At 26.5% G+C, this 47,378-nt stretch carries 51 protein-coding genes, 3 tRNA genes and 1 pseudogene; 26 read left to right on the top strand and 29 right to left on the bottom strand.

Annotated elements, in window-relative coordinates; genetic code table 11:
* Positions 1-222 (bottom strand): hypothetical protein (locus CP960_RS09725; RefSeq protein WP_133121148.1); only part of this gene is annotated, 222 nt, incomplete at its 3' end.
* 1 nt (position 223) lies between these two features.
* Positions 224-421, bottom strand: coding sequence for a hypothetical protein (locus tag CP960_RS09720; protein WP_101185218.1), 198 nt, complete (start codon positions 419-421; stop codon positions 224-226).
* 182 nt (positions 422-603) lie between these two features.
* On the opposite strand from CP960_RS09720, the gene CP960_RS09715 reads away from it, so the two are divergent.
* The 6 genes from CP960_RS09715 (at position 604) to CP960_RS09690 (ending at position 2,630) form a co-directional block, all read left to right on the top strand.
* Entirely contained in the window at positions 604-1,005 is a 402-nt protein-coding gene (locus CP960_RS09715) for a helix-turn-helix domain-containing protein (protein WP_101185217.1), read from the top strand.
* Positions 1,002-1,568: a hypothetical protein gene (locus CP960_RS09710; protein WP_101185216.1), complete on the top strand. Its 567-nt coding sequence runs from the start codon at positions 1,002-1,004 to the stop codon at positions 1,566-1,568. Before CP960_RS09715 ends, CP960_RS09710 begins: the two co-directional genes overlap by 4 nt.
* 116 nt (positions 1,569-1,684) lie before the next feature.
* Positions 1,685-1,761, top strand: a tRNA-Met gene (locus CP960_RS09705).
* A gap of 208 nt (positions 1,762-1,969) precedes the next feature.
* Positions 1,970-2,046, top strand: a tRNA-Thr gene (locus CP960_RS09700).
* A gap of 7 nt (positions 2,047-2,053) precedes the next feature.
* Positions 2,054-2,128, top strand: a tRNA-Gln gene (locus CP960_RS09695).
* A gap of 283 nt (positions 2,129-2,411) precedes the next feature.
* On the top strand, positions 2,412-2,630 hold the full coding sequence (locus tag CP960_RS09690) for a hypothetical protein (RefSeq protein WP_101185215.1): 219 nt from the start codon (positions 2,412-2,414) through the stop codon (positions 2,628-2,630).
* A 5-nt stretch (positions 2,631-2,635) separates the two neighbouring features.
* On the opposite strand, the gene CP960_RS13775 is transcribed toward CP960_RS09690, so the two are convergent.
* The 8 genes from CP960_RS13775 to ribA form a co-directional block, all read right to left on the bottom strand.
* Positions 2,636-2,803, bottom strand: coding sequence for a hypothetical protein (locus tag CP960_RS13775; RefSeq protein ID WP_162919080.1), 168 nt, complete (start codon positions 2,801-2,803; stop codon positions 2,636-2,638).
* Between the two features lie 9 nt (positions 2,804-2,812).
* Positions 2,813-3,148: a hypothetical protein gene (locus tag CP960_RS09685; protein ID WP_101185214.1), complete on the bottom strand. Its 336-nt coding sequence runs from the start codon at positions 3,146-3,148 to the stop codon at positions 2,813-2,815.
* Positions 3,149-3,213: 65 nt separating this feature from the next.
* Complete coding sequence (glyS, locus tag CP960_RS09680) at positions 3,214-5,229, bottom strand: glycine--tRNA ligase subunit beta (RefSeq protein ID WP_101185213.1); 2,016 nt, start codon at positions 5,227-5,229, stop codon at positions 3,214-3,216.
* A complete protein-coding gene (locus CP960_RS13770; protein ID WP_162919079.1) occupies positions 5,222-5,368 on the bottom strand; it encodes a hypothetical protein in 147 nt (48 codons plus the stop codon). Before CP960_RS13770 ends, glyS begins: the two co-directional genes overlap by 8 nt.
* Positions 5,369-5,761: 393 nt before the next feature.
* A complete protein-coding gene (locus tag CP960_RS09670; protein ID WP_101185212.1) occupies positions 5,762-6,136 on the bottom strand; it encodes a hypothetical protein in 375 nt (124 codons plus the stop codon).
* The gene (locus CP960_RS09665; protein ID WP_101185211.1) at positions 6,136-6,366 is read right to left on the bottom strand and encodes a PP0621 family protein; all 231 of its coding nucleotides are present in this window, start codon (positions 6,364-6,366) and stop codon (positions 6,136-6,138) included. Before CP960_RS09665 ends, CP960_RS09670 begins: the two co-directional genes overlap by 1 nt.
* On the bottom strand, positions 6,363-6,965 hold the full coding sequence (gene rsmG / locus CP960_RS09660; protein WP_101185210.1) for a 16S rRNA (guanine(527)-N(7))-methyltransferase RsmG: 603 nt from the start codon (positions 6,963-6,965) through the stop codon (positions 6,363-6,365). The genes CP960_RS09665 and rsmG overlap by 4 nt, the downstream gene beginning before the upstream one ends.
* Position 6,966: 1 nt before the next feature.
* Positions 6,967-7,542 carry a GTP cyclohydrolase II gene (ribA, locus tag CP960_RS09655; RefSeq protein WP_101185209.1) on the bottom strand — a complete coding sequence of 192 codons (576 nt, stop codon included), beginning with the start codon at positions 7,540-7,542 and terminating at the stop codon, positions 6,967-6,969.
* Positions 7,543-7,663: 121 nt separating this feature from the next.
* Here ribA and hemB point away from each other — a divergent pair, with 121 nt between their 5' ends.
* The 3 genes from hemB to CP960_RS09640 all read left to right on the top strand — a co-directional run bounded on the left by hemB (position 7,664) and on the right by CP960_RS09640 (position 10,110).
* Positions 7,664-8,638 (top strand): porphobilinogen synthase, encoded by a 975-nt coding sequence (hemB, locus tag CP960_RS09650; RefSeq protein WP_101185208.1) that lies wholly within the window; start codon positions 7,664-7,666, stop codon positions 8,636-8,638.
* 2 nt (positions 8,639-8,640) lie between these two features.
* Positions 8,641-9,855, top strand: coding sequence for a PAS domain-containing sensor histidine kinase (locus CP960_RS09645; RefSeq protein WP_101185207.1), 1,215 nt, complete (start codon positions 8,641-8,643; stop codon positions 9,853-9,855).
* Between the two features lie 75 nt (positions 9,856-9,930).
* Positions 9,931-10,110 carry a hypothetical protein gene (locus CP960_RS09640; RefSeq protein ID WP_101185206.1) on the top strand — a complete coding sequence of 60 codons (180 nt, stop codon included), beginning with the start codon at positions 9,931-9,933 and terminating at the stop codon, positions 10,108-10,110.
* A gap of 10 nt (positions 10,111-10,120) precedes the next feature.
* Here CP960_RS09640 and CP960_RS09635 read toward each other — a convergent pair whose 3' ends face one another.
* Complete coding sequence (locus tag CP960_RS09635; protein WP_101185205.1) at positions 10,121-10,342, bottom strand: hypothetical protein; 222 nt, start codon at positions 10,340-10,342, stop codon at positions 10,121-10,123.
* Positions 10,343-10,348: 6 nt separating this feature from the next.
* Entirely contained in the window at positions 10,349-11,380 is a 1,032-nt protein-coding gene (gene gshB, locus CP960_RS09630; RefSeq protein WP_101185204.1) for a glutathione synthase, read from the bottom strand.
* Between the two features lie 215 nt (positions 11,381-11,595).
* Here gshB and CP960_RS09625 point away from each other — a divergent pair, with 215 nt between their 5' ends.
* The gene (locus CP960_RS09625; RefSeq protein WP_101185203.1) at positions 11,596-12,282 is read left to right on the top strand and encodes a response regulator transcription factor; all 687 of its coding nucleotides are present in this window, start codon (positions 11,596-11,598) and stop codon (positions 12,280-12,282) included.
* Here the strand turns inward: CP960_RS09625 and CP960_RS09620 are convergent.
* The 3 genes from CP960_RS09620 to CP960_RS09615 are packed head-to-tail and all read right to left on the bottom strand — an operon-like array spanning position 12,259 to position 15,165.
* Positions 12,259-12,957, bottom strand: a complete 699-nt coding sequence (locus CP960_RS09620; protein ID WP_101185202.1) for an anaerobic ribonucleoside-triphosphate reductase activating protein — start codon at positions 12,955-12,957, stop codon at positions 12,259-12,261. The genes CP960_RS09625 and CP960_RS09620 overlap by 24 nt on opposite strands.
* Entirely contained in the window at positions 12,911-13,072 is a 162-nt protein-coding gene (gene nrdD, locus CP960_RS14060; protein ID WP_114815559.1) for an anaerobic ribonucleoside-triphosphate reductase, read from the bottom strand. Before nrdD ends, CP960_RS09620 begins: the two co-directional genes overlap by 47 nt.
* On the bottom strand, positions 13,042-15,165 hold the full coding sequence (locus CP960_RS09615; RefSeq protein ID WP_101185201.1) for a ribonucleoside triphosphate reductase: 2,124 nt from the start codon (positions 15,163-15,165) through the stop codon (positions 13,042-13,044). The genes nrdD and CP960_RS09615 overlap by 31 nt, the downstream gene beginning before the upstream one ends.
* A gap of 216 nt (positions 15,166-15,381) precedes the next feature.
* Here CP960_RS09615 and argF point away from each other — a divergent pair, with 216 nt between their 5' ends.
* The 4 genes from argF to lgt all read left to right on the top strand — a co-directional run bounded on the left by argF (position 15,382) and on the right by lgt (position 19,922).
* On the top strand, positions 15,382-16,308 hold the full coding sequence (gene argF, locus CP960_RS09610; protein ID WP_101185200.1) for an ornithine carbamoyltransferase: 927 nt from the start codon (positions 15,382-15,384) through the stop codon (positions 16,306-16,308).
* A 1-nt stretch (position 16,309) separates the two neighbouring features.
* Positions 16,310-17,677, top strand: a complete 1,368-nt coding sequence (gene hemN / locus CP960_RS09605; RefSeq protein WP_101185199.1) for an oxygen-independent coproporphyrinogen III oxidase — start codon at positions 16,310-16,312, stop codon at positions 17,675-17,677.
* Positions 17,678-17,804: 127 nt separating this feature from the next.
* Complete coding sequence (locus tag CP960_RS09600; protein ID WP_101185198.1) at positions 17,805-19,100, top strand: (Fe-S)-binding protein; 1,296 nt, start codon at positions 17,805-17,807, stop codon at positions 19,098-19,100.
* Positions 19,101-19,103: 3 nt separating this feature from the next.
* Positions 19,104-19,922, top strand: a complete 819-nt coding sequence (lgt, locus tag CP960_RS09595) for a prolipoprotein diacylglyceryl transferase (RefSeq protein ID WP_101185197.1) — start codon at positions 19,104-19,106, stop codon at positions 19,920-19,922.
* Here the strand turns inward: lgt and CP960_RS09590 are convergent.
* The 5 genes from CP960_RS09590 to polA all read right to left on the bottom strand — a co-directional run bounded on the left by CP960_RS09590 (position 19,912) and on the right by polA (position 25,135).
* Positions 19,912-21,204 (bottom strand): PAS domain-containing protein, encoded by a 1,293-nt coding sequence (locus tag CP960_RS09590; RefSeq protein ID WP_101185196.1) that lies wholly within the window; start codon positions 21,202-21,204, stop codon positions 19,912-19,914. The genes lgt and CP960_RS09590 overlap by 11 nt on opposite strands.
* Positions 21,182-21,442 carry a DUF2116 family Zn-ribbon domain-containing protein gene (locus CP960_RS09585; RefSeq protein WP_101185195.1) on the bottom strand — a complete coding sequence of 87 codons (261 nt, stop codon included), beginning with the start codon at positions 21,440-21,442 and terminating at the stop codon, positions 21,182-21,184. Before CP960_RS09585 ends, CP960_RS09590 begins: the two co-directional genes overlap by 23 nt.
* A complete protein-coding gene (locus CP960_RS09580) occupies positions 21,442-21,633 on the bottom strand; it encodes a hypothetical protein (RefSeq protein WP_101185194.1) in 192 nt (63 codons plus the stop codon). The genes CP960_RS09585 and CP960_RS09580 overlap by 1 nt, the downstream gene beginning before the upstream one ends.
* Positions 21,634-21,648: 15 nt before the next feature.
* Positions 21,649-22,350, bottom strand: coding sequence for a response regulator transcription factor (locus CP960_RS09575; RefSeq protein WP_101185193.1), 702 nt, complete (start codon positions 22,348-22,350; stop codon positions 21,649-21,651).
* Positions 22,351-22,453: 103 nt separating this feature from the next.
* Positions 22,454-25,135: a DNA polymerase I gene (gene polA / locus CP960_RS09570; RefSeq protein WP_101185192.1), complete on the bottom strand. Its 2,682-nt coding sequence runs from the start codon at positions 25,133-25,135 to the stop codon at positions 22,454-22,456.
* A gap of 65 nt (positions 25,136-25,200) precedes the next feature.
* Here polA and CP960_RS09565 point away from each other — a divergent pair, with 65 nt between their 5' ends.
* The 4 genes from CP960_RS09565 (at position 25,201) to CP960_RS09550 (ending at position 30,798) form a co-directional block, all read left to right on the top strand.
* Positions 25,201-26,667, top strand: a complete 1,467-nt coding sequence (locus CP960_RS09565; protein WP_101185191.1) for a PAS domain-containing sensor histidine kinase — start codon at positions 25,201-25,203, stop codon at positions 26,665-26,667.
* A gap of 9 nt (positions 26,668-26,676) precedes the next feature.
* Positions 26,677-27,402 (top strand): 3-deoxy-manno-octulosonate cytidylyltransferase, encoded by a 726-nt coding sequence (gene kdsB / locus CP960_RS09560; protein WP_101185190.1) that lies wholly within the window; start codon positions 26,677-26,679, stop codon positions 27,400-27,402.
* Between the two features lie 95 nt (positions 27,403-27,497).
* The gene (locus CP960_RS09555) at positions 27,498-29,480 is read left to right on the top strand and encodes a bifunctional diguanylate cyclase/phosphodiesterase (RefSeq protein WP_101185189.1); all 1,983 of its coding nucleotides are present in this window, start codon (positions 27,498-27,500) and stop codon (positions 29,478-29,480) included.
* Positions 29,473-30,798 carry a GGDEF domain-containing response regulator gene (locus CP960_RS09550; RefSeq protein ID WP_101185188.1) on the top strand — a complete coding sequence of 442 codons (1,326 nt, stop codon included), beginning with the start codon at positions 29,473-29,475 and terminating at the stop codon, positions 30,796-30,798. Before CP960_RS09555 ends, CP960_RS09550 begins: the two co-directional genes overlap by 8 nt.
* Here CP960_RS09550 and lptB read toward each other — a convergent pair.
* The 4 genes from lptB to CP960_RS09530 are packed head-to-tail and all read right to left on the bottom strand — an operon-like array spanning position 30,795 to position 33,184.
* A complete protein-coding gene (gene lptB, locus CP960_RS09545) occupies positions 30,795-31,517 on the bottom strand; it encodes an LPS export ABC transporter ATP-binding protein (protein ID WP_101185187.1) in 723 nt (240 codons plus the stop codon). The two genes, CP960_RS09550 and lptB, sit on opposite strands and share 4 nt — an antisense overlap.
* Entirely contained in the window at positions 31,510-31,929 is a 420-nt protein-coding gene (gene tsaE / locus CP960_RS09540; protein WP_101185186.1) for a tRNA (adenosine(37)-N6)-threonylcarbamoyltransferase complex ATPase subunit type 1 TsaE, read from the bottom strand. The genes lptB and tsaE overlap by 8 nt, the downstream gene beginning before the upstream one ends.
* Positions 31,930-31,940: 11 nt before the next feature.
* Positions 31,941-32,924: an anthranilate phosphoribosyltransferase gene (gene trpD / locus CP960_RS09535; RefSeq protein ID WP_101185185.1), complete on the bottom strand. Its 984-nt coding sequence runs from the start codon at positions 32,922-32,924 to the stop codon at positions 31,941-31,943.
* Between the two features lie 2 nt (positions 32,925-32,926).
* Positions 32,927-33,184 carry a S4 domain-containing protein gene (locus CP960_RS09530; protein WP_101185184.1) on the bottom strand — a complete coding sequence of 86 codons (258 nt, stop codon included), beginning with the start codon at positions 33,182-33,184 and terminating at the stop codon, positions 32,927-32,929.
* A gap of 66 nt (positions 33,185-33,250) precedes the next feature.
* On the opposite strand from CP960_RS09530, the gene CP960_RS09525 reads away from it, so the two are divergent.
* The 6 genes from CP960_RS09525 (at position 33,251) to CP960_RS09500 (ending at position 41,275) form a co-directional block, all read left to right on the top strand.
* Positions 33,251-34,489: an argininosuccinate synthase gene (locus CP960_RS09525; protein WP_101185183.1), complete on the top strand. Its 1,239-nt coding sequence runs from the start codon at positions 33,251-33,253 to the stop codon at positions 34,487-34,489.
* Between the two features lie 124 nt (positions 34,490-34,613).
* Positions 34,614-35,726: a M20 family metallopeptidase gene (locus tag CP960_RS09520; RefSeq protein WP_101185182.1), complete on the top strand. Its 1,113-nt coding sequence runs from the start codon at positions 34,614-34,616 to the stop codon at positions 35,724-35,726.
* The gene (locus CP960_RS09515; RefSeq protein WP_101185181.1) at positions 35,713-36,627 is read left to right on the top strand and encodes an ATP-grasp domain-containing protein; all 915 of its coding nucleotides are present in this window, start codon (positions 35,713-35,715) and stop codon (positions 36,625-36,627) included. Before CP960_RS09520 ends, CP960_RS09515 begins: the two co-directional genes overlap by 14 nt.
* Positions 36,628-38,124: an ATP-grasp domain-containing protein gene (locus tag CP960_RS09510; protein WP_101185180.1), complete on the top strand. Its 1,497-nt coding sequence runs from the start codon at positions 36,628-36,630 to the stop codon at positions 38,122-38,124.
* Positions 38,125-40,713: a M14 family zinc carboxypeptidase gene (locus tag CP960_RS09505; RefSeq protein ID WP_101185179.1), complete on the top strand. Its 2,589-nt coding sequence runs from the start codon at positions 38,125-38,127 to the stop codon at positions 40,711-40,713.
* A gap of 61 nt (positions 40,714-40,774) precedes the next feature.
* Positions 40,775-41,275, top strand: coding sequence for a gamma carbonic anhydrase family protein (locus CP960_RS09500; protein WP_101185178.1), 501 nt, complete (start codon positions 40,775-40,777; stop codon positions 41,273-41,275).
* A gap of 15 nt (positions 41,276-41,290) precedes the next feature.
* Here the strand turns inward: CP960_RS09500 and CP960_RS09495 are convergent, their stop codons facing one another.
* Positions 41,291-41,872: a response regulator transcription factor gene (locus tag CP960_RS09495; RefSeq protein ID WP_101185177.1), complete on the bottom strand. Its 582-nt coding sequence runs from the start codon at positions 41,870-41,872 to the stop codon at positions 41,291-41,293.
* Between the two features lie 56 nt (positions 41,873-41,928).
* Positions 41,929-42,684, bottom strand: a complete 756-nt coding sequence (locus tag CP960_RS09490) for a response regulator transcription factor (RefSeq protein WP_101185176.1) — start codon at positions 42,682-42,684, stop codon at positions 41,929-41,931.
* 86 nt (positions 42,685-42,770) lie between these two features.
* Here CP960_RS09490 and CP960_RS09485 point away from each other — a divergent pair, with 86 nt between their 5' ends.
* Positions 42,771-43,817 carry a sensor histidine kinase gene (locus tag CP960_RS09485; protein WP_101185175.1) on the top strand — a complete coding sequence of 349 codons (1,047 nt, stop codon included), beginning with the start codon at positions 42,771-42,773 and terminating at the stop codon, positions 43,815-43,817.
* Between the two features lie 16 nt (positions 43,818-43,833).
* Here CP960_RS09485 and CP960_RS09480 read toward each other — a convergent pair whose 3' ends face one another.
* From CP960_RS09480 to CP960_RS09470, 3 genes are read right to left on the bottom strand one after another with little or no spacing between them, the layout of a single operon-like run.
* Positions 43,834-44,754 carry a dUTP diphosphatase gene (locus CP960_RS09480; RefSeq protein WP_101185174.1) on the bottom strand — a complete coding sequence of 307 codons (921 nt, stop codon included), beginning with the start codon at positions 44,752-44,754 and terminating at the stop codon, positions 43,834-43,836.
* 10 nt (positions 44,755-44,764) lie between these two features.
* Positions 44,765-46,255 (bottom strand): sensor histidine kinase, encoded by a 1,491-nt coding sequence (locus tag CP960_RS09475; RefSeq protein ID WP_101185173.1) that lies wholly within the window; start codon positions 46,253-46,255, stop codon positions 44,765-44,767.
* A gap of 42 nt (positions 46,256-46,297) precedes the next feature.
* Positions 46,298-46,468 (bottom strand): uracil-DNA glycosylase, encoded by a 171-nt coding sequence (locus CP960_RS09470; RefSeq protein WP_101185172.1) that lies wholly within the window; start codon positions 46,466-46,468, stop codon positions 46,298-46,300.
* A gap of 93 nt (positions 46,469-46,561) precedes the next feature.
* On the opposite strand from CP960_RS09470, the pseudogene CP960_RS09465 reads away from it, so the two are divergent.
* Positions 46,562-47,378: pseudogene (locus CP960_RS09465) on the top strand (methyl-accepting chemotaxis protein); the annotation flags it as partial.

Below are 47,378 nucleotides of genomic sequence, written 5' to 3'. Positions count from 1 at the left end.
AAGCTCAATAAGTCTAATAAGTTCTCTTGTTGTAAAGTTTTTTCCATTTCCATTTACATAATTAGAAAATTGTGTATTTGCATTATCTCCTTTAAAACCTAATAAATTTGCAAAATAACTATTAGAAGTAACAGAATTGTTAACACCAAAATTATGTAAAGACAATTTTATTTTTTTTGTAAAATCTTCATAGAATGGAATATATTTATTTAATCGGCTCATTTTAAAAGCCTTTCATACAAGTTATAATAGTTAATTTATCTTGTAATTGCTTTTCAATTATTTTATTTTCATCTCTTAAAAAACTTCTTTGTTTATCAGTTATAAATAAAGATGTAAGCTTTTCAGTATTTAAAGTTAATTGTTTTGAAAGTGTTTCAACCTGTTTACACAATTGTAATTTTGGTAAATTCTTTGACATTTTTACTACCTTTTTTAAGGCAAAACATACAAAAAGGCTTATATAATAGTGTTGCGAATACTAATTATATGTTTTATTTTGTATGTGATAACCTATTTCGAATTTTAGGATTAGGGTATTATATATTAAAATATTACATTTTGTCAAGTAAATATTACAAAATTTATGGAAAAGTATAAAATATGTTCAATTTTAATGAGATACTAGAAAGACTAAAAGAAACAACTGGAAAAAGTAAAAACAAAGAAATTGCAGAATTTTTAGAAACAAATGAAACGAATTTTAGTAGATGGGTAGGAAGAAATAAAATTCCATATGAACAATTAACTAATTTTTGCTACAAAAATGGATATGACTTAATGTATATCCTAACTGGTAAAAGTACAAATGAAGTAATAAACAATCAAAACAATAATGAAAACAGTAAAATATTTAATGTACAAGGTAATAACAACAATGTTCATATCCGTAGTTATAGAGATGAACAATTAAAAATATTAGAAGAATTAAAAAAACTACCTGAAAAAAGACAAAAATATTATTACCATATTATAAGTGCAGAAGTTTTGGAGTTTGAAGAATGAAAAAAATATTAACAATAAGTTTATTAATATCAAATTCTTTATTATTATCACAAAGCTTAGAAAATGCATTATTAGAAAATGATTTTAAAATATTAGAAGAAAAAAAAGAAATTAAATATTATGAATTAGAATTAAATAAAAATGCAATTTATAAATCTAACAGTACATCAAGCCAAAAAATAAATAAAATTACTGGAAGTAATATAAGAAATGGAAATATAAAAGAAGTAGCAGGAATAAACAAAATAAATAACTACTTTAGAAAGGGTTTAGTAAATTATAATACTTCAAAAAGAGAATATGAAAATAAAAGAGAAATATGGAATGATGAAGAAAGAATAATAAAATATTTAGATAAAAAATTATTTAATAAATACAAAAATAAAAAATTAAAATATTCATACAGTTTTGAATTAGACAAAAAAGGAAACTTAAAAGAATTAAATATAATTAAAAAAACTGGTTTTATGGATTTAGATGAAAATATAAAAAATGCAATTATACTAAGTTTAAAAGAATTTAATTATCCTACAAAAAAAACTTTTCACATAATATTTAAATAATTTAATTTTTTTTTAAGAATAATTAATTATAATTCTGTCCGTTGTTTGAGTGAACACATTTCTCATAACCCGAAGGTCAGTGGTTCAAATCCACTTTCCGCAACCAATCTTAAAATGTCAAGGTAGCTCAGCTGGCTAGAGCGCTGGTCTCATAAGCCGGAGGTCGAGAGTTCAAGTCTCTCTCTTGACACCACTTTTTCTACAATATACTTTTAAATAACTTTTTTGATTAATTACATAATTTTATTATAAATAAGTAAATATTAAATAACTATAAATTATTTTTTTAAAATAACTAAGTAAAAAAATATAATAAATGGTGTCATTTTTTAAGCTAAATTTAAAAATATTTTTATATAATTCCGCCATAAGTTTTTAAAATAAACTTATTACTTTTTGGTGCTGGTGTAGCTCAGTTGGCTAGAGCAGCTGATTTGTAATCAGCAGGTCGGGGGTTCAAATCCCTTCACCAGCTCCATATATATTGGGGTATCGCCAAGTGGTAAGGCAACGGTTTTTGGTACCGTCATTCGCAGGTTCGAATCCTGCTATCCCATCCACTAATACAGTAGTAAAATTATATATTTTTCTGCGATGGATGAGATAAAACTTCACTAAATTTTATACATATTTACATTATTTTACTTAAATTCAAACAATTATTCAATTAAGTTTTATCTCATCAATTTCATCTTAGGAACATTGTTCTCCTTTATAAATTGTAATCATTCAACAAACCTACAATAATAAATTTTGTTCCTTTGATGAAATATTATTTTTTGATACTATTTTAATACTCTCTTCTAGTAATATACAAATATAAAAATTCTATAAGGTAATAAAATGAAAACTAATATAAAAACAAAAAATGATATTGCTAAACAACTAGGAAATAATTTAGTTATTAGTACATATTCAAGTGATACAGAAATAAAACAGATTATAGAAAAAACAATACAGTATGTAAAAGCTATTCCAGAGGAACAAAAAGAAGAGATTATAACTTTAACATTAAGTTATATTAAAAAAAGAGTAGAAAAGAAGTTATTACACTTCCTTTAATCTATCTACTCAGTAGCTTCATGAATAGCCTCTTTTGTTTTATTATATGCTTTACTCGTACCTTTTTTTGTAGCATTCCATGCATCACTACTATCTTTTTTAATACCTTTCCAAGTAGCACATCCACTAAAAATAAAAATAAATAAAACCATTAATATAGATACTTTTTTCATCTTCTTTCCTTACTTATTTGGATTTTCAAAAAATATATAATTTGTTGAATAGTCACTAAACTCAAAATATACTTTTTTTTCGTCTGAATCAACTTTAAAATTAAGATTTTCATCTAAAATTCCATAACCATATCTATAAGGTCTGTGGAACTTATCTTCTGTTGCAACAGCTGTGGATAATTTATCAATTTTCATAAATCTTTTTACTAAATTATTACCTGAGTAAACTTCAAGTACACCATTTACTCCCGTCCAGTTTTGGAAATATCTATTAATTTTATTCTGTTTCTCTTCACAACCTGTAAAAAATATTAATAATATAAATATAGTAGCTGCTATTCTCAAGCTTGACTCCTTTTGTAGTTGTAAAGAAAAAAGAGGAGTCTCTTTTTTCTTTATTGTGGTAATGATTATATAGTAATTTCTTTAATATCAGCAATATTTCTAAATGCTTGATATACTAAACCAATTAAATTTTTTCTATTATTTTTTATGTCTTCATTTTCATGATTTACAAATACATTATCAAAAAAGTTATCTAGTTGTGGTTTTAAATCAAATAATGAATCTAACTCTAATTCATAATCATCATAATGTTTTGATACAACTACTTTATAAGCTTCAAATAACTCTTTTTCTTCTTTATCTTCTAGTAGTTCTTCTTTTACTTCTAAAACTTTATTTACATTAATATCTTTGATTATATTTGCAACTCTTTTAAATGTCGTAGAAATTTCTTTAAAGTTATCACTTTGTACTATTGGATTTAAAGCACACAGTTTTAAAGATATTTCATATATATCTTTTTCACCACTTCCTAAAACTGCTTTTAAAACAGAAGGATTTACATCAAAAATCTTAAATAATCTTTCATTAAAGAATTCTAAAAGTTGTGATTTATCTAAACCTTTATAATTACTTGATAAATCTGTTATAATTTTATCTATATTAATTGGTAGTTTATGCTCCATAGCAATTTTTACAATTCCAGCAGCTGCACGTCTAAGTCCAAAAGGGTCTTTTGAACCTGTTGGTATCTTACCAACACTAAATAGTCCCATTAAATTATCAAGTTTATAAGATAAAGCTACAATTGCAGAGAATTTATTTGATGGTAATTCAGAATCTTCTTTATCTGGTAAATATTGCTCTTTTAGTGCTGTATAAACTAATTTATCTTCATTTGCTAATTTTGCATAGTAGTATCCCATTAGTCCTTGAAGTTCTGTAAACTCATAAACCATTTCTGACATTAAATCTGCTTTTGAAAGCATAATAGCTTTTTGAAGTAACTCTTTATTTGTTTCATTAAGTGATTGGGCTAAATATTGAGCTATTTTTGCTTCTCTCTCACACTTTTCATACATAGAACCAAGACCTTCAACAAAAACTAAGTTTTTAAGTCCTTCATTACTTAATCCATTTGCTATATCATTTTTCCAAAAGAACATACCATCAGCTAATCTTGGTCTTAATACTTTTTCATTTCCTGCAATAATTGCACTAAAATCATCTGTTTTTGAGTTTGATACAACAATAAATTTATTTGTTAATTTTGAGTCTTTATAAACTGCAAAATATCTTTGATGTTCTTTCATTGAAGTTACAATTACCTCTTCTGGCAACTCTAAAAACTCTTCATCAAAATTTCCTATTAAAGCAGTTGGATACTCTGTAATAGCAACTACTTCATCTAAGAGTTCTTCATCAATATCAATTTTTATTTTATGTAAGTTTTCAATCTCTTTCATCTGTTCTAAGATTCTTTTTCTTCTCTCTTCAGGATATAAAATAACTCCATTTTTATCTAATTTGCAAAAGTAATCTCCTGCAAAGTCATAAGTAAATGGTTCATAAGAAACCATTCTATGTGCATATGAAAAATTTGAAGATTTAACTCCAAAAAGATTAGCATCAACAATCTTATTGTCTAAAAGAATACTTAAAGTTCTAATAGGTCTTATAAAACTATCCGTTCTACTTCCCCATCTCATAGATTTACCAAAGTTTAAAGAGTGGATAAACTCATTTACCATATCATTTAATAAAATCTCACTCTCTTTTCCCTCTACTTCTTGTTTGAAATATAATACAGGACCCTTACCTTTATCAATTTGTTCTAATTTCTCAACACTAATACCACACTTTTTTGCAAAACCAATTGCTGCATTAGTTGGTTTACCATCTTTATAAGCAATTTTAACTGGTGCACCAAACTGTTCAACAACACTATTTGGCTGAGAAACTGGAAACTCTCTATGCCATAAAACTAATCTTCTTGGTGTGTAAAAAAAATCAAAACCACATAATAATTTATTTTTTTCTAGTATATCACTCCACTTTTTTTCAATATTTGGTAATTCTTTTAAAAATGGAATCGCTGGTAATTCTTCAACACCAATTTCAATTAATAATGGTTTATTCATCTATTTTTTCCTTTTCTCTTTTTTTTTCCTCAAGTTTATTTTTATGTTTTTTTATTTGCTGTTTATTAAATCCTATGATAAACATTGCTAACATAAATACAAACAGTAATAAAACAATAATATCTAATATCTCTTTCACAGTAGTCCTATCTTTTTTTATATTTGTTTCTAAAAAGTAGCTATTTTATCCAAAGCTCACTTATTATTTAGTAAATCTATAAAAGAGCTATTTTGGTTTTTTTTAAAGCTTAAGAAGTCTTCTTTACTTATATGACACTTCTTACAATTTTTTAATTTCTTATGGGATTTATATTCTGAATTAATAAGTCTATTTTGAGAGTGACAAGAGAAACAATCTCCTCCACATTCAGACATTGAAGAAGGTAATTTATTATGACAAGTGATACAATCTTTTAATATTTTATGATGAGATTTATTAATACTTTTTTTAAGAATTTTGTGACAACTAATACAGTTGCCACTACAAGCATAACTTATTGTTAATAAAAAGCAAAATAGTAATAAAAAAACTCTAATCATTTAATAAATAACTATAAATCACTCCATCTATTTGCTCTTTTGCAATATCTTCAAACTCACTATTTGAATCAATAATAGCTAAAATTTTTGAATCAAACATATAATTATCTGCAGTATTTTGTATACTTCTTGCTAATTCTTTTTCGCATATAATATATTTTGCTTCTAATGCATTTGCATAAATAGCCTCTTTTAAATCTTTTATTATTACTGCATATGTAATATTATTTTTAAAACAGTAATCAAGCAAATTTTGTTCATATTGGAAAACTACCATCGTATTTGCTTTAGTTTTAGCTAATTGCTCAATATTTGTTATTACACTTAACGTTTCATATGGTATATTTTTATCCCCTAATAAAATCATTATTTTGCCTTATTATTTAAACATTCAGCTGAACAGAAATAGTTTCCATTGCTTAAAATTCCCTCTTTTTTCGAAACATACGTTCCACAACTTGGGCATTCAACCATAATATCTTCAATGTTCTCTTTTTTTTCATTATTCTTTTTTATTACGCCCTCTCTATCTTTTTTGAAAAATACAATATATACTAAAACTAGTACTACTACAATTGCTAATAACTTTAAAATCATTTTCTACCTTCATTTTTTTGTAAATATAAATAGTTTCTATCTTTTCTTTTTACTATTTTACAACTATCTAGTTTTGCTTGTTTTACTTCACTTTCAAGCATGCTTCCTTTATAAAAAAGAAAACTACAACTATTAGTTGAAATATTTTTTGTTAACTCTAGTAATAAACTTGTATTTGTAACTGCTCTTGATGTTACTAAATCAACTTTTATATCTTCTACTTCTTCAACTCTTTTACATATAACTTCAACATTTTGTAAGCCTAAACTATTTTTTACAAAGTTTAAAAATGCAACTCTTTTTACTCTTGGTTCAATCAAATAACATTTAACTTCAGGTCTTGCAATAGCAAGTAATAGTCCAGGATACCCTGCTCCTGTTCCTATATCTGCAAAACTATCAAATCTATTTATAAAAAGTATAGGATATACAGAATCAACAATATTTTCTATTATATCATTTTCATGTAAACTTCCACTAAGATTATGAACTTTACCCCATTTTTGTAATAAATTTAAGAAAGAATTACATCTTTCATAAAACTTTTTATCAAAATTGATATTTTCATTTTTTAATATTTTTTCTAAATTTTCATTCATTTTATAAAAGGTGCCCCATCTTATCTTTTTTTGTATCTAAATAGTGTTTATTGTATTTATTAACTCTTGTAATTGCAGGTATTCTTTCAATAATTTGAACACCTAAAGACTCTACATAATTGATTTTTTCAGGATTATTTGTAATAAGTTTTACTTTTTTAACGCTTAAATCTTCAAAAATATGTTTTATAACTTTATAATCTCTTTCATCTTCTTTGAAACCTAACTCTAAATTAGCTTCAATAGTATTTCTTCCTGCATCTTGTAAAGCATAAGCATTTACTTTATTTAGTAGCCCTATATTTCTTCCTTCCTGTCGATGATAAATTATTAAGCCACCCTCTTTTGATATAAACTTTAATGCTAATTCTAGCTGATTTTGACAATCACATTTTAAACTTCCTAATGTATCTCCTGTTAAACACTCTGAGTGTATCCTTACATATGGAGCTTCTAAATTTTCAAAATCTGTTGACATTATTGCTAAATGCTCTTGATTATTATCTTTGTAAGCTTTAATCTTAAATTTTCCATGTTTTGTAGGTAGGTTAGCAATATTTGATTGTTGTATATTCATTCGCCTTTAAACCTTATAGTGATAAAATAACCACGATTATAACAAATACCAAATTAAAATAGAAAAAATATACGTAACTTATTTAGATTCTTTTTTAATTTGATATAAATAAAGGTATAAAATGTTTAAAAGATTTAGAAGATTAAGAATTAATGAAAACTTAAGAAATCTGGTTCAAGAGAATACTCTTTCAAAAAATGATTTTATTTATCCATTATTTGTAAAAGAAGGTACAAATATTAAAACAGAAGTTGAATCAATGCCTGGTGTATTTCAAATGAGTATAGATGAAATAATAAAAGAGTGTGAATATATCTATTCAATTGGTTTAAAATCTATTATTCTTTTTGGTATTCCAGATGTAAAAGACTCTGTTGGAAGCGAATGTCTTTGTGATGAAAGTATTATAGCAAGAACAATAAAAGCGATTAAACAAAAACTTCCAGATATGTTTATTGCAACTGATTTATGTTTTTGTGAATATACAGACCATGGACATTGTGGAATTTTAGACCCTGTTACAAAAACAGTTGACAATGATAAAACTTTAGAGCTATCTGCACAACAAGCCTTAGTTCATGCAAAAGCAGGTGCTGATATGATTGCGCCTAGTGGTATGATGGATGGTATTATTGAAGTATTAAGAACAACTCTTGATGCAAATGGTTTTGAAAATCTACCAATCATGGCTTATTCTACAAAATTTGCAAGTGCTTATTATGGACCATTTAGAGATGTTGCTGAGTCAACTCCTTCTTTTGGAGATAGAAGAACATATCAAATGAATTCTGCAAACAGATTAGAAGCTCTTGAAGAATCACTTGAAGATGAAAGACAAGGAGCTGATATATTAATGGTTAAGCCAGCACTTGCTTTTATGGATATTATTAGAGATGTAAGAAATAGTTCAAATCTACCTTTATGTGCATATAATGTAAGTGGTGAATACGCAATGCTTAAAAATGCAGGTAATGCAGGTTTAGTAGATTATGAAAAAGTTATGATTGAAACACTAGTAGGTTTTAAAAGAGCTGGTGCAGATATTATTATAACTTATCATGCCAAAGAGGCTTGCGAATATTTAAATAAGAATTAAATATGCCTAAAAGTACTTATCAAGAAGCAATAGAAAATAGTAATATTGTATCAAAAACAGATATTGATGGAATAATTACTTTTGTTAATGATGAGTTTTGTAAAATATCTGGTTATTCAAAAGAGGAATTATTAGGGAAAAATCACAATATCGTAAGACACCCTGATATTCCTAGTGAACACTTTAAAAATCTTTGGGAAACAATAAAACATAACAAAAAAACCTACAAATCTACTGTTAAAAACCTTACAAAAGATGGAAGAAGTGTTTACTTAAATACTACAATTACACCTATTCTTGATAAAGATGGAAATATAAAAGAGTTTATTGCAATTCGTTATGATGTAACACAAGAAGTTGAACTAAAAAAAGATTTAGAAAAAAAAGATAAAGAGTTAAAACTTTTAAATAAAACTTTAGAAATGAGAGTTCAAGAACAAACAAAACAGTTAAAAGAGCTAAATCAAACTTTAGAGCAAAGAGTAAAAAGCGAAATAGAAAAAAATAAACAAAAACAAAAAATCCTTTTTTGGCAATCAAGAATGGCAAGTTTAGGACAGATGTTAGCAAATATAGCTCATCAATGGAGACAGCCTTTAACAGAATTAAATCTTGCACTATTTAATTTAAAAAAATCAGCAACTAAACAAGAGTTTGATGAACTTGAAAAGTATTACAAAGATAGCAAAGAGATTATTGCAAATATGTCTCAAACTATTGATGACTTTTCAAACTTTTTTAATCCTAATAAAGAAAAACAGAAGTTTAATTTAAAAAATTCAATTGATGAGAGTTTAAATATCACAAGAAAGCTTATCCAAAAAGAGAATATTCAAATACAAAAAGAGTATATAGATATTGAAGTTTTTGGAGTATCAAATGAATTTTCACAAGTTATTATTAATTTTTTACAAAACTCAGCACACGCATTTAACAAAAAAAATATAGAAAACAGAGTGATAAATATTAGTATCAAAGAAGTTGAAATTGAGTCGGCAAATTTTGCACAAGTTACTTTTTGTGATAATGCAAAGGGAGTTGATGAAAAGACTTTAGATAAGATTTTTGAACCATATTTTACAACAAAACATCAAAGTAATGGCACAGGACTAGGACTTTTTATGTCAAAATTAATTATTGAAAAAAGTTTAAATGGAACAATATTTGCTAAGAATAGTAACAAAGGTTTGCTATTTACAATTAATATTCCACTTTAAAATTATTTATAATTATTTCTGACACCATTTTGCTACCTTCATATAGTATAGTTATATTATATGAAGGAGGCTATAATGAAAACTACAGTTTTTTTAATCTTAACAAGTATATTTATTTTTTTAGGTTGTAGCCAAGATATTTCAAAATTAGCAAAAAATGATTGTATTAAAAAAGGCTATAAGTTTAAACAAGAAAAAGCTTTAAACTATAGAACAGGAAAATATGAAATAAGAACTATTTGTGAGAAAAAGTAAGGTTATAACCTTACTTTTTTAATTCAATAACTGTATCACTTAATTTTGCTATATCAAAAACAGATAACCTTAAAGTACGACTTACAATTTCTGTCATAGTTATATTATTTTCTATAACAATTTTTGCTGCTTTTTGAAAATCTTTTTCGTTTCTAATAACCCTAACCAAATCAACAACTAAAGCAGCAAGTAATGTTGACTTTTCAGTTTCGTTTTTCATTTGTGCATTCATAATAAACTACTCTCTAAGTTCATTAAGTCTTTTAAGTAAATACTCTAATTCTGCCCTCTTTTCTATTTTTTCATCAACTTTTTCTTCTAAAAAATCCACTACATTTTGATGAAGTTTTAATTTATTTAATCTATTAATATTTGTAATACCACCAGGATTTAGAACATTTACTTCTAATATTTTATCACCAATCATATCTAACCCAACAAAATACAAACCATCTGCTAACAACTTAGTACCTATTTTTCTACATACTTTCTTTTGACTATCAGTAAGTTCATATTTATGTGCCGTTCCACCAGCTTGTATATTTGCTCTTATTTCTCCTTGTGCTGGTTTTCTATTATATGCTCCAATAAATTTTCCATTTAACATTAGAACTCTAACATCACCATTTTCTGCACCTTTTATGTACTCTTGAAGAATAACATATTTATCTCCTGATTTATCTACATAAAAATCTAAAAGTGAGTTTATATTTGATTTTGCATTTTTTTCTAATACAATTACACCTTTTCCTCCAGAACCATCTAATGGTTTTAAAATTAGTTTCTCATCAGGAGAATCTTCAATAATTTTATTAATATATTTTTTACTTCCTGATACATGAGTTACTGGCAAAAAACTATTATTTGGGTCGTGAAAAGTTGTTGTATATAATTTATTATTTGCTTTTCTTATTCCATCTACATCATTTATAATAACTGTTTCATCTTTTATTGCATCTAAAAAATTTAGCACCAATGGATTAATAGGTGGGTCTTTTCTTAACATTATGCAATCAAAAGCATGAAGAGATGTTAACTTTTTTTCAAAATCAACTTTTTTATAAAAAGATACAATATTATCAGGAATCTTATCCATCTCTTTTATTGTTTGAATAAAACCATGAACAATATTATTTCTTACAGTTAAATTATTTGTATAAAGCACTGAAACTTTATGTCCTCTTTTAATACACTCTTTAATAATCAATATTGTAGAACTTTTTAAAGGTTCAATATTATCCCAGTGTTCAATAATAAAACCTACGTGCATTTTATCCTCTTTGTGTGAAATCAATAATAGTATTATAGTCTATTTTTTAAAACTATTCTATAAAATTTTTCTATTTAGTTATAAAGTACCATAAATTGAGCTTTATTTCAAGTTATTTTATGCCTATAAGTTTTTGTTATTTTTTACTTTTATCTCATTTTTAAAAAAAAATTCTATAATTTTGTTTTAATTACCAATTAAATTAGGAGATATCTGTGTCAGAAAACATATTAAAAGAGTTTAAAGTTCTACTTGTAGAAGATGAACCAAATATTGCAAAACTTTTAAAAGATGCAATAGGAGATTATTTTTTTAGCTTTACACTTGCAAAAGATGGAGAAGAAGGACTAGAAAAAGTAAAATCAATAAAGCCAGATATTGTAATTACAGATATTATGATGCCAAAACTCGATGGTTTAGCAATGACTAAGAAAATTAAAGAGTTTGATGAGAATATTCCTGTTATAGTACTTAGTGCTTTTTCAGAAAAAGAAAAGCTACTAAATGCAATTGATATAGGGATTACAAAATATTTTATTAAACCATTTGATCCAGATGAAGTATTAACATATCTTGAAACTTTAGCAATAAAATTAGATAAAAAAAGAGTTGTAAGACTATCTGATGAATTATATTTTGATAAGAATAAATTTAATCTTTTTGATAAAGAAGATAAAATTGTAAGTTTAACAAAAAGAGAAAAAGATTTTTTATATTTACTAATTAAAAATCATCCCAATATAGTTTCAATTGAAAAAATTAAAGATACTTTATGGGAAAAAGAAGAAGCAACAGATGAGAGATTAAGAACATTTATTAAAAGATTTAGAGCAAAAACTTCTAAAACTTTAATAAAAAATATTTCAGGTCAAGGATATTTAATTTCTCCAAACAATATTTAATTTATCACTTATTAAATCTTTGTTTATATATTTTTTAGACTCACTTAAATTTCCAAAGTTTGGAACATCTAAAAAATTTTGGATATAAAGGCTATTATTGTAGCCTTTGTCTATTAAAACATCAATTATTTCATTTATATCATTTTCATCTAGTAAATCTTCATGTAAAGTCACTCTAGTTTCAAAATCAAAATTTGTTTTGATTAAATACTCTAAACTAGCTATAAACTTTTCATACTGTTTTGTTTTAGTTATATCTTCAAACTTATTTTTAGGTGCTTTAAAATCCAATGCAATATAATCAATATACCCATTGTCTATTAAAGTTTTTAAAAGTTTTTGATTTGTTCCATTTGTATCAAGTTTAATTTTAAATCCCATTGATTTAATTTGTTTACAAATTGGCTCAAGATTATGCATAGTAGCTTCACCACCACTTAAAACAACAGCATCTAAAAGCCCTACTCTTTTCTCTAAAAAACTAAATAATTCTTTAATCTCATAATTTCCTTCTTTAGATAAAACAATATCACTATTATAACAGTATTGACATCTCATATTGCATGATATAAACCATACAATACAAGATAAATTGTCTTTATAATCTAAAGTTGTAAACCGAGTAATATCATATATTATTTTTTTCGATAAATTTAACTCTTTGTTTATGCTCACCTTTTTTTCCTATATTAAAACTTTCTACTGGTCTGTGATAACCCATTACTCTTGTGTAAACAACACACTTTGTTCTTTTATCCTCTAAATGTTTTGGTATTCTGTAACTTTCCATTCTTCTAACTCCTTTTTTAAAATTTCTTCATCACATTTTGGACAATACTCAAATTCTCCACTTATATATCCATGTGTTGGACATACAGAGAAAACTGGAGTAACTGTTATATAAGGTAACTTGTAGTTTGATATTACATTTTTAATCAACTTTCTACAAGCTTCCGCTGAACTTACTCTTTCTCTCATATATAAGTGAAGTACTGTTCCACCTGTATATTTGCATTGTAACTCATCTTGTAAATCTAATGCTTCAAAAATATCATCTGTAAAATCTGCTGGTAATTGAGAAGAGTTTGTATAATAAATATTTTTATCAAACCCTGCTTGAACAATATCTTTAAATCTCTTTTTATCTTCTTTTGCAAATCTATATGTTGTACCTTCAGCTGGTGTAGCTTCTAAATTATATAAATTTCCTGTTTGTTCTTGAAACTCTACCATTCTTTCTCTCATATGGTCTAAAATTTCATGGGCAAACTGCATACCAGTTTGAGATGAAATATCCTCTTTTAAATCAAAAAAGTTTTTAATCATTTCATTTACACCATTAATCCCAATAGTAGAAAAATGGTTATTAAAATGATGTAAATATCTTTTAGTATAAGGGAAAAGTCCTCTATCATATAGTGTTTGTATAAACTCTCTTTTCTTTTCTAATGTAGATTTTGCAAGTTGCATCAACTCATCTAATCTTTCATAAAGTCCCTCTTTGTCATTTTTATAAACATACCCTAATCTTGCCATATTTATAGTAACTACACCTATACTTCCAGTCATTTCAGCACTACCAAAAAGACCTCCACCTCTTTTAAGAAGTTCTCTTAAGTCTAATTGCAATCTACAACACATACTTCTTACATGCCCAGGTTTATAAGCTTTTTCATTTGGAACCAAATTTCCATTTTCATCTCTTATGTATTGGCTACCAATAAAATTTTGAAAATATGAACTTCCAATTTTGGCACTATTTTCAAATAATATATCAGTATTTTCACCATACCAATCAAAATCTTCAGTAATATTTACCGTTGGAATTGGGAAGGTAAAAGGTTGTCCTGTTTTATCACCTTCTGTCATAACTTCATAATATGCTTTATTTATCATATTCATCTGTTTTTGGAAATCTTTATATGTTAACTCTTCAAAGCTTGTATAACCTTTTTGTTTAATTGCTTCATACAAGTCTTCATCATAAAAATCTTTTAAAAGGTGTACTTGCTTCTTTGTTGGAATTTGATCTTTTAAATCTTCAGGTACAGTCCAATCAATAGTTACATTTGTAAAAGGACTTTGTCCCCATCTTGCAGGAACATTCAAATTATAAATAAAACTTCTAATATTTTTTTTAACTTCTGAAAAAGATAGCTTATCTTTAAATACATAAGGTGCTAAATATGTATCAAAAGAAGAAAATGCTTGTGCACCAGCCCACTCACTTTGTAGTATTCCTAAAAAGTTTGCCATTTGTCCTAAAGCTTCTCTAAAATGGTTTGGGGCATTACTCTCAACTCTACCTCTTACACCATTAAAACCTTCATCTAATAATACTCTTAAACTCCAACCCGCGCAATATCCACTTAAGCAATCTAAGTCATGAATATGATAATCGGCATTTCTATGGGCGTACCCCTCTTCTTTTGAGTAAATTTTATCTAGCCAATAGTTTGCAATTACTTTTCCTGCACTATTATTAATTAAACCCGCATGAGAATACCCTGTATTAGAGTTTGCATTAATTCTCCAATCAGTTTTATTAATATACTCTTGAATAGTTTGAGTACAGTTGATATAAGTTGTATCTTTATCTAGCCCTAAAACATGCTCTCTTTGCATTTTATGCATATGTCTATAAAGCATAAAAGATTTCATTACTTCAAAATATCTAGCTTTGTAAAGTTCTTTTTCTATTGAGTCTTGAATATCTTCTACTGCAATCACTCTTTTTTGCTCTAAAAGTTCTAATACATTAAAAAAAATTGTTTTATCATATTTTGTATTTACACTTTTAAATGCTTTTTTGATTGCATCTTCAATTTTAAAACTATGAAACTCTTTGGTTGTTCCATCTCTTTTTAATACTTCTTTTATCATTTTCATTCCTTTTTAATATGTGGAATTTTAAGACAGTATCTCTTAAATAGCAATAACATCAAAAGTCACTAAAGTGTTATTTCACGGGCTTTGTAGCGTTTTATTCATACTTTGAAAGAGTTTTTTTTAAAAAAAAATTTTTCTAAAAAGTTAATTAAGAAACAAATAAACACAACTTATATATAATATTTGCTTTACATTATAAAGGTAAATAATATGAGACATTTTTTAACATTAGCAGATTATACAAAAGATGAGATTTTAGAGATTCTAAATCTTGCAAAAGAGATAAAAACAGAAACAAAAAATAGAGTTTTTAAAGAGTATATGCCAAAACAAACACTTGGAATGATTTTTGAAAAAAGTAGTACAAGAACAAGAGTTAGTTTTGAAACTGGTATCTATCAATTAGGTGGAGTAGGACTATTTTTATCATCTAATGATATTCAATTAGGTAGAGGCGAACCTATGAGTGATACAAGTAGAGTTATTTCAAGAATGGTTGATATGGTTATGATTAGAACATTTGAACAATCTAAACTAGAAGAGTTTGCAAAATACTCAAAAGTTCCCGTAATCAATGGATTAACAAATGAATTTCACCCAGTTCAATTGATGGCTGATTATATGACTATACAAGAAGCAGGCTTAGATAAAGACTTAGTTGTTGCGTATATTGGTGATGGTAATAACATGGCTCATTCATGGTTAAATATGGCTGCAAAATTAGGGTTTGAATTAAGAATTGCAACACCAAAGGGTTATGAAGTAGATAATACAATTTTAGAAAATGCTTTAAATGAAGCTAAAAACTCAGGTGCAAAAATAGTTATTTCAAATAATCCAAAAGAAGCAGTAGAAGGTTCAACTGTTGTTACAACTGATACTTGGGTATCAATGGGACAAGAAGATGAAAAAGAGAAAAGAGTAAAAGATTTTGATGGTTATATTGTAGATAATGAGATGATGAAATTAGCCCATGAAAATGCAATATTCCTTCACTGTTTACCTGCATATAGAGGTTATGAAGTAAGCGAAGATGTTATAGAAGGACCACAAAGTCTAATTTTCCAAGAAGCAGAAAACAGACTACATGCACAAAAAGGTGTAATGGTTTGGCTAGATAAACAAAGAGATAAATAGTATGATAGATTTTAAAAAATTTGAAAAATATTCAAGACCTGGACCACGATATACTTCATATCCAACGGCTCCAGAATTTAGTGAAGAGTTTACTCACAAAGATTTAATAGAGTTTTACAAAAATCAAGATGATAATAGAAACTTATCTTTATATATACATCTTCCTTTTTGTAGAAGTGCCTGTTATTTTTGTGGATGTAATGTAATTTTTACATCTAAAGAGGACAAAAAAGTAAGATATTTACAATATTTAAAAAAAGAGCTTGAAATATTAAAAAAACATTTAAATACTTCAAGAGTTGTAACGCAAATGCACTTTGGAGGAGGAACTCCAACGTTTTTTTCTCCTGAACAGTTAAGAGAAGTTATTTCTATGTTGAAACAAACTTTTGTAAACTTTAGTGATGATGCTGAAATATCTTGTGAAGTTGATCCAAGATTTTTTACAAAAGAGCACATGGATGCATTAAAAGAAGGTGGATTTAATAGATTAAGTTTTGGAGTTCAAGATATTGACCCACAAGTACAAAAAACTATTCATAGAATTCAACCTTATGAAACAACACAAAATGTGATGCAAATAGCTAGAGATGCAGGGATTAAATCTATTAATATTGATTTAATTTATGGACTTCCTCATCAAACTGCTAAATCATTTCATAATACAATAGAACAAGTAATAAAGTTAAATCCAGATAGATTAGCAGTATTTAACTATGCTCACGTACCTTGGCTTATGAAAACTATGAGAAAATTTGATGAATCAACATTTGCACCTGCAAGTGAAAAATTAGTTATTTTAAAAGATACAATTGATTTTTTTACAACAAATGGCTATAAAATGGTAGGAATGGATCACTTTGCAAAACCAGAAGATGAGCTATTTAAAGCTATTGAAAAAGGTGAACTTCATAGAAATTTTCAAGGTTATACAACTAAAGGTGGTGCAGATTTAATAGGAATTGGTCTTACATCAATTGGAAATGGTGTAGATTATTATGCACAAAACTACAAAGATTTAAAATCTTATGAAACAGCTTTAGATGAAGGAATTTTACCTACATTTAAAGGGTATAAATTAAGCAAAGATGATGAAATTAGACAATTTGTAATTATGGAACTTATGAGTAATTTTTCATTAAATATTCCAAGAGTTGAGAAAAAATTTGATATTAATTTTAAAGAGTATTTTAAACATGACTTGCCACAACTTAATGAATTTATTGAAGCTGAACTTTTATGTATTAATGATGAAAAAATTCAAGTTTCTCCTACTGGAACAATGCTAATAAGAAATATCTGTATGCCATTTGATGCATATCTTAAAAAGGTTCCTGAAAATAAAAGAAGATTTTCTAAGACTATTTAGTCTTAGAAATCTACTTTATTAAAGCTTTTTTCTTTACTACAATTCATCAAATATTAACTAATATTTTAGTATATTAACTTCTTTTATGAAATAATAATTTTTTTAAATAATAAAAGGTTTATAAAAAGTGAATAATAAATTTGATTATACAACAATAAGTGATGATTGCGTAAAGTGTGGTAAATGTAAACCTGTATGTACTATTTTCAATATAAATCAAGATGAGACGACAAGTCCAAGGGGTTTTATTGATTTATTAGGTGCTTACAAAAGAGATGAACTTGAACTTGATAAAAATGCAAAAGACATTTTTGAAAGCTGTTTTTTATGTACTAACTGCGTAGAAGCCTGTCCAAATGATCTTCCTACTGATATGATTATAGAACAAGTAAGAAGTGATATTGCAAAAAAATATGGACTTGCATGGTATAAGAAACTATTCTTTTTTCTTCTAAGACATAGAAGAACTATGGATTTTCTATCGAAACTTGGATGGATGTTTCAAACATGTGCACTTAAGCTTGATGAAAAAAAACAGTCTGCACTTCCAAGATTTTCTTTGCCAATAGTTAAAAAAGATAGAGCCTTACCTTTTGCAGATAGTAAAAGTTTTCTAAAAAAGTATCCAGAAAATATCTATGCAAAAAATAAAAAAGAGGAAGAAGGCAAAAAAAATAGAGTTGCAATCTTTATTGGGTGCATGAGTAACTATACTTATACAAATACAGGAGATTCACTTGTAAAAATATTACAAAAGCTTGATTTAGATATTTTTATACCTAAAAAACAGCTTTGTTGTGGTGCACCTGCTTATTTTACTGGTGATTTTGATACTGTTGATTATTTAGTAAAAAAGAACATTGAATACTTTGAAACTTGGATTGATGATGTTGATGCAATTGTTATTCCAGAAGCAACATGTAGTGCAATGATAAACCAAGATTGGGAACACTATTTGCATAATCAACCTCAATGGAAAGAAAGAGCTAGTAAAATTGCTAAAAAAGTATATATGGCTACAAAATGGCTAGAAAATAATACTAAGTTAAATGAATTACTACAAAACTCTAATAAAAAATTTGAAAAAACTATTACATATCATGATCCATGCCATGCTAAAAAGATGCAAGGAGTATGGAAAGAACCAAGAAATTTACTCTCTAATAATTATGTAATAAAAGAGATGAGTGACCCAAATAGATGTTGTGGTTTTGGTGGGGTAACTATGCAAACAGAAAAATATGAGTTTGCAAAAGCTGCTGGATTGCCAAAAGCTGCAATGATTAAACAAACACAAGCACAAGTAGTAAGTGCTGAATGCTCAGCATGTAGAATGCAACTTACAAATGCTTTACATCAAGGTAAAGTTAATGAAGTTGAATTTAAAAATCCTATTGAATTAATTGCAGAGGCATTAGATTAAAGTATGCAGTATTGGCAAAATATATATTCAACTTTTGACCCTGTTGCTTTTAATATAGGACAAATTGCAGTACATTGGTATGGAATAATGTATGCTTTAGCTTTAATAAGTGCAATAATAGTAGCAAAATGGTTTATTAAACATGATAAAATACCTATTAAACAAGATACATTTGATTCATATATTTGGTGGGCAGAAATTGGTGTGATATTAGGTGCAAGACTTGGATATATAATCTTTTATGACCCAAATACTATATATTATTTAACACATCCTTGGCAAATATTTAATCCATTTGTAAATGGAGAGTTTACAGGAATTGCAGGAATGAGTTACCACGGAGCTGTTATTGGATTTATTTTAGCTTCATATCTATTTTGTAAAAAAAACAAAGTATCATTTTTCTTCTTAGCAGATATTGCTGTTATTGGTGTTTCAGCTGGATATATATTTGGAAGAATTGGAAACTTTTTTAATCAAGAATTAGTAGGAAGAGTTACAGATGTTCCTTGGGGAATATATGTAAATGGTGTATTAAGGCATCCATCTCAACTTTATGAAGCAATACTAGAGGGTCTTTTAATTTTTATTATTTTAGTTATTATTAGAAAATATAAATCCTTTGATGGACAATTAGCTTTATTATATGGAGTTTTATACTCTGTGGCAAGAATAGTAGCAGAAATATTTAGACAGCCAGATATACAGCTAGGATTCTTATATGATGATTGGTTAACAATGGGAATGCTTCAATCATCATTTTTTGCATTATTATCAATTTTTATTTATATAAAAATAAAAAAAAGCAAAGCTACTTCTTAGCTTCTGCTTTTTTCTTATCATCTTCATAAGATTTAATTACATCATTTAAATCATCAATCTTATGTCTATACTCTTCAATGTATTCTTGATATACTTTTATTGATTCTTGAGCTTTAGCTAACTTCTCTTTTAAACTTTCATTTAGTTTTTTAAATCTTTCATATCTTTCATAACTTATTCTAGTTGTAGTTCTCATTTTTGAAAGTTTTTCTAAAAAGTCCTCATGGTCTTTTTCTGCTTTTTTATAAGAATCACTTAATTTATGCTCTAAATTTAAAATTCTTCCTTTATCATCATTAATTCTAGAACGAAGAACTTTAATCTCTTTTTGAAGTTCACTTACAAAAGATGTAATACTTCTCTCTTTTGCATCTAATGCTTCTTTTAGCATATCTTGATACTTATTTTCTAAATCTTGTTCATATTTTACTTTTTGTGATTTTTGTTGAAGAATATATCTTTTTAATGTTTGTTTTTCTTCTTCATCTTCTGTAACTAAAAATCTACTAGCTACATATTTTTTTATTTCTCCACTCTCGTCGAAAATAGGAAAAATTGTTGATTTCACATAATATGAACTACCATCTTTTGCTCTATTTTTAATCTTTCCTTTCCAAACTTCACCAGATTTAATAGTATCCCAAAGAGTCTCAAAAATTTTTGATGAATTATCAGGGTGTCTTACTATATTGTGAGGTTGTCCTATTAACTCATCTTTTGTATATCCTGAAACCTCACAAAATATATCATTTGCATAAGTAATAACACCTTCTACATCTGTTTCACTTACTAAGTTTTCTTTGTCTAATATATCTTTATATACTTCTAATTCTCTTTTTTGAATATTTACTAATCTTTTATTGTAATTCTCTTCAATTATTTGATTTAATATTTTAATTGTAGTGATATTTTTAATTGGTTTTAGTATATAATTTGATATTTTTAAACAAATAACTTTTTCTAAAGTTTGTGTATTTGAGTTTTGTGTTGTTAAAACAATTGGAATATCTAATGAAATTTCTCTAATCTTTGTAAGTAATTCTAAGCCTTGAGTATCATCTAAATCTAAGTCAGTTAATATTATATCAATCTTATTTGTTTTATCTGTATAAAGTTCTAATGCTTCATCTTTATTTGAAGCAGTTAAAACTTCTTTAAAATATGTTTTAAAAAATTCTGCTACTTCTTCTAATACTTCTTTATTATTTTCAATAAATAGAAGTGTACTCTCTTTTAATAACTCCAACTCTAATGAGTCATCAGTTTTCTTCTCTGTACCCATATTCGATTGCTAGTTCATCAATTTTATTTTTTAGAAGGTCTAATCTCCATCCATGTCTATTTGCAAACTCTTCTATCTCTTTTTCTCTTTGTTCAGGATTACAGAAGACAAAAATTCTTTTTAAAAAAGGTTTTGGTACTTGTATTGAAATAAGTTGAAAATAGTTCTCTTTACAACTTCTTGAGCAAAAAGCTTTGCTCATAGCAATCTTTTTCTTACAAAATGGGCAGTGTGACATCAATTTCCTTTAACTATTAGTTTATAAAATTTTGCATTTGTTACATCTTGAAGAAATTTTGGATCTATATCGTGAAGAGCGATAATTTCAACTTCTTTATCATCCATTATCCAGCCTTTTCCAGTATCAATAATTTTTTCATCCTGGAAAAGTTTAATTAGTTCTTCCTTAGAAAGTATTTTTTCTTCCATATGTTTAGCTCAAAATTACTTTTGATTCTCCTCCAAAACATAACCTTTATTTGAATGATTTTTAATTATTTCATAGTAAGTTTTTTGTCTAATTTTATTTACAATGTTTCTCATTGTATAAATAGACATATTTTTACCTTTCCATACTACATCTTTAATAGTATCGTAATCAACAATTTCACCACGTTTTTCAATTAGAAGTTTTATAAACGATTTTTCAAGTCTAGTAAAGTCAATTAGCACGCCACCAGGTCTAAAAAATTGGTCTCTATACTCATCAAAATAGATTCCATTTTGAAACTCAATTTTATCGCCTCTTTTTGTTTGGTTCAAACACATAATAATTGCAAGTTTTACATCTTTCACTCTTAATGGTTTAGACATAAAAGTATATGCGCTACAGTTTATTGCAGTTACAATATCATCATTATTCTCTTCATCAGAAATAATAATTTTAGGTAAGCTTGTAGCTTTATTTGAAATCTCTGCACAGATTTGCGCAAAACTATAATCTTTTACATTAGTATCAATTATAACCAAATCAAAACTATTAGAAGTAGCTAAATCAATAGCTTCTTTAGAACCTCTAACTAGTTTTAGCTCTTTAAAATAATCATCAAATTCATTTTCGATTGTTATTTTAACATTGTCATCATTACTAATTACAAGCAGCTTTGCATTGTAAAGTTTTCTTATATTTTTTTCATTTTTTAACATCTTTTACTCTTTGATATTAATTTTTGTTTAAAATAATAGCAAATTTTATTACATTTGTCAAAGAAAAATTATTTATAAATAAATAAAATTTACATTTTCTCTATTATTTTAACTCTTGCCAACTTTTTCCTATATTTTTTGACACTTTCAAAGGAATTTTTAGTTCAACAATGTTCTCCATAATTTCAACTAAGTCCTCACCTATTTCTTCTATTTTTTCATTTTTTATTTCAAAAATTAGTTCATCATGTATTTGTAAAAGCATTTTTATGTCATCATTATTTTTATACTTTTGCCATATTTTAAGCATAGATAGCTTAATTAAGTCTGCTGCACTTCCTTGAAATTTAGTATTTACACCTTCTCTTAAAAAGGCTGCCTTTTGCATACCGTTTGCACTATCAAAATCAAAAACTCTTCTTCTTTTCAATAAAGTTTCCACATAGCCCGTTTCTAATATAGAATCTTCAATTGATTTTAAATAATCTTTTACACTTTTAAAAGCTTGAAAGTATGACTCAATATAACTTTTTGCTTCTTTTGTTTTTATACCTAAAGTATCTGCAAGTTTTCTACTTCCCATACCATAAATTAATCCAAAGTTAATTGATTTTGCAATTGCCCTTTTTGAGCTTGCTTCTTCTTTGCCAAATATTTTAATTGCTGTTTGATTATGAATATCTAAATTATTATTAAATGCTTCAAGCAAAGCTTCATCTTCACTAAAATGAGCAAGTAGTCTTAATTCTATTTGTGAATAATCAATACCAACTAAACTAAAACCTTCTTTTGGAATAAAAGCACTTCTTATTAATGCACCAGCTTCACTTTTAACTGGTATATTCTGAAGATTTGGATTTTTACTACTTAATCTTCCTGTTGCCGTGCCTGTTTGTAAAAATGAAGTATATATCCTTCTATTATTTCTTTGTTTAGCTAGGTTTAAAAGTGGCTCAATATAAGTTGATTGCAATTTATGTGATTCTCTGTAATCTAAAAGTAATGGAATTATTTTATGTTCCTTATAGAGTTTTTGTAAAACCATTTCATTTGTACTATAACCACTTTTAGTCTTCTTAGAAGCTGTTAAGCCAAGTTTATCAAAAAGAACTTCACCTAACTGTTTAGGAGAGTTAATATTAAATTCGCACTGTGCAAGCTCATAAATTGAGTTAGTTAACTCTTGTAAATGTTTAAGACTTTTTTCTTTTAATTCTTCTAAAATAGAAATATCTATTTTTATTCCATTCTCTTGCATATAAGCTAATACTTTTGTAAATTCAAACTCTAATGTTTGTCCTAATTCAAAAAGATAATTCAAGTTTAAAGAGTTAAAAGTCTGTTTTAGTTTATTAAATAGTTTTAAAGTAATAACAGCATCTTCACTTGCATATATGCAAGCTTTTTCAACTTCAACACTAGAAAAGTTTTCACCTTTTTTTACTAAATCTTTAAAAGCTACCATTGTATGATTAAAATACTCTTTTGCTTTTGCATCAAGTCCTAGTTTTGAACTTGGATTTAAAAGCCAAGACATAATCATTGTATCTGCGTATAAATTCATCTGTAAATCAAAATTAACTTTTATTATTTCATAATCATATTTAAAGTTTTGAGCAACTAAGTTAAACTCATTTAATTTAATTAAAGCCTCTTTTGCATCTTCTAAACTTATTTGTTCACAAACACCTAAATAGAAGTGTCCTATTGGTACATAGTAACCTTTATTTTCTTCAAAACTAAATGAGAAACCAACTATTTTTGCATCTTTTGTATCTAAATCAGTAGTTTCCGTATCAAAAGCTACAATAGAATCTTTTTTAATAGAGTTTAATACATCAAATAATTTTTCTTTTGTATTAAGAAGTACTGAATCAAATAAAAGCTTCTCTTCTTTTTGAGGAATTTTTGTTTTATAGTTTAAACCATCTTTATTTACTCTATCAATAATTCTATTTAAATCATATTCAACTAAAGTATCTGCAATTTTTAAAATTGGGTTTTCTTTTGGAAGAGTAAATTTGTCTATTTCATCAAGTACATGACAATCTACTTTTAAAGTAACGAGCTCTTTTGAAATAAAAGCCATCTCTTTACTTGCTTCTAATAGGTTTTTCCATCTTGTTTTTTCAATATTTTCTAAATTCTCATAAATATTTTCAATTGTATTATATTGACTAACTAATGCTTGTGCAGTTTTTGCACCTACACCTTTAACTCCAGGTACATTATCTGCACTATCACCTAATAGTGCTTGATAATCAGTAAACTGCTTTGGAGAAACTCCATATTTTTCAAGACATTTATCTTCATTTATTACTGTTTTTTTTATTGGGTCAAATAAATAGATTGTATCATCATCAATTAATTGATATAAATCTTTATCATGACTTACTATTCTTACTTCCAAATCTTTTGTTTTTGCATCATGGGCAATAGAAGCTATAATATCATCTGCTTCAAAACCTACTCTTGAAGCTGTTTGAAAGCCCATTTTTTCAATCCAATCAATCGCAACAGGAAGTTGTTTTAAAAGATCTTCTGGAACATCTGGTCTGTGAGCTTTATATTCACTATAAATCTCATTTCTAAAAGTATCACCCTTTGAATCTAAAGCAAATACTAAATAATCAGTATGAAAATCTTTTCCTATGTTTGCAATAAAATTCATAAATCCTGTTAATAATCCAGTTGGAAAACCTTGTTTTGATTTTAAAGGAGGAAGTGCATAATAACTTCTAAATAAAAACCCGAATGTATCTATAACTGTTATTGTTTTCTTCATATTACCTACTTATAAATTTTTAAAGTTTTTATAATATAATATCAATACTAAAAATAAGGTTTTATATGTCAGAAGAGTACGATATTACTAAGCTTAAAAGAAGTAATGATGAACTAAAAGAGATAATAAATAATTCTTGGGATGGAATAGGAATTATTGATTTTAGTGGAAAATTTATATATTTTAATAATGCTTTTGTCCCAATCTTAGGATATAAAAAAGAGGAATTAAAAGATAAAAATTTCATTAGCTTTATACAAGAAGATTATAAAAGAGCATTTATTGAGCTAATGAAAAAAAATTTAAAAAATAGATACGAATCAGATATAAATATTGTATGTATTAGAAAAGATAAACAAAAAGTCTATTTAAAAATTACTCTATCAACTATGTTAAATAAAAAACTTTTTGTAATTAATACTAAAGATATTACAAAAGAGATTTCAGATGACCAAATTTTAGATAGTTATGTTGCTTCAAATCACGTAAATATTGATGGACTTATAACACACACTAGTTTAGCTTTTCAAACATTAAGTGGATACAAAGAAGAGGAGCTTTTAAATAAGCACCATACAATAATTAAATCAGCAGATGAAGATGATAGAATCTTTAGTGAAATTTTAACTTCAATTAAAAATTCTAAAGAGTGGAATGGAAGAATAAAAGCAAAAAGAAAAAATGGTACAATATTTTGGATTGATACAAAAGTAAAACCAACATATAACAAATATGGTGATATTACTGGTTACACTTCATTAATGTTTGATATAACAAATGAGATAAATCTTGATGTTGAAACAAAATCTTTACAAAAAGAGGTAGTACAAAAAGACAATATATTAGTTCAGCAATCAAAATTAGCAATAATGACAGAAACACTACAAATGTTATCCCATGAATGGCGACAACCACTAAATATTATCTCAATTAGAGCCCAAAAACTAGAACTTGATATCTCTCTTGGTTTAAATAATAGTGATGCATTTGCTCAAACTTTAAAGGAGATAAAAGATGATGCTCAAAAACTATCTGATACAATCGAAGAGTTTCAAAGTTTTATTCAAGTAAAAAGTGAAAAAGAAGAAGTTATTGCAAAAGATGTAGTTTTAAAAGCAATAGAGATATTTAAAAAAGACCCGGAATCAAAAGATATTGATTTTATAAAAGATGTAACAGATATACCAGTATTTAACACATATAAAAATGAATTAACTACAATTTTAGTAAATATATTAGTAAATGCAAAAGAGGCTATATTTAGAAATAAGATTAAAAATGGTGTAATAAAACTTACATGTTACTGTTTAAATAATACTATATATTTTGAAATAAGTGATAATGCAGGAGGCATAAAAGATGATATTATTGATAAAATCTTTGAGCCATATTTCTCCACAAAAGAGTCTAAACATGGTGTTGGACTTGGACTATATACATGTAAAATTATTACAGAAATGCACTTAATGGGAAAAATAAGTGTAAAAAATCACAATAGCGGTGCTACTTTTAAAATAGCACTACCAATATAAAGGAAAAAAATGATTATAATTCCAGCAAGATTAAACTCAAGTAGATTTGAAAATAAAATTTTAGTAGATATATTAGGTCTTCCAATGGTGATAAAAACAGCTGTGCAAGTTAGTGCACTAGATAATGTAGTAATTGCTACTGATTCACTAGAAGTACTTGATTTGGCAAAAACACATGGGTTTGAAGCTGTGTTAACTTCAAATAGTCATCAAAGTGGAACAGATAGAATAAATGAAGCAGTTAATAAACTTAATTTACCAGAAGATGAAATAGTTGTAAATGTTCAAGCAGATGAACCTTTTATTGAGCCAGAAGTTGTAAAAGCAGTAATAAATAGAGTAAAAGAAGTAAAACAAAACAATGAAGATACAATGATTGTAAGCTGTTATAAAAAAATTAGTTCAAATTTAGCAGATGACCCTAATCATGTGAAAGTAGTCTTAGATGAGAATAGTAATGCTATATACTTTTCAAGAGCAAAAATTCCATATCATAGAGATCATTATGAAAACTCAAATTACAATGGTCATTTAGGAATTTATGGTTTTACTAAAAAAAGCTTAAATAAATTTTGTTCTTTAAACTCTTCAAAATTAGAAAAAATAGAAAAGCTAGAACAATTAAGAGCAATTGACAGTGGGTATAATATTTCTATGGTAGAAGTTGAATCTAGGTCATTTGGAATTGACACTCAAGAAGACTTGGAAAATGCTCTTAAAATCTTCAAAAAATAACAATATTGATGCATTAAGTGCCATATTTTATAGATAATATAACTTTAAAGAGTATTTTTATATAATAACTGTAATTTTAAAGTATAAGGTACTTAATGCACTTTGATGTTTTAATAGCAGATAGTGAAATTATTGAAGATAAAAAACTAAGAAATAAAACTACAAAAGAATTATCAAATTTAAATCTACATTTTACGCTTGATGAGCAAGAAATTTTATCTAAAAAAATGGATTTAAATCTGCTTATTATTAATATAGATTTAAATAACTCTATAAAGATTGCAAAAGAGTGTTTAAATAATGATATTGATGTAATATTTATAATACAAAATACACAAAATCTTGATGTAGCTTATAGTATTGAAGTATTTGATTTTATATATAAACCACTATTTTTTAATAAATTAATATTTAAAATAAATCATTATGTAAAAATTAGAGAAAAAGAGAAAGAGCTTATAAAACAAAAAGAGTTCTCTTCAATTATTTTAAATAATATTGCAACTCCAATTTTTTTGACAAATAAGGATAGTTTTCTTTTTGCCAATAAAAATTTCTTTAAAGTTATGGGAATACAAACTCTTGATGAGTTAAATAAAAAGTATAAAAAAGTAGCTAATCTTTTTGAAAAAAAGCAAGGTTATCTTTTTGAAGATAAAAATTGCAATTGGCTTGAACAGCTAAATAAACAAAATGAATCAAAAGTATTAATAAAAACAAAAACAAAAGAGAAGATATATAAGATTCAAGCAAACTATTTAAAACAAGATAAAAATTATTTGATTTTTTTAGATGATATCACCCATGAAATAGAGTATAAAAATGAACTAATAAATCTTTTATATACAGATAATTTGACAAAGAAACCAAATAGAGCAAAATTAATTGATGAACTACAACATGAAAAAATAGATATAAATTCACTTGCAATTATTGATATTAACTCTTTTAAGGAGATAAATGATTTTTTTGGTAATAAAGTAGGAGATTGGGTATTAAAACAAGTATCTTTTTTAATTGATGAGGTAATTAAAGATTTTAAAAAAATTAGACTGTACAAGTTTCCTTCAGATACATACTGTATTACAGGAGAGAATATTACTAAAAATGACTTTTTGATGGCTATTAAAAATATTATTGATAAGATATATAAAGAAGTTTTTTCATATGAACAATATGAAATTGATACAAGAGTAAAAGCAGGCATATCTTTTTCTACTAAAAACAACAAACTAATCACTGCAGATTTGGCTTTACAAGCTGCAAAAAAAGACAATAAAGATTATCTAGTGTTTTATGACCAGCTAGACAATTTACAAGAGTATGAAAACAATATGAAATGGACTAAAAAACTGAAAAATGCTCTTACAAATGACCAGATAATTGTATATTATCAGCCTTTAATTAATAATAAAACAATGCAAATTGACAAATATGAGTGTTTAGTTAGAATGATTGATGAAGACAAAGTAATCTCTCCTTTCTTTTTCTTAGATATTTCAAAGAAATCTAATCAATACACAAAAATAACAAAAATTGTTTTAGATAAAGCATTTAAAAAGTTTGATAAACTTGATTATGAGTTTTCAATAAATATCTCATATGAAGATATTGAAGACCCAAAATTTATTGAATATGTAAGAAAAAAATTAAAAAAGTATAATGTAAAAAACAAAGTAGTTTTTGAAATTTTAGAAGATGAAAGTGTAAAAAATTACGATATACTTATAAAGTTTATTGATGAAATAAAAAATCTTGGGTGTAAAGTTGCTATTGATGATTTTGGTTCAGGATATTCAAATTTTGAACATATTTTAAAAATGAATGTTGATTATTTAAAAATTGATGCTTCAATTATTAAAAATGTAGTAGTTGATAAAAACTCTTATAAGATAACAAAAACAATAATAGAGTTTGCAAAGAATTTAGGATTAAAAACTATTGCAGAGTATGTAGAAAATGAGGATATTTTCAATACAGTAAAAGATTTAGGAGCAGATTATTCACAAGGATACTACTTTTCTGCACCAAAAGAAACACCACAAATAAACAACTCAACTAAGGCTAAAAATGAATAAAGAGATACTACAAAATATAAAAGTTTTATACGTTGAAGATGAAAATGATGTAAGAGAGTTTACTGGAAAAACAATAAAAGCAATTGTAAAAGAGATAATTGTTGCAAAAGATGGAAAAGAAGGATTAGAAAAGTTTGAGCAAAATCAAGATATTGATTTAATTGTAACTGATATAAATATGCCTAAGATGGGTGGTCTTGAAATGTGTGCAGAGATAAAACAAAAAAGTCCAGAGATTCCTATTGTAATTACAAGTGCACATAATGATCCTAATTTTTTAAAAAAAGCTATTGATGTAGGTGTTAGTGCATATGCTATGAAACCTATTGATTTATACCAATTAATTGAAAGTATGATAAAAGCTGTTGAACCAATCTTTTTAAGACGTCAATTAGAAGAGGTAAATCTATCTTTAGAAGAAAAAGTTGAAGAAGGTATTCAAAAAATAAAATCAATTTTGGATGCCCAAGATAATATAGTATTTGTTAGTAGCTCAAATATAATAACAAATGTAAATAAGAAATTTTTAGAGTTTTTTAAAACAAACAGTTTAGAAGAGTTTTTAAAACAACATTCATGTGTATCAAAACTATTTAAAAAAGAAAGAGGTTTTTTTAGTCTTGAAACTTTAGAGGGCAAAGATATAACTTGGATTGAATATTTACAAAACTTAAATGAAGTTGATAGAGTTGTTAAAATAGCTAATAATAAAGATATAGATAGAGTTTTTACAGTAAATATTGATGATTATGAACACAATGGAGAACACTTTGTAATATCCTTAACTGATATTACTGAATTAAAAGAGAAATCAAATCTTTTAGAGTATCAAGCAAGTCATGATTTATTAACTGGACTTTTTAATAGACAAAAATTTCATGAAATCTTTGGAAAAGAGATAAGAAGAGATAAAAGATATGAAAATGATTTATCTTTAATACTTTTTGACATTGATTTTTTTAAAAACTTTAATGATGAGTTTGGTCATAATATTGGAGATGAAGTACTTAAGTTTATTGCAAATATTGTTACAAAAAGTGTAAGAGAGCATGATACCGTTGTTAGATGGGGAGGAGAAGAGTTTTTAGTTTTACTTCCTGAAACAAATATTCAAGGAGCTATTAAAGTTGCAGAAAAGATAAGACTTGCAATAGAAGATTTTAAATCTGATGAAATTCCTAAATCAATTACTGCAAGTTTTGGAGTAACAACTCTTCATGAAGGTGATAATGAAGAAGAGTTTATAAAAAAAGCTGATATGGCTTTATACAAAGCAAAAAAAGAGGGAAGAAATAGAGTTATTTCTTACACTGCTTAGAAGTTAAAATCTTCTCCTAAGTAGTGTTCTCTAACACTCCCATCACTTTTTATCTCTTCGCTTTTTCCAGAAGCTAATAAACTTCCACTTTTCATTACATATGCTCTATGACAAATTTGTAAAGTCTCTCTTACATTATGGTCTGTAATTAAAACCCCTATTCCTCTTAAAGTTAATTGATGAATTATCTCTTGAATATCTTTTACAGCAATAGGATCAACTCCAGCAAAAGGTTCATCAAGAAGTAAAAATTTAGGTTTTGATACTAAAGCTCGTGCTATTTCTGTTCTTCTTCTTTCACCACCTGATAAAGAGATACCTTTTCTTTTTCTAATTGGTTCAATATTAAAAACCTCAAGAAGCTCTTCTACTCTTCTGTGTTGTTCATCTTTATTGTCAGTTACAACTTCAGCTGCTAAAAAAAGATTATCTTCTACACTTAAATCTTTGAAAATTGATGACTCTTGAGGTAAATAACCTATTCCTTTTAATGCTCTTTGATGTAAAGGAAGATTTGTAATATTTATATCATCAAAAAAAACTTCTCCACTTGTTGGTTTAACTAACCCACATACTGTATAAAATGTAGTAGTTTTACCAGCTCCATTAGGACCTAATAGACCTACAATCTCTCCACTTCTTATATTTAAAGAGATTCCATGTAAAATTTGAGTCTTTTTTATTTTTTTTGTTATATCTTTTATCTCTAGCTTATGCATGAATTATATATTGCCTTTTATTTTCTGTTTTTTCAATTTCAATAGTAATTACGTTAAAACCATATGAAAGAAGTAGCTCTTCTAATCTTTTATCACCCCACTCTACAAAGTGCACGCCTTTTTTTTCAAACTCTTCTAAAAGTCCTAAAGAGATAAACTCTTCTAAGCCTTTATTATAAACATCATAATGATATATATTATTTGAGTAAACAGTTTGAATAGAAAAAGTAGGTGAAGTTACTAAATCTTCACTTGATTTATTTTTTACAAAATTTTTAACTAAAGTTGTTTTACCACTTGCTAAATCACCTCTTAGTAAAACAACACAATCACCTTTTTGTTTTATTTTTTCTTCTAACAAAGTTATAAGTTTATCTATTTGTTCTAAGTTTAATTCTAATCTTTCTTGCAAACTACTTTTCCTTATGCTAAAGCATTTGAAACTTTTATTAATTGCTCAAGTTTTTGTTTTGCCTTACCACTTTCAATAGTACTTCTTGCTATTTCAATTCCCTCTTTCATATCTCTAGCTTTATCATCTACAATCAAAGCTGCTGCTGCATTTATTAATGTAATATCTAATCTTGAATCTTTTATTTCATTGCATAAGATACCTCTAGTAATAACTGCATTTTCTTTAGCATCACCTCCAATAATAGACTCTTTTGGTGAAAGATTAAATCCTAGTTCTTGAGGGTCAATTATAAATTCACTAATTTTTCCATTTTCTAAAAAATTAGCAAATGTAATGTCAGAAATTGATATTTCATCCATTCCATCATTAGAACTAACTACCATAGCTTTTTTTGATTCTAAAACATTTAATGCTTCTGTAATCTTTCCTATTAACTCTTTTGGGAAAACTCCTAATAAATGTTTTTTTACAAAAGCAGGATTAGATAAAGGACCTATTAAATTAAAAATTGTTCTATGATTAATAGATTTTCTAATTGGAGTAACATATTTCATGGCAGGATGATGATTAGCTGCATGCATAAAAACAAAACCTGTTTCCTCAAACATTTGAGCACTTTTTTCTAAACTAAGGTCTAAATTAAACCCTAATGCTTCTAGCATATCTGAACTTCCTGATTTACTTGTAACACTTCTATTTCCATGTTTTGCCACATAAGAACCACTTGCAGATAAAAGCATAGATACTGTACTTGAAATATTAAAACTATAACTTTTATCTCCACCTGTTCCTACAATATCAATAGCTTCTTGGCACATTTGTTTATCAGCAGGTAAAGCAATTAAATGCTCTCTCATTGCACTTACTGCTCCTGAGATTTCTTCAACTGTTTCTCCCCTTTCATACAGTTCAACTAAATACTCTCTTACTTCTTCATGACTTAGCCTATTTTCAAAAATATCATCAAACTTCAATTTTGCCTTATTAAACATATCTACCCTTCTTCACTTATTTTTTCTACATACTCTTCCATTTTTGATTTTGGAGTTGATTTTGTAGTAGGAATTTGTAAAACTTTAAATTTATCACTTCTTTCAAGATATTTTATTTCAATAATATCTCCAACTTTTATCTCTTTAGCTTTTTTAGCAACTGTATTATTTACAAATACTACTTTGTGAGCTAGCATATCTTCTGCAACAGCTCTTCTTTTTGTTATATTAACTGCATTTAAAAATTTATCACATCTCATAATAGGGATTATAGCTAATTTTAGATAAAATACATCCAAATTAATATTTATATTTTTGGAGACGATATGAGCACAAAAGAAGTAAAAAAAGTTGTTTTAGCTTACAGTGGAGGATTAGATACTTCAATTATTTTAAAATGGCTTCAAGACGAATATAATGCAGAAGTTATCACTTTTACTGCTGATTTAGGGCAAGGTGAAGAAGTTGAGCCAGCAAGACAAAAAGCTTTAGATATGGGAATTAAACCAGAAAATATTTTTATTTTAGATATAAAAGAAGAGTTTGTTAAAGATTATGTATTCCCTATGTTTAGAGCTAATGCAATTTATGAAGGAGAGTATCTATTAGGTACTTCTATTGCTAGACCACTTATTTCTAAAAAACAGATTGAAATTGCTGAAAAAACAGGTGCTGATGCAGTTGCACATGGTGCTACTGGAAAAGGGAATGACCAAGTTAGATTTGAACTTGGATACTTAGGTCTTAACCCAGAAATTACAGTAATTGCTCCTTGGAGAGAATGGGATTTAAACTCAAGAGAAAAACTTTTAGTATATGCTAAAAAGCATGGAATTAATATCGATAAAAAACATGTTGATGAAAATGGAAATCCTGCTGTAAGTCCTTATTCAATGGATGCAAACCTTCTACATATTTCTTATGAAGGCTTAGCATTAGAAGATCCATCAAAAGAGCCTGATAAATCTATGTGGCTATGGACTAATTCATTAGAAGATGCACCAAATACACCAGAATATATTACAATTTCATATAAAAATGGTGACCCAATTGCCATAAATGGTGAGCAAATGTCTCCAGCAACAATTTTAAAAACTTTAAATGAGTATGGAAACAAACATGGTATTGGAAGAATAGATATAGTTGAAAATAGATATGTGGGAATGAAAGCAAGAGGTTGTTATGAAACTCCAGGTGGAACAATCATGCTAAAAGCCCATAGAGCTATTGAATCTATTACTTTAGATAGAGAAGCTGCTCATTTAAAAGATGAACTAATGCCAAAATATGCAAAACTAATCTATAATGGATACTGGTTCTCAAAAGAAAGAGAAATGCTTCAAGCAGCAATTGATGATACTCAAAAAAATGTACAAGGTACAGTAAAATTAAAACTTTATAAAGGAAATGTAATTGTAGCAGGAAGAGAATCAGAAAAATCACTATTCTCTGAAGCTCACTCTACTTTCGAAGAAGATGAAGTATATAATCAAAAAGATGCAGAAGGATTTATTAAATTAAATGCATTAAGATTTATTATTGCTGGACAAACTCAAAACAAATAGTAAAAAGCAGATATTTCTGCTTTTTACACACTTTTAAATACTAAACAATCTAAATATAATTTTGTAGTTAAATTGTAACTATTCTTTATTAGAATACTTCTTATCTTAAAAATAAGAAGTAAACATGCACTATTTTAATGATTTAAAAACAATAGTAGATATAAACTCTTATACAAAAAATAAACAAGGTGTTGATAATGTAACAACACAAATGCAAATATGGCTTGAAGAGTTAGGCTTTACTACAAAACTTTTCAAAAAAGAACATATTGGAAACCATGCACTTTTTACAAGTTATAAAAAAAGTGGAATTAAAATCTTACTTTTAGGACATAATGATACTGTATTTCCTCCAAATAGTTTTGAAGGCTTTAAAGAGGATACAAAGTGGGTATATGGTCCAGGTGTTTGCGATATGAAAGGTGGGAATATTGTTGCTTTACAAGCACTTAGAAATATATATAAACAAAATAAACAAATATTTAATATTGATTTCTTTTTAGTAAGTGATGAAGAGTCAGGAAGTGATGACTCTAAAGAGATTAGCAAAGAGATTGCAAAAGATTATGATATATGTTTTGATTTTGAAGCTGCTGGGAAAAACTTAGAAGTTGTAACAGCTAGAAAAGGTGTTGGAACTTTTACTATAACTTGCAAAGGAAAAGCTTCACATGCAGGTACATCGTATGATAAAGGAATTGATGCAAATCTTGAAGCCTCATATAAACTACAAAAACTTGTAAATTTAACTAATTTAAACTCAGGAACAACAGTTAATGTTGGGAAAATTGAAGGTGGAATTGGAGCAAATACAATATCACCCAAAGCTACACTTTTATTAGAGATTCGTTTTAAAACCACTGATGAAAAAAATAGATTACTAAAAGAACTTAAAATAATTACAAATACCTCATATGTAAAAGGAACAAAATCTAAACTTGAAGGTCAAATTCAAAGAGAAGTGATGCAAGAGAATAAAAAGCAATATGAACTTATTAAGGAATTAGAAAAAATATGTGATGAAAATATTTATACAGAACAAAGAGGTGGGGTAAGTGATGCTAACATTTTTTCAGCTTGCAATGTAATAACACTAGATGGATTTGGACCATATGGCTTATATGACCATACTAATAAAGAAAAAGCATTAAAATCTAGCTTTGAAAAAAGAATTAAATTGATGACAAAAATACTAATGCATTATCAAAATATGGAGAGTAAAAATGGCAAAACGTAAAATTGGTATGTGGTTATACCAAAATGGTGGTGGAGATGTAATCCAAAAAAAGATGATTGAAAAACTAAAGCAAAGAGATATAGATGTAGTTACAAATATAAATCTTCGAAATGCTATTGCTAAAAATGGTCATATTTTATATAAAGACTTGAAATTGGATAAACTTGATCTATTTTTTTCTTATAATGCAGGAGAACAAACACAATATCAAATGTATTTATATAAAGCATTAAATAAAGTAATGCCTATGATAAATAATTTTGATGCTTTTGAATTAACAGAAGATAAATTTCAAACCTCTTTTTTATTAAGAAACAATAATATCCCCACAGCTGATTATAAATTATGTCATAGAAATGATACACACCATTTACAAGCAATTATGAAAAAATGGTCAAAAATGGTATATAAACCAACTGATGGCTGGGGAGGGGTTGGGCTTACCAAAATAGAGAATGAAGAAGCTTTAAATATGCTACTTCCATTTTTAAATCAAATAAATGTTAGATATTTCTATGTGGAAAAATTTATTAATTATGATAATACTGATTATAGAGTTGACATTGTAAATAATGAGTTTGTTGGATGTTATGGTAGAAAAGCAAGTAAAAAAGATTGGAGAACAAATGTTACTAGTGGAGGAACAGTTTTTAAAAGAGAACCAAATGAACAAATAATAGATTTAGCAAAAAAAGCTGCAAAAATAACAAACCTTGAAATAGCTGGAGTTGATATTATTTATGATAAAAAAAAGAAAGAGTATCTTGTTTTAGAAGTAAATGGAATCCCAGCTTTTGCAACGCCAGAACAAGAAAAAATCGGCATTGATTACAATGACAAAAAGATAGATATGATAGTTGAATTAATTGATAAAAAAACATTTAAAAAGAGAGGTTATTAGATGAAAAAGTTACCAAAACTAGGATTTATATATCTTGATTATGTATTAAGATTTTTTGACCATTCAAACTTTAAAGGATGGCCAAATAAAATTGAAGAAGTTGTTTATCATTGGAAAAATGATAAGCAAAGATTTATAAAAGAAGTCAAAAGAAAAAAAATAGATATTTTAATTGGTAATATACCTGCAACTGCATATGATACTTTTGTAGAGATTTCAAAAGAGCTACCACATGTTAGATTTGTACCATCTTTGCAATCACAGTTTTCAAACAAATCAAAACAGAACGTTACTCTATTTTGTAAAAAACATAAACTTAATATTCCTAAAACAAAAATATTTTATGATACAAAAAAAGCAAATAAATACTTACAGAAAAAAGCAAAATATCCTCAAATAATAAAAAGAAGCTATGGTCCATCTAATTATGGAGGATATTATGTACATAAAGTAGATAATTATAAAGAAACAAAAAAGCTACTAGATGAGAAAAAATATATCCCAATTTATACTCAAGATGCAATTAAATTGAAAGATAATGGAGATATTAGGGTTATGTTAATTGGACATAAACCAGTTTGCGCTTTTTGGAGATATGCAAAAAAAGATGAATGGATTACAAATACTTCACAAGGAGGCTCAATGTCTTACAATAACATTCCTATGAATGCTTTAGAATTAGCAGTTCAGTCAAGTAAAGCAGCAAAAGCTGAATATTGGGCTTGTGATATTGCTATTTGTAAAAATACAGGCAAAGCTTATATTTTAGAGTGTGCTACTGCATTTGCAGCTTTTCCTTATATAAGAGATTGGATAGGACAATATTTAATGTGGGATTTTTCAAAAGGTAAATTTAAAATGCCACATATTCCAATTTATTCATGGCAAGAACTAGGTAAAATTGATTCAAGTTTACTTAGAACATTAAGACATATTGGTTTTTCTAAATATAAACCTAGTTTTGATGGAGAGTGGTATTTAAATGATTTAGATATTGGTTTTGATATGCAAGAAGTAAGTAAAAGTAAAGATAGTGATTTTCCTGAACCAATAAAAATAAAAACTTTACAAAAAAATTTTGATAAACAAAAAAAATCAGATGATTTTGATTTAAAAAAATTAAATTTAAATAATGCTTCTTTAACAGATATAATGACTTTATATGCAATGCAAGAGGAGCTTGCAGTAGAAATACATGATTATATACAAGAAAATATAATTACAGACTCAACTGATTTATTAGAACTTGAATCAGTTGATGAACAGATGCTTAAATGTTGGGATAAAAGTTTAGATGATATGAGAGTTGATATAAATTGTGTAGAAGAACATGAACTAATTAAAATAAAAGGTATAGGTAAAAAACTTGCAAAACTTATAATTAAACATAAAAAAAAGTTAAAAGGTTTTAACTCTATTGAAGAGCTTGAAGAGATTGAAGGAATTGGCAAAAATAAAATTAAGCAGCTAAAATCAAGATTTAAAATAGGAGTTTAAATGAAAAAACTCTATAGAACATATGAAGAGTCTACTCAGATTTTTAAAAAGTTACAAGTAAAATTTCCCAATAATTTTAAACTTGAATCAATTGGTAAAACTTGGGAACAAAGAGATATTTATTTAATTACTTTATCATCTAATATAAAAGAAGCAGATTTAAAACCTGCTCTTTTTTATACAGGAACAATTCATGCACGAGAATGGATTGGTCATGAATTAAGTATAGAGTTTGCAATTTATATATTAAACAATATAAGTATTGACCCTACTTTAGAAGCCTTTTTTAAAAGAGCAACTGTTTATATGGTTCCTTGTGCAAATCCTGATGGTTTTGTTTATTCCCAAAAACATTTTAGTTTCTGGAGAAAAAACAGAAGAGTAAATGCAGATGGAACTTTTGGAGTCGATTTGAATAGAAACTTTAGTGTAGGATTTACAAAATCAACACTAAGCTCTTCAAATGTTTATTCTGGACCTGAACCATTTAGTGAACCAGAAACAAAAGCTTTAAGAAATTTTGTACAAACACATTTAAATATTACAATTGCATTAGATTATCATAGTCAAGGAAATGTATTTTTCCCTGCTCATGATTTTAAACATGAAGATAATATTGACACAACTGATTTAAATACACTTTGTGCAAATATGGCAGATAAAATAAAAAAAATATCAAATAGAGAGTATGGAATTCATCAAGGTAAACCTCCTGCAAAACTAATCGGAGGAAGTGGAAGAGAGTTTTACTATTCAAAAGGTATTTTAGCTACTGTTGTAGAAGTAGGAACTAGAAATATAAGTGACTATTTAGATGATATGAATGAACATATAAGAGAGCATATTCCAGCACTTATTGAAGCAATAAAAGAAGTTCCAAATTATAATAAAAATAATTCAGTTAAAAGAGTTGAAAATTTTGAAGTTGAAAGTATTGGTTCCAATCATGTAAAGTTAAAATGGGATGCAAAAACATCAAAAGATATTTTTTTTGAAATTTATAGAAGTAAAAGAGATAAACTTTATTGTAAAGAGACAAACCTTATTGGTAGAACTCAAGCGTTAGAGTTTACAGATATTAATCTTCAATCAAATACAAATTACTATTTTAACATAAGAGCTGTAAATAAAAAAAAGAGATTAAAATCACCATTTGCTCCACAAATAAAAATAAGAACTGATGTTGAATATGATGAGTACTCAAGAACTTATTATGCTAATGCAACTCAAACAGGATATGTTGCTGAAAACATAAACAATAATCATAAACATTTTGGTATAAACTCTTTATTTGTTGGAGTTGATGAAAATAAAGGAGTTTCCTACTCTATAATTAGTATTGATTTAAAAACAATTCCTAATAATGCAGTTATTAAATCTGCTTGCTTAAATCTATATCCTATAAATAGAGTTTCAACTACAATTGAAAAGTATGGAGAATGGAATATTGCAATTATAGAACAAGATAGTATAAAAGATTTAACTGATTTTGATGAAGTTCATAATGCAAAAGTTATAAGTTATATAGGAAGGCCTACAAAAAGTGACCAATTAACTCAAGGTATATGGAGAAAATGGGAGCTTTCTGGGATAGAATCTTTAATACTTACTTCACAAATAAAAAAGCAAAAAGTTGTTTTTAGACTAGAAGGTCCAAAAGAGTTAAAAGTTGGTAGAAAATCTCAAATGATGCAATGGGATATTGGATATGGAAAATTTGGCTTTGGGTTAACATATAGACCAAGATTAGAGTTAACTTATACTATTGAACCAACAGTAACAACTTTATATGCAAAATCTATACATACTATAAGTAAAAATAGTATTTTAGAAAATGAAATTAGTTCTGGATTTGATGATAATGGTAAAAAAATATATAGTATTTTGGAGTTTAACTTATCCTCTTTACCTTCATATGAAAATACTATAATTACTAATGCTTATGTGGAATTAAACTCTACAAAAATCTATTTAAAAGAGGATATTAGATTTCATTTAGAGTTTATACAAAATAGTATTTCAAAAAACTACAAAGATTTTGAAAATAGAAAAATAATCCAAAATATAGGTTATGATATAAGTGCTAATGAACTTAAAAATAATCAAACTCAATATTTTGTTTTTGACTCTTTTGCAAAAATAGAATTAAATGAAAAATTAAAAGATAGTAGTAATATTCTTTTTGCTTTAAAACCTACTACATCGAAAAAATCTTTAAGAAATAGAAAAATAAGTTGGGAAACAAAAGATAGCAAGCTTGGTGCAAAACTTATAATAGAGTATATTTCTAAAAGAAGATTTGCATTACCACAAGTAACAAATGCTAGTTATGAATTAGAAAATGGGAAGATTAGAATCTCTTGGCAAAATCCAAATGATGAAGAGTTAGTAGGAGTAAAAGTAATTAAAAATCCTTTTAGAAAGCCTTTAAGTTCACAAGATGGCCAAAAACTTTATGCAGGAAAAGACAACTATACATATGATGATTTTGGTTCTAAAGAGAAAAATAAATATTTTGCTATATTTACTTATGATGATGTTCCAAACTACTCTAAACCCGTTATTTTAGAGTATAAATCCAAAATTTAATATTTGCATTTTCCATTTTTTGAGGATATAATATTTTACTTTTTAAATGAAGGAGAGAGGAATGATTTTAAAATTTAAAGAGTTTTATCCCCAAATAGATAAAAGTGCATGGGTTGCACCAAGCGCTGATTTAATAGGAGATATTAAAGTTGATGAGGATTCATCTATATGGTTTGGATGTGTTCTAAGAGCAGATGTAAATAAAATCAGAATAGGTAAAAGAACTAATGTTCAAGACTTATCAATGATTCACACAGATACAAACACTCAAACAATTATTGGAAATGATGTTACAATCGGACATAAAGTTATGCTACATGGTTGTACTATTGAAGATAATTGCTTAATTGGTATGAGTGCTACTATCTTAGATAATGCAGTAATTGGTGAGGGTTCAATAGTAGGAGCAAATGCTTTAGTAACTCAAGGTAAAAAATTCCCACCAAAAAGTTTAATCTTGGGAAGTCCAGCAAAAGTTGTCAAGGAACTTACACAAGAGGATGTAGATGGTCTTATAAAACATGCAGGGCATTATGTAGATTACAAAAATGATTATAGTTAATTAAGATAGAAGATTTTATCTTCTATCTAACATTTGTATAATCTCACTAAAAAGAGTAAGCTTTGTTTTATACTCTTTATCCTCTTTTTCTAACTCTTTTAACTCTAAAGGCTCAGGTGTTGAATTAAACATTTTTGCTAATTGTTCAATTTCTCTATTTCTTTGAGATAACTCTTTTATATAGTAAGTTGATAAGTAAGATTTTTCTACTTCTTTTAACAAAGTATCTATTTTAAAAGGTTTTAAGATATAGTGATTTACACCATAATCAACAGAGTCTAATAAATACTGTTTATCCGAATAAGCAGTAGTAATCAAACAAGCAATTTTTGGATTAATATTTTTAATAAGTTTTATCATCTCAATACCATCTATATATGGCATATTTATATCAGTGATAACAATATCAATCTCTTTTTTATGTTTTTTAAACTTTTTTAAACCATCCTTGCCATCAACAGCAACAAAAGTTTTTTTAAAAAGTGGTTCAAAACAACTTAAAAGATTCTCCCTAATTACAGGGTCATCTTCAACATAAAGAACAGTTAACTCTTCTATAAAGTTAATATTGAAACTATTATTGTCTAGCTTTTTCATAATAATCTCCTCTATAAGAAGATTATACTTATAAAAAGTATTACAAAAGTGTTATTTTATTCAAAATATTTTATATTTATTTTATATCCAAATCCATAAACATTTTCTATATCTAATTCAGGAACTTTTTTTCTTAATCTTGAAACAATATTTTTAAGATTTGTTATATCTGCAGTTGATTCATAATCCCCTTGCCATAAGATAGAAATAATCTCTTCAACAGGATGAGTTTTTTCAATAGTTTTTAAAAGTAATTCAACTAATAAAAACTCTTTTTTTGTTAATTTAATTGCTTGTTTATTTCTTAATAACTGTTTAGTTTCTTTGTCCCAAATTAATGTATTATTTAATACTATTTTTGCTTGTTTTTGACTATTTTGTAATTGTTTATGTAGATGTATCTCTTTAGTAATATTAAAAATAACTGTAATAAATTCATCATAATCTAAAGGTTTTACTAAAAAGTGTGAAATACCTATATTAACAAACTCTAAAAGATATTTTGTATCGCTATATGCAGATAATACTATAATTTTTTGGTCAGGATTTTCTTTGTATAGTAGTTTTGTAAGCTCTAATCCATCAATTTTAGGCATCTTAATATCACTTAATACTATATCATAATGCTTTTCATTTATGTTAAAATACTCTTTATACTTTTGTAATCCCTCTTCTCCATCACTTGCTATATCTACACAAGTAAAAATCTCTTTTAAAAGTTCTGTTGTCTCTTTTTTAATAGATTCATCATCTTCAACAAAAAGTATAGAGATATCTTGACAATACTCTTCAAGTAATACATAGTCAATCATAAACTCTCCCACATTAATAGTAAATAAGAATAAAAATTATACAATATAATAACTAGTTATAACTTTAAATTAAATATGGAAATTAAATGCAAAAAGATACAAATAATAATATAGATACTATTTTAAACTCCACTATTGAAGGAATTTTACTTATTAAAAAAGGATTTATTGTAAATGCAAATGATGCATTAGTTCAAATTTTAGAATACAATTCAAAGGATGAGCTAATTGGAAACCTAGCAACAGGAGTACTTATTCCCTCAACAACACAAAAATTTTTAGAGTTTAATAAACACCTATTTCAAGAAGTAACTTTAGTTTCAAATAGTGGTGATTTAATTCCTGCGATAATAAAAATAAGTGATATTGAATTAAGTAAGAAAAGTTATAAAATTGTCTCTATTATTGATTTAAGAGAGATAAAACAGAATGAAAATCTACTTTTTAGACAATCTAAACTTGCAAGTTTAGGAGAGATGATATCTATGATTGCACATCAATGGAGACAACCTTTAAATTCAGTTGCTTCAATTATGGCAAAGCTTAAATTTAAATCTAAAAAAAATAATGCAATAAAAAGTGAAGATTTAGCAAATGAGATAAAAAGTATTCAAAACTATTTAAAATATATGTCAAAAACTATTGATGATTTTGCAAATTTCTTTAAAGATGATAAACAAAAAGAGTATATTGATATTGTTAAAACTACACAAAGTGCAAAAAAACTTATTGAGCCTAGCTTAAAAGCTGCAAATATACAAATAAATATACATGAAATACAGATACAAAAAATATATACATATAAAAATGAATATATTCAAATTTTATTAAATCTACTAAATAACAGTATTGATGCAATCATAGAAAAGAACATAAAAAATGGAAAAATTGATATTAATTTTATAAAAAGTGAAAACTATCTAAGAATAAAAATAAGTGATAATGCAGGTGGTATTCCTAAAGATATTATAAATAGAGTATTTGAGCCATACTTTTCAACAAAACATGATAAGAATGGAACAGGTTTGGGACTATATATGTGTAAGGTGATTTTAGAAAAACATTTTAATGGAACAATAGATGTAAAACAGATAAAAAATGGAGTATGTTTTAGTATGGATATAAAAATATAGAGAAAATCTCTATATTTTATAATTTTTCATATACTTCTTTTAATTTGCCATACAACTCTTCAAAACTTACATTTTCCATAGAATCAAGAATATCTACCATAATAACATTATCCTCTTTTCCATCCCATATTTTTTTATAAGTTCCTTCTTTATATCCATTGTCTTGTCTAAATTTATTTAAACAGTTTTTACCAATATATAATTTTTGTAACCAAGTAAAAGATAAACCAGATATTTTACAACATCTAAAGAATTGATCAATAAATCTTTCAATTCCACTAAATGAAGGCATATTATTTGTTTGAATTGCTAAAGATATATAAGATAACTTTTCTGCTTCTTTAACCATAGCTTTTACATCAATATCTTCATTTGCTTCATAAATACAATGTGTATTTACAAGTGATACTGCTTTTGGTACATTTGTCTCTTGTAAAATATACGACATTAAAAAATGCCAAATATCAACTAATTCTACATGAATATTATTCATATCAGGTGCTGAGTTAATATTTTTCCAATGTTTCCAAGGAGTTGAGTCTATTAACTCCGCTACTTCCATATGAATACATCTAAGCCAATTTATCTCTTTATCAAACTTATTAACTCCAAGTTCCCAGTTTTTACCATTTGTTGAATCATTTAACTCTTTTTGTAATAAAAACATCTCTTCTAATTTATGAGGGAAAGAAGAAGCCTCTTCTAAAAGTGTAGCTAAAGGTAAACACTCTTCCACTAAATTATCTAATGTACTATTATTTGGTAAAGACTTTTCACCTTTTAAAAGATGAATTATAAGTGAAATTGTATAAGGAACTTCATCATTCTCTTCCCATGCTAAAACATCTTTTGGTGTAACACCAATATATTTTGCAAAATCTTCAATTGTTAAAAAACCTAATGATTTTGTAACTATTTTTAAATCTTCATATAACAATTTATCTCTCCTAATTTATTGGTAATTCTATTTTAAATACTGCACCCTTATCTGAGTTAGAAACACTCAATCTTCCACAGCTGTGCTGTTCAATAATTGTTCTACTCATATAAAGTCCTAATCCAGTACCATTTTTATTTGTTTTTGTTGAAAAATATGGTTCAAATACTCTATTTATAATATTTTCAGGAATTCCTCCTGCATTATCTTCTATTTCAATTACTGCAAATGCATCATTTTTATAGTATTTAATATTTAGCTCTCTTTTTGTACCATCATTTTTTTCAACCATAACATCTCTTGCATTTTTAATAATATTTATTAAAACTTGCACTACTTCATTTATATGTACTTTTACAACACAGTTATCAATTGCTTGTTTATTTAATTTTATAGTATCAACTTTTAACATATAAGTTAAAAAATCAATTGCTTTTTCTATTAATTTACTTAAAGTAATCTCTTCTTTTTCTTTATCAGGCTTAAAAAAATCTCTAAAATCATCAATTGTTTTTGACATATATTCAAGCTGTGTGCCAATATCATCAACAACTTGATTAAGTATCTCATCACTTATCTCACCTTCAATCATCTTCATTAAAGGAAGTTTCTGAATTAAAATAGATACTGCTTGAAGTGGTTGTCTCCATTGATGAGCAATCATTGAAATCATTTCACCCATTGCAGCTGACTTTGATTGTTCCACTAAAATATTTTGCTGTTCTTCAACCTCTTTTTTTGATGTTATGTCTTGTCTTATTGCATAAAAGCCAGTAATTTCACCCTTCTCATTAAAACTAGGTTCAATTGTTGCATATACCCAATAAGCTTCTTTATTCTTTTTTTGATTTTTTATTTCCCCTTGCCAAATTTTGCCATTTAAAATTGTACTCCATAAATTTTCAAAAATATATGGTTTTGTATCAGGGTGTCTTACAATATTATGAGGTTTACCAATAAGCTCTTCTCTTGTAAATCCTGAAATATCACAAAAAGCATCTGATACTTCTGTAATAATTCCTTTTTTATTTGTTTTTGACATAATTATATATTTATTTGCAATTGCAACACTTTTACTTAATTTTGTCTCAACATCTTTTACACTTTTAGAGTATTTACTTAAAACTCCTGCAAAATTTTCTTCAAAAATGAAGCTTATTTCAGCCTCAGTCTCATAGGAATTAATTTTTAAATCATAAAAATATCTAATTAATGCATTTTTAAAGCCTGAACATAATATAAAAAGCTCATCACTAGTAATATTATTTACTTTCAAGTAATCTAACAATTCATCTATTACAGGGCATTCTCCAATCTTTTTCTGATTATTTATAACATCAATATAGTAATCAATAACACCATTTGCATACAAAGTTATAAACATTTTTTTATCTAACTTATGATTTTCAAGAATTGTATTAATTCTACTGCTTGATAACCAATATTTTATAATAGTTTTTTTATTTTGTTTTAATTGATTAGCATAATTAATTAATGTCATTGTTACCCTATTTTTAATGATTGTAGGATATTTTACTATTAATTATCTTTGTTTTGGATTATAAAAAGCACAAGCTTTGCCACTACTATTTTTCACAACAATTGAAGGAATTATTTGAGATTTAAAGCCATAAGCTTTACAACCATGGGGACGATTTTTTTCCCATGTAACATAGTAGTATTGACACCTTTGACACACAATTTTTTCATTCATAAATTAATTATAACCAAAGAAAAATTATTTTCATATTATATTAAGAATAATTTAAATACAATTGGGAAATAACACTTTATTGGGGAACATATAATGTTTAAAAATATACATACAAAATATAAAATACTTGTAAATATGATTTTAACACAAGTAGCGTTTGCGATTATCAGTATTACAGCGATAGTGTCAGCTTCTGATATTGTTGCTATTTTAGCCATAAACGTTCTTTTTGGTATTGTAGTAGCTTATACAAATTTTGCTGCAATGAAAAGAATTGTTGGAGGAATTGATAGATTAAAAGAGTATCTTGATGATTTTATGCAATATGCCTTTATGAAATCAAATAAAATAAGAAAAGCAGAATATATTAAAAAAGACGAGATTGGTGAAATCTTAGAGAGTTTTAATGAATATTTTGATTCTTTTGATAAAATAAGAAAAGATGATATGAGAGTATTAGGTGAAATTGTACTTGTAATGAATAAAGTGGAACAAGGTATTTTTAGATGTAGAGTTAACTCCAATACAGAAAATCCTATGATTATGACTCTAAAAAAGACAATAAATAAAATGCTTGATACGCAAGAAGAGAATATGAAAAACTTAGAAAATACTTTAGAATCATACTCAAGTAATGACTACACAAAACAAATAGATATATCACCAACACTAAAAGCAAGAATGTTATCAGTAATGAAAGGAGTAAATGCTTTAGGAGAAGCACTAGCAACAGCAGCAAAAACAAACTTGTCAAATGGACAGATGCTAGAAGGGAACTCAAATACAATGAAAAGTTCAATGAATAACCTAGCAGCAAAAGCAAATGAACAAGCAGCAAGCCTAGAACAAACAGCAGCAGCAGTAGAAGAGATAACATCAATAACAAGAAATAATGCAGATAATGCAAATA

Origin of the sequence: Malaciobacter halophilus, from assembly GCF_002837275.1 — a bacterium.
GTDB lineage: Bacteria > Campylobacterota > Campylobacteria > Campylobacterales > Arcobacteraceae > Malaciobacter > Malaciobacter halophilus.
The sequence above is the reverse complement of the archived record's forward strand: the minus strand, read 5'-3'. Positions and strand labels throughout refer to the sequence as shown.

What these genes read in the sequence shown, in the direction of transcription:
- CP960_RS09720 (WP_101185218.1), bottom strand. Translation starts at nt 421, where the DNA reads ATGTCAAAGAATTTACCAAAATTACAATTGTGTAAACAGGTTGAAACA.
- CP960_RS09715 (WP_101185217.1), top strand. Translation starts at nt 604, where the DNA reads ATGTTCAATTTTAATGAGATACTAGAAAGACTAAAAGAAACAACTGGA.
- CP960_RS09710 (WP_101185216.1), top strand. Translation starts at nt 1,002, where the DNA reads ATGAAAAAAATATTAACAATAAGTTTATTAATATCAAATTCTTTATTA.
- CP960_RS09690 (WP_101185215.1), top strand. Translation starts at nt 2,412, where the DNA reads ATGAAAACTAATATAAAAACAAAAAATGATATTGCTAAACAACTAGGA.
- CP960_RS13775 (WP_162919080.1), bottom strand. Translation starts at nt 2,803, where the DNA reads ATGAAAAAAGTATCTATATTAATGGTTTTATTTATTTTTATTTTTAGT.
- glyS (WP_101185213.1), bottom strand. Translation starts at nt 5,229, where the DNA reads ATGAATAAACCATTATTAATTGAAATTGGTGTTGAAGAATTACCAGCG.
- CP960_RS09670 (WP_101185212.1), bottom strand. Translation starts at nt 6,136, where the DNA reads ATGATTTTATTAGGGGATAAAAATATACCATATGAAACGTTAAGTGTA.
- CP960_RS09665 (WP_101185211.1), bottom strand. Translation starts at nt 6,366, where the DNA reads ATGATTTTAAAGTTATTAGCAATTGTAGTAGTACTAGTTTTAGTATAT.
- rsmG (WP_101185210.1), bottom strand. Translation starts at nt 6,965, where the DNA reads ATGAATGAAAATTTAGAAAAAATATTAAAAAATGAAAATATCAATTTT.
- ribA (WP_101185209.1), bottom strand. Translation starts at nt 7,542, where the DNA reads ATGAATATACAACAATCAAATATTGCTAACCTACCTACAAAACATGGA.
- hemB (WP_101185208.1), top strand. Translation starts at nt 7,664, where the DNA reads ATGTTTAAAAGATTTAGAAGATTAAGAATTAATGAAAACTTAAGAAAT.
- CP960_RS09645 (WP_101185207.1), top strand. Translation starts at nt 8,641, where the DNA reads ATGCCTAAAAGTACTTATCAAGAAGCAATAGAAAATAGTAATATTGTA.
- CP960_RS09640 (WP_101185206.1), top strand. Translation starts at nt 9,931, where the DNA reads ATGAAAACTACAGTTTTTTTAATCTTAACAAGTATATTTATTTTTTTA.
- CP960_RS09635 (WP_101185205.1), bottom strand. Translation starts at nt 10,342, where the DNA reads ATGAATGCACAAATGAAAAACGAAACTGAAAAGTCAACATTACTTGCT.
- gshB (WP_101185204.1), bottom strand. Translation starts at nt 11,380, where the DNA reads ATGCACGTAGGTTTTATTATTGAACACTGGGATAATATTGAACCTTTA.
- nrdD (WP_114815559.1), bottom strand. Translation starts at nt 13,072, where the DNA reads ATGGAAAGTTACAGAATACCAAAACATTTAGAGGATAAAAGAACAAAG.
- CP960_RS09615 (WP_101185201.1), bottom strand. Translation starts at nt 15,165, where the DNA reads ATGATAAAAGAAGTATTAAAAAGAGATGGAACAACCAAAGAGTTTCAT.
- argF (WP_101185200.1), top strand. Translation starts at nt 15,382, where the DNA reads ATGAGACATTTTTTAACATTAGCAGATTATACAAAAGATGAGATTTTA.
- hemN (WP_101185199.1), top strand. Translation starts at nt 16,310, where the DNA reads ATGATAGATTTTAAAAAATTTGAAAAATATTCAAGACCTGGACCACGA.
- lgt (WP_101185197.1), top strand. Translation starts at nt 19,104, where the DNA reads ATGCAGTATTGGCAAAATATATATTCAACTTTTGACCCTGTTGCTTTT.
- CP960_RS09590 (WP_101185196.1), bottom strand. Translation starts at nt 21,204, where the DNA reads ATGGGTACAGAGAAGAAAACTGATGACTCATTAGAGTTGGAGTTATTA.
- CP960_RS09585 (WP_101185195.1), bottom strand. Translation starts at nt 21,442, where the DNA reads ATGTCACACTGCCCATTTTGTAAGAAAAAGATTGCTATGAGCAAAGCT.
- CP960_RS09580 (WP_101185194.1), bottom strand. Translation starts at nt 21,633, where the DNA reads ATGGAAGAAAAAATACTTTCTAAGGAAGAACTAATTAAACTTTTCCAG.
- CP960_RS09575 (WP_101185193.1), bottom strand. Translation starts at nt 22,350, where the DNA reads ATGTTAAAAAATGAAAAAAATATAAGAAAACTTTACAATGCAAAGCTG.
- polA (WP_101185192.1), bottom strand. Translation starts at nt 25,135, where the DNA reads ATGAAGAAAACAATAACAGTTATAGATACATTCGGGTTTTTATTTAGA.
- CP960_RS09565 (WP_101185191.1), top strand. Translation starts at nt 25,201, where the DNA reads ATGTCAGAAGAGTACGATATTACTAAGCTTAAAAGAAGTAATGATGAA.
- kdsB (WP_101185190.1), top strand. Translation starts at nt 26,677, where the DNA reads ATGATTATAATTCCAGCAAGATTAAACTCAAGTAGATTTGAAAATAAA.
- CP960_RS09555 (WP_101185189.1), top strand. Translation starts at nt 27,498, where the DNA reads ATGCACTTTGATGTTTTAATAGCAGATAGTGAAATTATTGAAGATAAA.
- CP960_RS09550 (WP_101185188.1), top strand. Translation starts at nt 29,473, where the DNA reads ATGAATAAAGAGATACTACAAAATATAAAAGTTTTATACGTTGAAGAT.
- lptB (WP_101185187.1), bottom strand. Translation starts at nt 31,517, where the DNA reads ATGCATAAGCTAGAGATAAAAGATATAACAAAAAAAATAAAAAAGACT.
- trpD (WP_101185185.1), bottom strand. Translation starts at nt 32,924, where the DNA reads ATGTTTAATAAGGCAAAATTGAAGTTTGATGATATTTTTGAAAATAGG.
- CP960_RS09530 (WP_101185184.1), bottom strand. Translation starts at nt 33,184, where the DNA reads ATGAGATGTGATAAATTTTTAAATGCAGTTAATATAACAAAAAGAAGA.
- CP960_RS09525 (WP_101185183.1), top strand. Translation starts at nt 33,251, where the DNA reads ATGAGCACAAAAGAAGTAAAAAAAGTTGTTTTAGCTTACAGTGGAGGA.
- CP960_RS09520 (WP_101185182.1), top strand. Translation starts at nt 34,614, where the DNA reads ATGCACTATTTTAATGATTTAAAAACAATAGTAGATATAAACTCTTAT.
- CP960_RS09515 (WP_101185181.1), top strand. Translation starts at nt 35,713, where the DNA reads ATGGCAAAACGTAAAATTGGTATGTGGTTATACCAAAATGGTGGTGGA.
- CP960_RS09510 (WP_101185180.1), top strand. Translation starts at nt 36,628, where the DNA reads ATGAAAAAGTTACCAAAACTAGGATTTATATATCTTGATTATGTATTA.
- CP960_RS09505 (WP_101185179.1), top strand. Translation starts at nt 38,125, where the DNA reads ATGAAAAAACTCTATAGAACATATGAAGAGTCTACTCAGATTTTTAAA.
- CP960_RS09500 (WP_101185178.1), top strand. Translation starts at nt 40,775, where the DNA reads ATGATTTTAAAATTTAAAGAGTTTTATCCCCAAATAGATAAAAGTGCA.
- CP960_RS09495 (WP_101185177.1), bottom strand. Translation starts at nt 41,872, where the DNA reads ATGAAAAAGCTAGACAATAATAGTTTCAATATTAACTTTATAGAAGAG.
- CP960_RS09490 (WP_101185176.1), bottom strand. Translation starts at nt 42,684, where the DNA reads ATGATTGACTATGTATTACTTGAAGAGTATTGTCAAGATATCTCTATA.
- CP960_RS09485 (WP_101185175.1), top strand. Translation starts at nt 42,771, where the DNA reads ATGCAAAAAGATACAAATAATAATATAGATACTATTTTAAACTCCACT.
- CP960_RS09475 (WP_101185173.1), bottom strand. Translation starts at nt 46,255, where the DNA reads ATGACATTAATTAATTATGCTAATCAATTAAAACAAAATAAAAAAACT.
- CP960_RS09470 (WP_101185172.1), bottom strand. Translation starts at nt 46,468, where the DNA reads ATGAATGAAAAAATTGTGTGTCAAAGGTGTCAATACTACTATGTTACA.